General features: G+C 66.2%; 53 protein-coding genes, 2 tRNA genes and 1 pseudogene (2 of these 56 running past the window's edge). 18 read left to right on the top strand and 38 right to left on the bottom strand.

The features are described 5' to 3' along the window. Both ACV22Z_RS06740 and ACV22Z_RS06735 read left to right on the top strand, forming a co-directional pair. Positions 1 to 286: the 3' end of an HlyD family secretion protein gene (locus ACV22Z_RS06740; protein ID WP_448075536.1), read on the top strand. The gene continues 941 nt to the left of window position 1, outside the view; 286 of the gene's 1227 nt are visible here — the last part of the coding sequence; its start codon lies off the left edge, out of view; the stop codon is at positions 284 to 286. A 27-nt stretch (positions 287 to 313) separates the two neighbouring features. Beyond that, positions 314 to 1873, top strand: coding sequence for a DHA2 family efflux MFS transporter permease subunit (locus ACV22Z_RS06735; RefSeq protein ID WP_448075535.1), 1560 nt, complete (start codon positions 314 to 316; stop codon positions 1871 to 1873). A gap of 96 nt (positions 1874 to 1969) precedes the next feature. Here the strand turns inward: ACV22Z_RS06735 and truB are convergent, their stop codons facing one another. The 9 genes and pseudogenes from truB to ACV22Z_RS06690 all read right to left on the bottom strand — a co-directional run bounded on the left by truB (position 1970) and on the right by ACV22Z_RS06690 (position 13060). Beyond that, positions 1970 to 2902 carry a tRNA pseudouridine(55) synthase TruB gene (truB, locus tag ACV22Z_RS06730; RefSeq protein ID WP_448075534.1) on the bottom strand — a complete coding sequence of 311 codons (933 nt, stop codon included), beginning with the start codon at positions 2900 to 2902 and terminating at the stop codon, positions 1970 to 1972. A 13-nt stretch (positions 2903 to 2915) separates the two neighbouring features. Continuing rightward, entirely contained in the window at positions 2916 to 3314 is a 399-nt protein-coding gene (rbfA, locus tag ACV22Z_RS06725) for a 30S ribosome-binding factor RbfA (protein ID WP_448075533.1), read from the bottom strand. 113 nt (positions 3315 to 3427) lie between these two features. Beyond that, complete coding sequence (infB, locus tag ACV22Z_RS06720; RefSeq protein ID WP_448075532.1) at positions 3428 to 6346, bottom strand: translation initiation factor IF-2; 2919 nt, start codon at positions 6344 to 6346, stop codon at positions 3428 to 3430. A gap of 91 nt (positions 6347 to 6437) precedes the next feature. After that, positions 6438 to 7913 carry a transcription termination factor NusA gene (nusA, locus tag ACV22Z_RS06715; RefSeq protein WP_448075531.1) on the bottom strand — a complete coding sequence of 492 codons (1476 nt, stop codon included), beginning with the start codon at positions 7911 to 7913 and terminating at the stop codon, positions 6438 to 6440. Next, positions 7913 to 8371 carry a ribosome maturation factor RimP gene (gene rimP / locus ACV22Z_RS06710; protein WP_448075530.1) on the bottom strand — a complete coding sequence of 153 codons (459 nt, stop codon included), beginning with the start codon at positions 8369 to 8371 and terminating at the stop codon, positions 7913 to 7915. The genes nusA and rimP overlap by 1 nt, the downstream gene beginning before the upstream one ends. Before the next feature lie 291 nt (positions 8372 to 8662). Further along, on the bottom strand, positions 8663 to 10354 hold the full coding sequence (rluB, locus tag ACV22Z_RS06705; RefSeq protein WP_448075529.1) for a 23S rRNA pseudouridine(2605) synthase RluB: 1692 nt from the start codon (positions 10352 to 10354) through the stop codon (positions 8663 to 8665). 60 nt (positions 10355 to 10414) lie between these two features. Continuing rightward, positions 10415 to 11452, bottom strand: coding sequence for an SMC-Scp complex subunit ScpB (scpB, locus tag ACV22Z_RS06700; RefSeq protein WP_448075528.1), 1038 nt, complete (start codon positions 11450 to 11452; stop codon positions 10415 to 10417). A 271-nt stretch (positions 11453 to 11723) separates the two neighbouring features. Beyond that, a pseudogene (locus tag ACV22Z_RS06695) lies at positions 11724 to 12131 on the bottom strand (pyridoxal phosphate-dependent aminotransferase); the annotation flags it as partial. Positions 12132 to 12157: 26 nt separating this feature from the next. After that, a complete protein-coding gene (locus ACV22Z_RS06690; protein ID WP_448075527.1) occupies positions 12158 to 13060 on the bottom strand; it encodes a LysR substrate-binding domain-containing protein in 903 nt (300 codons plus the stop codon). A 407-nt stretch (positions 13061 to 13467) separates the two neighbouring features. Between ACV22Z_RS06690 and ACV22Z_RS06685 the strand changes: the two genes are divergently transcribed. Together ACV22Z_RS06685 and ACV22Z_RS06680 are read left to right on the top strand one after the other, a co-directional pair. Further along, complete coding sequence (locus ACV22Z_RS06685; protein WP_448075526.1) at positions 13468 to 13869, top strand: transposase; 402 nt, start codon at positions 13468 to 13470, stop codon at positions 13867 to 13869. Positions 13870 to 14064: 195 nt separating this feature from the next. Then, positions 14065 to 14316: a hypothetical protein gene (locus ACV22Z_RS06680; RefSeq protein ID WP_448075525.1), complete on the top strand. Its 252-nt coding sequence runs from the start codon at positions 14065 to 14067 to the stop codon at positions 14314 to 14316. Positions 14317 to 14503: 187 nt separating this feature from the next. Here ACV22Z_RS06680 and ACV22Z_RS06675 read toward each other — a convergent pair whose 3' ends face one another. After that, positions 14504 to 14821 (bottom strand): hypothetical protein, encoded by a 318-nt coding sequence (locus tag ACV22Z_RS06675; RefSeq protein ID WP_448075524.1) that lies wholly within the window; start codon positions 14819 to 14821, stop codon positions 14504 to 14506. Between the two features lie 165 nt (positions 14822 to 14986). Between ACV22Z_RS06675 and ACV22Z_RS06670 the strand changes: the two genes are divergently transcribed. The 3 genes from ACV22Z_RS06670 to ACV22Z_RS06660 all read left to right on the top strand — a co-directional run bounded on the left by ACV22Z_RS06670 (position 14987) and on the right by ACV22Z_RS06660 (position 16584). Beyond that, a complete protein-coding gene (locus tag ACV22Z_RS06670; RefSeq protein ID WP_448075523.1) occupies positions 14987 to 15703 on the top strand; it encodes a YdcF family protein in 717 nt (238 codons plus the stop codon). A 215-nt stretch (positions 15704 to 15918) separates the two neighbouring features. Continuing rightward, positions 15919 to 16188, top strand: coding sequence for a hypothetical protein (locus tag ACV22Z_RS06665; protein ID WP_448075522.1), 270 nt, complete (start codon positions 15919 to 15921; stop codon positions 16186 to 16188). Between the two features lie 138 nt (positions 16189 to 16326). Then, on the top strand, positions 16327 to 16584 hold the full coding sequence (locus ACV22Z_RS06660; RefSeq protein ID WP_059608571.1) for a hypothetical protein: 258 nt from the start codon (positions 16327 to 16329) through the stop codon (positions 16582 to 16584). Between the two features lie 45 nt (positions 16585 to 16629). Here ACV22Z_RS06660 and ACV22Z_RS06655 read toward each other — a convergent pair whose 3' ends face one another. The 3 genes from ACV22Z_RS06655 to ACV22Z_RS06645 form a co-directional block, all read right to left on the bottom strand. Beyond that, complete coding sequence (locus tag ACV22Z_RS06655) at positions 16630 to 16920, bottom strand: putative quinol monooxygenase (protein ID WP_448075521.1); 291 nt, start codon at positions 16918 to 16920, stop codon at positions 16630 to 16632. 537 nt (positions 16921 to 17457) lie between these two features. Then, a complete protein-coding gene (gene bamC / locus ACV22Z_RS06650) occupies positions 17458 to 18672 on the bottom strand; it encodes an outer membrane protein assembly factor BamC (RefSeq protein ID WP_448075520.1) in 1215 nt (404 codons plus the stop codon). A gap of 209 nt (positions 18673 to 18881) precedes the next feature. Beyond that, positions 18882 to 18958 (bottom strand) — tRNA-Pro (locus tag ACV22Z_RS06645). 312 nt (positions 18959 to 19270) lie between these two features. Between ACV22Z_RS06645 and ACV22Z_RS06640 the strand changes: the two genes are divergently transcribed. Next, entirely contained in the window at positions 19271 to 21481 is a 2211-nt protein-coding gene (locus ACV22Z_RS06640) for a hypothetical protein (protein WP_448075519.1), read from the top strand. Between the two features lie 82 nt (positions 21482 to 21563). Here ACV22Z_RS06640 and ACV22Z_RS06635 read toward each other — a convergent pair whose 3' ends face one another. The 14 genes from ACV22Z_RS06635 to ACV22Z_RS06570 all read right to left on the bottom strand — a co-directional run bounded on the left by ACV22Z_RS06635 (position 21564) and on the right by ACV22Z_RS06570 (position 35110). After that, positions 21564 to 21980 carry a MerR family transcriptional regulator gene (locus tag ACV22Z_RS06635; protein ID WP_448075518.1) on the bottom strand — a complete coding sequence of 139 codons (417 nt, stop codon included), beginning with the start codon at positions 21978 to 21980 and terminating at the stop codon, positions 21564 to 21566. A gap of 46 nt (positions 21981 to 22026) precedes the next feature. Next, the gene (locus ACV22Z_RS06630; protein ID WP_448075517.1) at positions 22027 to 22428 is read right to left on the bottom strand and encodes an integration host factor subunit alpha; all 402 of its coding nucleotides are present in this window, start codon (positions 22426 to 22428) and stop codon (positions 22027 to 22029) included. A 96-nt stretch (positions 22429 to 22524) separates the two neighbouring features. Next, complete coding sequence (gene pheT, locus ACV22Z_RS06625; protein WP_448075516.1) at positions 22525 to 24954, bottom strand: phenylalanine--tRNA ligase subunit beta; 2430 nt, start codon at positions 24952 to 24954, stop codon at positions 22525 to 22527. An 83-nt stretch (positions 24955 to 25037) separates the two neighbouring features. Further along, on the bottom strand, positions 25038 to 26051 hold the full coding sequence (gene pheS, locus ACV22Z_RS06620) for a phenylalanine--tRNA ligase subunit alpha (protein ID WP_185732441.1): 1014 nt from the start codon (positions 26049 to 26051) through the stop codon (positions 25038 to 25040). Positions 26052 to 26200: 149 nt separating this feature from the next. Continuing rightward, positions 26201 to 26560 carry a 50S ribosomal protein L20 gene (gene rplT / locus ACV22Z_RS06615; RefSeq protein WP_004192938.1) on the bottom strand — a complete coding sequence of 120 codons (360 nt, stop codon included), beginning with the start codon at positions 26558 to 26560 and terminating at the stop codon, positions 26201 to 26203. A gap of 30 nt (positions 26561 to 26590) precedes the next feature. Beyond that, positions 26591 to 26788: a 50S ribosomal protein L35 gene (gene rpmI, locus ACV22Z_RS06610; protein WP_004191477.1), complete on the bottom strand. Its 198-nt coding sequence runs from the start codon at positions 26786 to 26788 to the stop codon at positions 26591 to 26593. A gap of 192 nt (positions 26789 to 26980) precedes the next feature. After that, a complete protein-coding gene (gene infC / locus ACV22Z_RS06605; protein WP_071734130.1) occupies positions 26981 to 27505 on the bottom strand; it encodes a translation initiation factor IF-3 in 525 nt (174 codons plus the stop codon). Positions 27506 to 27554: 49 nt separating this feature from the next. Beyond that, on the bottom strand, positions 27555 to 29462 hold the full coding sequence (thrS, locus tag ACV22Z_RS06600; RefSeq protein ID WP_448075515.1) for a threonine--tRNA ligase: 1908 nt from the start codon (positions 29460 to 29462) through the stop codon (positions 27555 to 27557). Between the two features lie 267 nt (positions 29463 to 29729). Further along, positions 29730 to 29806: transfer RNA gene (locus tag ACV22Z_RS06595), tRNA-Val, on the bottom strand. Positions 29807 to 29895: 89 nt separating this feature from the next. Beyond that, on the bottom strand, positions 29896 to 32127 hold the full coding sequence (locus ACV22Z_RS06590; RefSeq protein ID WP_448075514.1) for a RelA/SpoT family protein: 2232 nt from the start codon (positions 32125 to 32127) through the stop codon (positions 29896 to 29898). Between the two features lie 39 nt (positions 32128 to 32166). Next, entirely contained in the window at positions 32167 to 32520 is a 354-nt protein-coding gene (locus ACV22Z_RS06585; RefSeq protein ID WP_448075513.1) for a RidA family protein, read from the bottom strand. Positions 32521 to 32591: 71 nt separating this feature from the next. Then, positions 32592 to 33497: an alpha/beta fold hydrolase gene (locus tag ACV22Z_RS06580; RefSeq protein ID WP_448075512.1), complete on the bottom strand. Its 906-nt coding sequence runs from the start codon at positions 33495 to 33497 to the stop codon at positions 32592 to 32594. Between the two features lie 265 nt (positions 33498 to 33762). Continuing rightward, positions 33763 to 34404 (bottom strand): CoA transferase subunit B, encoded by a 642-nt coding sequence (locus ACV22Z_RS06575; RefSeq protein WP_448075511.1) that lies wholly within the window; start codon positions 34402 to 34404, stop codon positions 33763 to 33765. 1 nt (position 34405) lies between these two features. Beyond that, entirely contained in the window at positions 34406 to 35110 is a 705-nt protein-coding gene (locus ACV22Z_RS06570; protein ID WP_448075510.1) for a CoA transferase subunit A, read from the bottom strand. 226 nt (positions 35111 to 35336) lie between these two features. Between ACV22Z_RS06570 and ACV22Z_RS06565 the strand changes: the two genes are divergently transcribed. Continuing rightward, positions 35337 to 35882, top strand: a complete 546-nt coding sequence (locus tag ACV22Z_RS06565) for a LuxR C-terminal-related transcriptional regulator (protein WP_448075509.1) — start codon at positions 35337 to 35339, stop codon at positions 35880 to 35882. 105 nt (positions 35883 to 35987) lie between these two features. On the opposite strand, the gene ACV22Z_RS06560 is transcribed toward ACV22Z_RS06565, so the two are convergent. Then, positions 35988 to 36419 carry an acyl-CoA thioesterase gene (locus ACV22Z_RS06560; protein ID WP_448075508.1) on the bottom strand — a complete coding sequence of 144 codons (432 nt, stop codon included), beginning with the start codon at positions 36417 to 36419 and terminating at the stop codon, positions 35988 to 35990. A gap of 32 nt (positions 36420 to 36451) precedes the next feature. After that, positions 36452 to 37228 (bottom strand): SDR family oxidoreductase, encoded by a 777-nt coding sequence (locus ACV22Z_RS06555; RefSeq protein ID WP_448075507.1) that lies wholly within the window; start codon positions 37226 to 37228, stop codon positions 36452 to 36454. Positions 37229 to 37405: 177 nt separating this feature from the next. Between ACV22Z_RS06555 and ACV22Z_RS06550 the strand changes: the two genes are divergently transcribed. Further along, the gene (locus tag ACV22Z_RS06550) at positions 37406 to 39079 is read left to right on the top strand and encodes an electron transfer flavoprotein-ubiquinone oxidoreductase (RefSeq protein ID WP_448075506.1); all 1674 of its coding nucleotides are present in this window, start codon (positions 37406 to 37408) and stop codon (positions 39077 to 39079) included. A gap of 160 nt (positions 39080 to 39239) precedes the next feature. On the opposite strand, the gene ACV22Z_RS06545 is transcribed toward ACV22Z_RS06550, so the two are convergent. Genes ACV22Z_RS06545 through rbsK form a run of 3 tightly spaced genes read right to left on the bottom strand, consistent with a single transcriptional unit; the run spans position 39240 to position 42544 of the window. Beyond that, a complete protein-coding gene (locus ACV22Z_RS06545) occupies positions 39240 to 40187 on the bottom strand; it encodes a dihydrodipicolinate synthase family protein (protein ID WP_448075505.1) in 948 nt (315 codons plus the stop codon). 44 nt (positions 40188 to 40231) lie between these two features. After that, positions 40232 to 41566, bottom strand: a complete 1335-nt coding sequence (locus ACV22Z_RS06540; protein ID WP_448075504.1) for an MFS transporter — start codon at positions 41564 to 41566, stop codon at positions 40232 to 40234. A gap of 54 nt (positions 41567 to 41620) precedes the next feature. Then, positions 41621 to 42544: a ribokinase gene (rbsK, locus tag ACV22Z_RS06535; RefSeq protein ID WP_448075503.1), complete on the bottom strand. Its 924-nt coding sequence runs from the start codon at positions 42542 to 42544 to the stop codon at positions 41621 to 41623. A gap of 251 nt (positions 42545 to 42795) precedes the next feature. Here rbsK and ACV22Z_RS06530 point away from each other — a divergent pair, with 251 nt between their 5' ends. Beyond that, positions 42796 to 43872 carry a LacI family DNA-binding transcriptional regulator gene (locus ACV22Z_RS06530; RefSeq protein WP_448075502.1) on the top strand — a complete coding sequence of 359 codons (1077 nt, stop codon included), beginning with the start codon at positions 42796 to 42798 and terminating at the stop codon, positions 43870 to 43872. A 188-nt stretch (positions 43873 to 44060) separates the two neighbouring features. Here ACV22Z_RS06530 and aroC read toward each other — a convergent pair whose 3' ends face one another. The 3 genes from aroC to ACV22Z_RS06515 all read right to left on the bottom strand — a co-directional run bounded on the left by aroC (position 44061) and on the right by ACV22Z_RS06515 (position 47971). After that, positions 44061 to 45161, bottom strand: a complete 1101-nt coding sequence (gene aroC / locus ACV22Z_RS06525; RefSeq protein ID WP_448075501.1) for a chorismate synthase — start codon at positions 45159 to 45161, stop codon at positions 44061 to 44063. Between the two features lie 285 nt (positions 45162 to 45446). After that, positions 45447 to 47381 (bottom strand): MFS transporter, encoded by a 1935-nt coding sequence (locus ACV22Z_RS06520; RefSeq protein ID WP_448075500.1) that lies wholly within the window; start codon positions 47379 to 47381, stop codon positions 45447 to 45449. A 125-nt stretch (positions 47382 to 47506) separates the two neighbouring features. Continuing rightward, positions 47507 to 47971, bottom strand: coding sequence for a CBS domain-containing protein (locus ACV22Z_RS06515; RefSeq protein ID WP_448075499.1), 465 nt, complete (start codon positions 47969 to 47971; stop codon positions 47507 to 47509). 183 nt (positions 47972 to 48154) lie between these two features. Between ACV22Z_RS06515 and ACV22Z_RS06510 the strand changes: the two genes are divergently transcribed. Beyond that, positions 48155 to 48472 (top strand): Mpo1-like protein, encoded by a 318-nt coding sequence (locus ACV22Z_RS06510; RefSeq protein ID WP_448075498.1) that lies wholly within the window; start codon positions 48155 to 48157, stop codon positions 48470 to 48472. Positions 48473 to 48516: 44 nt separating this feature from the next. Here the strand turns inward: ACV22Z_RS06510 and ACV22Z_RS06505 are convergent, their stop codons facing one another. After that, positions 48517 to 49851, bottom strand: coding sequence for a YihY family inner membrane protein (locus ACV22Z_RS06505; protein ID WP_448075497.1), 1335 nt, complete (start codon positions 49849 to 49851; stop codon positions 48517 to 48519). Between the two features lie 130 nt (positions 49852 to 49981). Between ACV22Z_RS06505 and wrbA the strand changes: the two genes are divergently transcribed. Genes wrbA through ACV22Z_RS06485 form a run of 4 tightly spaced genes read left to right on the top strand, consistent with a single transcriptional unit; the run spans position 49982 to position 53373 of the window. Next, a complete protein-coding gene (wrbA, locus tag ACV22Z_RS06500) occupies positions 49982 to 50596 on the top strand; it encodes an NAD(P)H:quinone oxidoreductase (RefSeq protein WP_448075496.1) in 615 nt (204 codons plus the stop codon). Next, positions 50593 to 50994, top strand: a complete 402-nt coding sequence (locus tag ACV22Z_RS06495) for a DUF2069 domain-containing protein (protein WP_448075495.1) — start codon at positions 50593 to 50595, stop codon at positions 50992 to 50994. Before wrbA ends, ACV22Z_RS06495 begins: the two co-directional genes overlap by 4 nt. A 29-nt stretch (positions 50995 to 51023) precedes the next feature. Further along, entirely contained in the window at positions 51024 to 52445 is a 1422-nt protein-coding gene (locus tag ACV22Z_RS06490; protein ID WP_448075494.1) for an FAD-binding oxidoreductase, read from the top strand. 25 nt (positions 52446 to 52470) lie between these two features. Next, entirely contained in the window at positions 52471 to 53373 is a 903-nt protein-coding gene (locus ACV22Z_RS06485; RefSeq protein WP_448075493.1) for a metallophosphoesterase, read from the top strand. Positions 53374 to 53395: 22 nt separating this feature from the next. Here the strand turns inward: ACV22Z_RS06485 and ACV22Z_RS06480 are convergent, their stop codons facing one another. Continuing rightward, on the bottom strand, positions 53396 to 53551 hold the full coding sequence (locus ACV22Z_RS06480) for a hypothetical protein (protein WP_017332544.1): 156 nt from the start codon (positions 53549 to 53551) through the stop codon (positions 53396 to 53398). Positions 53552 to 53667: 116 nt separating this feature from the next. Then, positions 53668 to 54609 carry a LysR family transcriptional regulator gene (locus ACV22Z_RS06475; RefSeq protein ID WP_448075492.1) on the bottom strand — a complete coding sequence of 314 codons (942 nt, stop codon included), beginning with the start codon at positions 54607 to 54609 and terminating at the stop codon, positions 53668 to 53670. A gap of 157 nt (positions 54610 to 54766) precedes the next feature. Between ACV22Z_RS06475 and ACV22Z_RS06470 the strand changes: the two genes are divergently transcribed. Beyond that, positions 54767 to 56380: an efflux transporter outer membrane subunit gene (locus ACV22Z_RS06470; RefSeq protein WP_448075491.1), complete on the top strand. Its 1614-nt coding sequence runs from the start codon at positions 54767 to 54769 to the stop codon at positions 56378 to 56380. 15 nt (positions 56381 to 56395) lie between these two features. After that, a protein-coding gene (locus tag ACV22Z_RS06465) for an FUSC family protein (protein ID WP_448075490.1) crosses the window boundary here: on the top strand, positions 56396 to 56865 show its 5' portion. The gene runs 1729 nt beyond the window's last position; only the first 470 of its 2199 coding nucleotides appear in the window; it begins with the start codon at positions 56396 to 56398; its stop codon lies beyond the right edge, outside the window.

The following is a 56865-nucleotide window of genomic DNA, read 5'->3' as shown; positions in this document are numbered from 1 at the left end:
CGTGCAGCGCCTGCCGGTGCGGATCGAACTCGATCCGAAGGATCTCGACAAGCATCCGCTGCGCATCGGCCTGTCGATGCAGGTCGACGTCGACATCAAGGACGAGAGCGGCAACCAGCTCGCCAACGTGCAGAACACGGTCTACCAGACCGACGTGTTCGCGAAGTACGGCGACGAAGCCGACGCCGAGATCGCGCGCATCATCGCCGAGAACGCGGGCGGCAACGCATCGCCGGCACCGGCGACGGCCGCGGTCAAGCAGGGCAACGTCGCGAAGATGATGTAACCGTTCCGCTCCCGGAAACCCACCGACATGGCACAGACTCCTGTCTCTCACCCGCCCTTGCAGGGCGGGCAGCTCGTGATCGGCACGATCGCGGTGTCGCTCGCCGTGTTCATGAACGTGCTCGACACGTCGATCGCGAACGTCGCAATCCCGACGATCTCGGGCGATCTCGGCGTGTCGTCCGATCAGGGCACGTGGGTCATCACGTCGTTCGCGGTCGCGAACGCGATCTCCGTGCCGCTGACCGGCTGGCTCACCGATCGCATCGGACAGGTTCGCCTGTTCCTTGCGTCGATCATCCTGTTCGTCATTTCGTCATGGATGTGCGGGCTCGCGCCGACGCTGCCGTTCCTGCTCGCGTCGCGCGTGCTGCAAGGCGCCGTCGCGGGCCCGATGATTCCGCTGTCGCAATCGCTGCTGCTGTCGAGCTATCCACGAGCGAAGGCGCCGATGGCGCTCGCGCTCTGGTCGATGACGACGCTGATCGCGCCCGTCGCCGGCCCGATTCTCGGCGGCTGGATCTCGGACAACTACTCGTGGCCGTGGATCTTCTACGTGAACATCCCGGTCGGCATCGCCGCCGCACTCGCGACGTGGTCGATCTATCGCACGCGAGAATCGACCGTGCGCCGCGCGCCGATCGACGGCGTCGGCCTCGCGCTGCTCGTCGTCTGGGTCGGCTCGCTGCAGATCATGCTCGACAAGGGCAAGGATCTCGACTGGTTCGCGTCGACGACCATCATCGTGCTCGCGCTGACCGCGGTGATCGCGTTCGCGTTCTTCGTGATCTGGGAGCTGACCGCCGAGCATCCGGTCGTCGACCTGTCGTTGTTCCGCCGGCGCAACTTCACCGGCGGCACGATCGCACTGGCGGTCGGCTACGGCCTGTACTTCGGCAACCTCGTGCTGTTGCCGCTGTGGCTGCAGACGCAGATCGGCTACACGGCGACCGATGCCGGCCTCGTGATGGCGCCGGTCGGGCTGTTCGCGATCCTGCTGTCGCCGTTGACCGGCAAGTTCCTGCCGCGCACCGATCCACGCTACATCGCAACCGCCGCGTTCCTGACGTTCGCGCTGTGCTTCTGGATGCGTTCGCGCTACACGACCGGCGTCGACGAATGGTCGCTGACGCTGCCGACGCTCGTGCAGGGCATCGCGATGGCCGGCTTCTTCATCCCGCTCGTGTCGATCACGCTGTCCGGCCTGCCCGGCCACCGCATTCCGGCGGCCTCGGGCCTGTCGAACTTCGTGCGGATCATGTGCGGCGGCATCGGCACATCGATCTTCCAGACCGCGTGGGATCACCGCAACAACTTCCACCACGCGCAACTGGTCGAGCAGACGAACGTGTACAACCCGACGTTCAACCAGGCCGTCACGCAGATGGGCAATCTCGGGCTGACGCAGGACCAGGCGCACGGCCTGATCAACAACTTGGCCACGCAGCAGGCCGCACAGCTCGGCGTGAACGACCTGTTCTACATCTCGGCGGCGATCTTCGTGCTGCTGATCGCGCTGATCTGGATCACGAAGCCCGAGCGTGCGGGCGGCGGCGATGCAGGCGCGGCGGCATCGGCCGCGCACTGAACGCCACGCTCAAGCGCAAACAAAAAGCCCGGTCGACATCGACCGGGCTTTTTTTCGTTCCGACGGCCGCGTTCACGCCGCTGTCGCGCCGTTGTTTCAAGCAGCCGTGACGACGAGCCGCTCCGGCGCGAGTACGCCGTTCGCCTTGCGCGCCACGCCGAGCAGTCGCGTCGCGTCGTAGACGCGCACCCGCTCGCCCTCGGCCGCATCGATCGAATCGAGCGCCGACAGCGGCAGGCGCTGGCCGTGCAGGAACCGCTTCGCGCAGGCTTCATCGAGACGAACGAGCGGGAACGTCGACAGCAACGCATCGACCGGCTGGAGCCAGCCATCGCGCGCCGCTTCGTCGGCATCGGACAGCGCGTCGAGCGTCACCGCGTGCTCGAGCGTCAGCGCGCCGACGCCCGTGCGGCGCAGCATCGTCAGATGCGCGCCGCAGCCGAGCGTTTCACCGAGATCTTCCGCCAGCGTGCGCACGTAGGTACCTTTGCTGCAGGTCACCCGAAACGTCACGTCGGGCAGGTCGCACGCGAGCAGATCGAGCGCATGGATCGTCACGTTACGGCCTTCGCGCTCGACCGTCTGGCCCGCGCGCGCATATTCGTACAGCGGCTTGCCGTCGCGCTTGAGCGCCGAATACATCGGCGGGACCTGCACGATCTCGCCGGTGAAACGCATGAGCGCCGCTTCCACGGCCGCACGGTCGCATTCGACGGGCCGCGTGTCGATCGCCTCGCCTTCCGCGTCGCCGGTTGCCGTGCGCACGCCGAGACGCATCGTCGCTTCGTAGGTCTTGTCCGCTTCGAGCAGATCCTGCGAGAACTTCGTCGCCTCGCCGAAGCACAGCGGCAGCAGGCCCGAAGCCAGCGGATCGAGCGTGCCGGTATGACCGGCTTTCTTCGCGAGAAGCAGACGCTTTGCGCGAATCAGGGCATCGTTGCTCGACAGGCCGACCGGCTTGTCGAGCAGGAGGACGCCGTCCAGCGCGCGCCGCGGCACGCGCGGACGTTGGGATGCTGCTGTCGTCATAGGCCGGGCGAGCTCACTCGTCCTTGGCTGGCACGTCGGCCTCGTCGTCGTCCTTCGCGCGCGTCGAGTTGGCCTCCTTGATCAGACGCGACATCTCCACGGCCTTCTCGATCGTCTGGTCGTAATGGAAGTGCAGCGTCGGCACCGTATGGATGTGCAGGCGCTTGAACAGCAGGTTGTGCAGGTGGCCCGACGCGTGGTTCAGCGCCTCCTGCGTCGAGGCCGGATCGCCGGTGAGCGCGGTGAAGTACACCTTCGCGTGCGCGTAGTCCGGCGTGAGTTCGACGCTCTGGATGGTCACGATGCCGATGCGCGGGTCCTTGACCTCGCGCATGATGAGTTCGGACAGATCGCGCTGAATCTGGTCGGCGATCTGGACGTTGCGATTGGGAGAAGTACGTTTCCTGGACATGATCGATCCCTGATCCATTTATCAGGATGAAGCGGCCGCCCTCTGGCGCGCCGCCATGAAAAATGGGCGGGACAAGCCCAAGCCTGCCCCGCCCATGAGCCGATGCGCGATGGTTACAGCGTACGCGCGACTTCGGTCACTTCGAAGACTTCGAACTGGTCGCCTTCGATGACGTCGTTGAAGTTCTTCACCGACATACCGCACTCGAAGCCTTGCTTGACTTCCTTCACGTCGTCCTTGAAGCGCTTCAGCGACTCGAGTTCGCCGGTGAAGATCACGACGTTGTTGCGCAGCACGCGCACCGACGACGAGCGCTTGACGATACCGTCCGTGACCATACAGCCCGCGACCGTACCGACCTTCGGCACCTTGAACACCTGGCGCACCTCGACCATGCCGGTCACGACTTCGCGCTTCTCCGGTGCCAGCATGCCCGACATCGCCGCCTTCACCTCATCCACTGCGTCGTAGATGATGTTGTAGTAGCGGATGTCGACGCCATTGGCTTCCGCAAGCTTGCGCGCCAGCGCATCCGCACGCGTGTTGAAGCCGATGATGACCGCCTTCGAGGCCGTCGCGAGGTTGACGTCGCTTTCGCTGATGCCACCCACCGCGCTGTGCACGATCTGCACGCGCACTTCGCTGGTCGACAGCTTGAGCAGCGACTGCACGAGCGCTTCCTGCGAACCCTGCACGTCGGCCTTGATGATGAGCGGCAGGTTCTGCACTTCGCCTTCGCCCATCTGCTCGAGCATGCTCTCCAGCTTCGCCGCCTGCTGCTTCGCGAGCTTCACGTCGCGGAACTTGCCCTGACGGAACAGCGCGATTTCACGCGCCTTGCGCTCGTCCGGCAGCACGATCACTTCCTCGCCCGCACCCGGCACTTCCGACAGACCCTGGATCTCGACCGGGATCGACGGGCCGGCTTCCTTCGTCGGCTTGCCGTTCTCGTCGAGCATCGCACGCACGCGGCCGTAGGCCGTGCCCGCGAGCACGATGTCGCCACGGTTGAGCGTACCGGACTGCACCAGCATCGTCGCGACCGGGCCCTTGCCCTTGTCGAGCTTCGCTTCGATCACGATACCCTTGGCCGGCGCTTCGACCGGTGCCTTCAGCTCCAGCACTTCGGCCTGCAGCAGCACGTTCTCGAGCAGATCGTCGATGCCGGCACCCGTCTTCGCCGAGACCGGCACGAACGGCGAATCGCCACCGTATTCTTCCGGCACGACGCCTTCCGCGACCAATTCCTGCTTCACGCGATCCGGATTCGCTTCCGGCTTGTCGATCTTGTTGATCGCGACGACGATCGGCACGCCGCCCGCCTTCGCGTGCGAGATGGCTTCCTTCGTCTGCGGCATCACGCCGTCGTCGGCCGCCACCACCAGAACGACGATGTCGGTCGCCTTCGCACCGCGCGCACGCATTGCCGTGAACGCTTCGTGACCGGGGGTATCCAGGAACGTGACGACACCGCGCGGCGTTTCGACGTGGTAAGCGCCGATGTGCTGCGTAATGCCGCCCGCTTCGCCCGCCGCCACCTTCGCACGGCGGATGTAGTCGAGCAACGAGGTCTTGCCGTGGTCGACGTGACCCATCACGGTGACGACCGGCGGACGGGGCAGCGCCTCCGCGTCGGTCGTGGTCTCGCCTTCGACAAGCAGCGCTTCCGGATCGTCGAGCTTCGCGGCAACCGCGCGGTGGCCCAGTTCCTCGACGACGATCATCGCCGTTTCCTGGTCCAGCACCTGGTTGATCGTGACCATCTGGCCCATCTTCATCATCACCTTGATGACTTCCGAGGCCTTGATTGCCATCTTGTGCGCAAGGTCGGCCACCGAGATGGTTTCCGGCACGTGCACTTCACGGACGATCGGCTCGGTCGGCGCCTGGAACGACGATGCGCTTTCCTGGTGACGGCCACGGCCCTTCGGGCCGCCGCGCCAGCCGCGGTCGACGCCGCCGCTCGAATCGCCGCGCGTCTTGATGCCGCGACGCTTCGCGGCGTCGTCCTGCCAGCCGCCCTTGCCTGCGCCCGGCTTCTTGTTGCGGTCGCCTGCGCCAGCCGGCGCCTGCGTCGTCGCCGGCGCCGCGCCACCGGCCGGCTTCTTCGCCGCCGGACGCGCCTGCGCGCCTTCCGGCTTCGCCGGCTTGTGCAGCGTGCCCTTCGCTTCGGCCGGCTTGGCCGGTTCCGCCGGCTTCGGCGGCTCCACGGCCTTGACCACGGCCTTGCGCGGCGTGTTCATCATTTCGCGGATCGCGCGCGCTTCCGCCTCGGCGGCCGCGCGGCGCTTGCTGATCTCTTCCTGCTCGGCGCGGGCCTTGTCCGCTGCCTCGCGGGCAGCGTCCTCGGCCTTCTTCGCCGCTTCGCGCTGGGCTGCGCGCTCGGCAGCCGCACGCGCCTCGTCCTGTGCGGACTGCGCACGCGAAGCTTCCTGCTCGGCCGCAGCAGCCTGCTGAGCAGCCGCCTGCTGCGCAGCCGCAGCCTCGGCTGCAGCGCGCTTCGATACCGCCTCTTCTTCGGCACGGCGACGCTCCGCTTCGGCCGCTTCCTCGCGGGCGCGGCGCTCCGCTTCCTCGCGTTCGAGGCGTTCCTGGCGCTCGCGGAGCTCCTGAGCCTGCTTCTCGAGCAGCTCGGCCTCGCGGCGCGCCTCTTCCTCGCGACGCTTCAGTTCCGCATCGTCGTCCGCCTCGGGGGCCTGTGCCTGACCTTGCTCCGCGACATCGCTCACGTCGTCGCGCTTGACGAACGTGCGCTTCTTGCGCACCTCGACCTGAATGGTGCGAGCCTTGCCCGTCGCGTCGGACTGCTTGATCTCCGACGTATGCTTGCGGGTCAGCGTGATCTTGCGCTTGTCGCCGTCGGTCGCGCCGTGCGACTTGCGCAAATGATCGAGCAGACGCGCCTTGTCCGCCTCGGACAGCGCATCGTCTTCACTCGCTTTCTGGACGCCCGCTGCCTGCAGCTGTTCGAGCAGCACACCAGCAGGCATTTTCAGTTCCGCGGCAAATTGGGCTACGTTGTTACTCGCCATTCATTCCTCTTAGTGCAAGGACCGATTCCTTGCGGTTAGCATCGGGTCAGGCCTTCCGGCCGCCATCAAATCAGTGCGCCATGGTCATTTCTCACTGGAACCAGTGTTCACGTGCTTTCATGATCAACGCCTTAGCGGCATCCTCTTCCATCCCGGTCATGTCGACCAGTTCATCCACTGCCAGCTCGGCGACATCGTCGCGCGTCTGCATGCCATGTTCGGCCAGTTTCGCGAGCAGCTCCGGCGTGACGCCGTCGAGGCTCTTCAGGTCCAGCGCGGCATTTTCGACCTTTTCTTCGTTCGCGATCGCCATCGTCAGCAGCGCGTCGCGTGCGCGGTTGCGCAGCTCGTGCACGGTATCCTCGTCGAATGCCTCGATCTCGAGCATTTCGTTGAGCGGCACGTAAGCGATCTCTTCGAGGCTCGTGAAGCCTTCGTCGATCAGGATGTCGGCAACTTCTTCGTCGACGTCGAGACGCGCCATGAACAACGCACGCAGCCTGTCGCGCTCTTCGCCCTGCTTCAGGGCGGACTCGTCCGGCGTCATGATGTTGATCTGCCAGCCGGTCAGTTCGCCGGCAAGGCGAACGTTCTGACCGCTGCGGCCGATCGCGACAGCGAGTTCGTTCTCGTCGACGACGACGTCCATCGAATGCTTTTCTTCATCGACGACGATCGACTGGACGGCTGCCGGCGCGAGCGCGCCGATCACGAATTGGGCGGGATCCTCGGACCATAGCACGATGTCGATGTTTTCGCCACCAAGCTCATTGCGCACGGCCTGCACGCGCGAACCGCGAATGCCGACGCAGGTGCCGATCGGATCGATCCGCTTGTCGTACGCGATGACGCCGATCTTCGCGCGCACGCCAGGATCGCGCGCCGCCGCCTTGATCTCGAGCAGGCCCTGCTCGATTTCCGGCACTTCCATCTCGAACAGCTTCATCAGGAATTCCGGCGCGGTGCGCGACAGCTCGATCTGCGGGCCGCGCGCGGTGCGGTCGACCTTCGCGATGTACGCGCGCACGCGGTCGCCCACGCGCAGGTTTTCCTTCGGGATCAGCTGGTCGCGGCGCAGCAGCGCCTCGACGCGACCCGATTCGACGATGAAGTTGCCCTTGTCGAGGCGCTTCACCGTGCCGGTCATGATCTTTTCGCCGCGCTCGAGGTAGTCGTTCAGGATCTGCTCGCGCTCGGCGTCGCGCACCTTCTGCAGGATCACCTGCTTCGCGGCCTGCGCGCCGATGCGGCCGAACTCGATCGACGGCACCGATTCCTCGATGTAGTCGCCGACTTCGACGTCGGCCTTCTGCTCGCGCGCCTCGAACAGCAGGATCTCGCGATCCGGCTCCTGCAGGCCCGCTTCATCGGGCACGACGAGCCAGCGACGGAAGGTTTCGTGCTCGCCGCTTTCGCGATCGATATGGACGCGGATCTCGGCGCCTTCGTCGAACAGCTTCTTGGAAGCCGACGCGAGTGCCGCCTCGAGGGCACCCAGCACGACATCCTTGTCGACGTTTTTCTCGCGCGCCAGCGCATCCACCAGCATCAACACTTCGCGACTCATTATTTGCGGCTCCTAAAGTCAACTTGCGGAATCAGGCGGGCTTTGTCGATATCGGCCAGCGTGAAATCCAGCATGGCTGCCTCGCCCTTGTTCCTCTCAAATTCCAAACCGATCGTTTCGCCATTCGGCGCGTGCAGAATGCCCCGGTACGTCTTGCGCCCGTCCAGCGGCTTTTTCAAGGTCACGGAGACTTCGCAGCCGGCGAAGCGCTCGAAGTCGGCCAGTTTCTTCAACGGGCGGTCGAGCCCCGGGGACGAGACTTCGAGCCGTTCGTAATCGATGTTTTCGACCGTCAAGACGTGCTGAAGCTGACGCGTGACCTTTTCGCAATCGTCGAGCGAGATGCCGGCAGGCTGATCGATATAGATGCAAAGCATGCCGCGCCCGGTGCGCTCAAGATCCACCAGCTCGTAGCCGAGCCCGGTGACCGTGGTTTCTATCAGTTCCGTCAGTTGCACAGTGTCCTCTCAGGTGTTCGCGCCCGCCGCTCGCGAATCACCCGCGGGCGCGCGCCTTAGCCGGCGCAGGAAGCGCTACCCGAGATGCCTAACCGTTTCAGCAAAAAAAAATGGGCGGAACGCCCATCTTCTTACCGGTGGTCGCACCTGAGCCGCACATCAAATCCGTACGCCCAGCGACTTCGCGATTATAGCGATTTTTGGTGCAAACGCCAAGCGTCAGCCGGCAAAACCGGTGAATCATACCGGTTTTGCCAGCGACGCGCGGCAGGTTGCGCCGCGCGCGGCCGTTCAGCGACTGCGCGAACGACTGCGCTGCGGACGCTGACCGCCACGTGCGCCGCCGCTGCCGCCGCCTTCCGCACGATTGCCGTTCGGGTTGCGGTTGCCGCCGCCCTTGCCGGCGCCGCCACCACTGCCGCCACGTTTGCCGCCCGCGCCATACGACGCGCGGTTGCCGTCGACGTCGCGGCCGCCGGCACGGTTGCCGCCATAGCCGGCCGACATGCCCGGCAAGCCGCCGTGACCGCTCGGGCCGGCGAAGCCGCCCGCCGCGCCGCGCCGCGGGCCGCGCCGCGGCTGCTCGAGGTTGCCGTGCGTCGTCAGCACCGGCTCGCGGCCGATGAAACCCATCGACGTCTGCATCGGGTCCGGCTGACGGCGCTCCGTCTGGCCGCCACCGCGCTTGCCCTTTTCCTCCGTCGGCGCCTTCAGGCCGACGGTCGCCATCAGCTTGCGCACCTGCGCCTCGTCGAGCTCTTCCCAGCGGCCACGCTTCAGGCCGCGCGGCAGCGGGATCGGGCCGTGACGTGTACGGATCAGGCGGCTCACCATCAGGCCGGCCGCCTCGAACATCCGGCGCACTTCGCGATTGCGGCCTTCGGCCAGCGCAACGTGATACCAGTGATTCGTGCCTTCGCCGCCGCCGTCGCGGATGCGCAGGAAGTTTGCGGGGCCGTCGTCCAGCTCGACGCCGTGCAGCAGCTTCTGCCGGTTGCCTTCGGTGAGCTCGCCGACCACCCGCACCGCATACTCGCGCTCGACGCTGTAGCGCGGATGCATGAAACGGTTCGCGAGGTCGCCCGACGTCGTCAGCATCAGCAGGCCTTCGGTATTGAAGTCGAGCCGGCCGACCGCGAGCCATTTGGCCGTCTTCATCGGCGGCAGGCGGTCGAACACCGACGGCCGGCCTTCCGGATCCGCGTGGCTGACGATTTCGCCCGTCGGCTTGTGGTACAGCAGCACGCGCGGCGGCTTGTTCGGCAGCTTGCGCTTGACCGGCTTGCCGTTGATCCGCACCTGGTCGGTCGGCATGATGCGCTGGCCGATGTGCGCCGGCTCGCCGTTCACCGATACGCGGCCAGCGATGATCAGCTCTTCCATTTCACGGCGCGAACCCATCCCGGCTTCGGCCAGCACCTTGTGCAGCTTCGGCGCGTCGTCGTCCGGCGACAGCACGCGCTTGTTGGCCGGCTGGCCGCGTCGCAGCATCGGTGCGCGCACGCCACTGCCTGCCGCGGCATTGTCGGCGTCGAACGCCGGCGACGTCACGTACGCGAACAGGTCGTCCTGGGCCGCCTCGCTGACGGCAGCACTGGCCGCCCCGCCGCGCTTGCCCTGGCCACCCTGGCCGCCCCGACCACCCTGGCCGCCCTGCGCACCCTGGCGCGCCGCGCCTTCGCGCTTGGCTGCCGGCTTGCGCCCGCCCTTCGCCGCACCTTCCTTGCGCGGCGCGCGCGCCGGCTGCGCTTGCGCCGCGTCGGCGGGCGCATCCGCGCCTTCGCCTTCCTGCGGCGCGCCCTCGGCGCCCTTCGACTTCGCGGCCGCGCGACGGCGCGCGATCAGGCTGCGCGGGCCGCGCCGCAAACCGCGGCGGGGACGCTCGTCACCGCCCTCGGCCTGGGCGCCCTGCTCGGGCGCATCGTCGGCACGCGCCGCCTGCACGGCAGGCGCGGACGATTCAATATCGTGGATATCTGTCAAAACAACCTCAAAATGTCAGGTCTCGCGCCCGGCTCGGGCGCGGCATGGAATCGGCCGCGTTCAGGCGCGACGCTGTTCGGGTTCTGCTTCGTCGTCCGGCAGTTCGTCCGCGCCGACGGGGGCGCTGGCGCTGCGTACGGCATCCGCGAGACTGTCGGACGTGTCGTCCAGCATCTCGTCATCCGCAGGACGGGAATGCGCCGTGCCGGCGTGAACGATCACGCCAGGCCTGTCGTCGGCCGCTTCCGTTCCGTCGCCGGCCGCCGCTTCGGCGCCCGGCTTGCGATCTTCCTCGTACCACTCCGCGTGCAGCGGCACGGGCTGCACGCCCGCCGGCGCTGCTTCGGCGCCAGCCTGTTCCGTTTGTACACCGCCAGCCTCGAGCGTATCGAGGTTTGGCGAATCCTGCGCCGCGGCACGCTCGGAATCGGCGTCAGCCGGCTGCGCGATCGCATCCGACGGTGCCGGCAGAGCGGACGCATCCTGCGATGGCGCTTCGCCATCGCCCACCCCGGCCTCGGCGGCCGGCACGCCGTCGTCGAAGTCCATCGCCTGCTGCGCAAGCAGCGCGGCCTCGATGTTCGCCGCCGGCTCCTCGAGCGCGGGCAGGTCGTCGAGCGCCTTCAGGCCGAGATCGTCGAGGAACTGCTTGGTCGTCGCGTACAGCGCCGGGCGCCCCGGCACGTCGCGATGCCCGATCACCTCGATCCAGCCACGATCCTCCAACTGCTTGACCACCTGCGTGTTGACCGTGACGCCGCGAATTTCCTCGATGTCGCCCCGCGTGACCGGCTGCCGGTACGCGATGATCGCCAGCGTCTCGAGCACCGCGCGCGAATACTTCGGCGGCTTCTCCGGATGCAGGCGGTCGAGAAAGCCGCGCATCGCCGGCTTGCTCTGGAACCGCCAGCCACTCGCCAGCGCAACCAGTTCGACACCGCGGCCGGACCACTCCTGTTTCAGATCTTCGAGCAACGTGCGGACCGTGTCAGCCGACACGCTGTCGGCAAAGAGCTTGCGCAAATCACCGAGCTTCAACGGCTCCTGCGCGCAGATCAAAGCAGTCTCGAGGACGATCTTCGCCTCTTGGGTATTCATGCAGCTAGGCCAGACCCTGTGGTCAAACGAACCGGATCAACAAACAGACGAAATGAACGGAAGACGCGCTCGCCCGATTCTGATCGGTCATATTGATGGGAGCACGAACCGGGGGCGGCGAAACCACTTCAAGCCAGGCCCTAACCGGACGGAACAGCGCGATTCAACGACGGAACCGCGTGACTGAACGCCATCTTACGCAAAATTGCCGAGTGCGTAAAGATGAGCCGAGCGGGCCGCACCGGGCCTGCCGCCACGGTGGCGCCCCGCTTCAACGTGCCGCCGCGCGGCCCGCGAGAAAGCGGCGCAGGCGCTCGACGTCCGCGTCGAGTCGTGCCGGATCGCTCGCGCAGCACCACCGCACGAACCCTCCCCCGTCCGGGCCGAATGCGCGCCCCAGCGCGAGGCAGAGCCCCGCCTCGCGCACCAGCGCCTTGCAGAAGGCAAGACTGTCCTTCGATCCGGGCAGGCGCAGGAACACGTACATCGCGCCCGGCCGAGGCGGCACCTCGACGTCCGGCAGCGTGCGCAGTGCGGCGACCAGGTGATCGCGTGCTTCGCGCAGCGCCGCGACGAACGCGCGGACAAACGGCTCGCCGTCGCGCAACGCGACCTCGCCCGCGGCCTGCACGAAGCCGGGCGCACACGACGTGTTGGATTCGACGAGCTTCGCAAGATTCACGGTGTAGCGTCGAGCGCCTTTCGTCAGTCGAGGTCCTCTGCCCGCGCGGGCATCTGCCGCACGAGCTCCCAGATCGCCTGCGCGGCCGGCGACAGCGAGCGGTCGCGGCGGCGCACCAGTTCGACGGTGCGCTCGGTACGCGGCGTGAGCGGGCGCGCGACGAGCGTCGAGCCGGCAGGCAGCGGCAGCGACAGCCACGGCTGCACGCTCACGCCGACGCCCGCCTCGACGAGCCCGAACACCGTTGCCGAATGGCCGAGCTCCTGCATCACTGTCGCGCTCACCCGATGCGCGGCCAGCGCCGCGTCGATCAGCGGCCGGCTGCCCGACGCGTGATCGAGCAGCACGAGCCGCTCGCCGTTCAGCGCCGTCCATGGCACCTCCGCGCGCGATGCGAGCGGATGGTCGGCGCGCGCGACCAGACAGAACGAGTCGGTCATCAACGGCTCGTTCACGAGATCGGCGGCACTGAGCGGCCCGATCACGACACCGAAATCGGCCTCGCTCGACTTCACCTTGCGCAGCACGTCGCTCTGCACGTCGTCGCGCAGGCCGAGCGTGACGAACGGAAACTGCCGCTCGCAGGCCGCCACGACGCGCGGCATCAGCCGGCACGCGATCGTCGGGCTCGCCGCCACGATCACGCGCCCCCGGCGCTGTTCGCCGATTTCGCGAATTTCGCGCAGCGTGTCGTCGAGATCGTCGATCAGGCGCGACACGCTCGCGATCAGGTTTGTGCCGACGTCGGTCAACTGCACGTCGCGCGTGGTCCGATCGATCAGCTTCAGCCCGAGTTCCGCCTCGAGTTCGCGTACGCAGCGGCTCACTGCAGACTGCGTGAGCCCGATCTCGCCCCCGGCACGGCTGAAACTCCTGAGCCGCGCGACCTCGATGAACACGCGAAGCTGGCGCAGCGTGACGTTCATGTCCCTCCCTCATCAATCTCTGGCATCGATGCGCGATTCTAGTGCGCCAATCCTGCACTCGGTTCACATGTTTCGCTGCGGTGCAATAACCGCGGAAACGCACGCGGCGCGGGCGAATTGCACAAGATTGGTGATTGTCCCGATTTGCTGCCGGGTCTTTTTGGCGTCTTATACGCCCCTAGCTGACTAAGCCGTCAGCTCGCTGCCAAGCGGCTCTCGCGGGGTTCACCTCCGACGTGGCACGCTTCGTGCATTACCTGTCGCACAGGGCGCAGGTTTCGTCTGACGGATTGATGAAGTCCGTTGCCGGCAAACCGGACGCCCCCACCCGGCACTCGATGATCGAGTGCTTGAAGAGTGCGCGGCGCAGGGCAGCGCACCGGAGTTAGCTTCGCTGAGGTGAGGACATGATGCTGTTCGACGATTTGAGAGATAACGAATGGGCGCTGGTGGAAGGCCTGTTTTGTTCGGAGCCCGCACGAAGTGAGCGTCGCGGCCGTCCGCGCGTGGAAGCCCGTTCGGTGGTGAATGCGGTGCTGTGGGTGCTGTCGACCGGCGAAGGCTGGTCCAAGCTGCCTGGCCGCTATCCGTCGCCGCCCACCTGCCGCCGCCGCTTCGACGAATGGCAGGCCGATGGCACGCTCGTCGAAATCGTCAAGCGACTCGGCACGAGCGGCCGTCAGATCTCGCTGCGCGGCCGCATCGGCGCCAGCGCGGCCAAGCCGCCGGCACCGCCGAGCCGCGACCGGCTGCGCGGCGCATTCTGGACCAACCCGGAATCCTGGCGCGCGCCGGTCAAGATGGCCTGAATCGGATATTCGACCGGGCGGCTTCGGCCGCCCGGCTTCATTCCGGGCATCGCTTTCGCGGCCTGAACGACACGGCCGGATCGCGCTGTTTTGCGGCGAAACATCTATTTACCAATATTTACAGCAAGCCTGCACTCCCGCGCTTACCTTAGCGTCATATCGACAGGCCGCATCGACGGCTTGAGGGAGCCCGCCATGAAACCAATGTCACTGCTTGCTGCATGCGGCATTGTCGTTTCACTGGCGCTTGCGTCGCCCGCGCACGCCGACGACCGCAACAAGCAACCTCACCGGCAGCAGGAACACAAAGGCAACCTGCACGCGCCGCCTGGTGCCGAACAATCCGGCCGGCAGACGGTCCCGCGCGGCGACTTGCGCGGCGATATCGCCAGCAACGCACGCGCGCGCATCGGCCTGCCGCCGCAAGACACGTCTCGACATCCGTAACCGGGTGCGTCGACTTCCGATCAAAGAAAATGTCCGTGCTCGGGAACTGACCGACGTGCAGCGAGTCAACATCGTTGCCATGAGCACAGCGTGGCAGCAGCAGAAAGTATCCGGTACGCCCGTATCCTCGTGATACGGGCTTTTTTTTGTCGCGACGCCGCCCGGTGCGACACGTGCCAGCGGCGTGCTACAGGCGGCTTTCGAGAAACGCGACGGCGCTCGCTTCGCTGAGCGCGTAGTCGTCCATCCGGCGATCGGTCCAGGCGGCCGATTTCTCGTCGTGCTCGAGGCGCGCGAATTCGGCGCGGCCGGTGTCGGTCAGCACGGCGATGTCGACAGGCGCATGAAACCCTGGCGCGGGCGCAACGGTCTTCTGCCTGACCGTGTCCATCAGCCCGAGCGAACGGAGATACTCGAATACGCCCGGGCGTCGCGCCCACGGTACCTGGCGATACTGCACTCGCCTCAATGCGTCGAGCACCGCTTCGTTGGAATACGTGGCCATCTCGATTCTTTCTTAAAGTGCAGCGACAATGCGAAGCGGCGCGCCGGGCGGGATCTCCGCCCGCCGGCGCCACCACCGATTCTGGAGGCTGGAGGCCGGACGCTCGGCGTCGAGTCGGGGCCGGAATATCAGCCGTCCATAAAAAGACACCTTACCCCAATCAAATTGATTCTGTTCGATTCATTTGTACTTCTCTTCATTGCATTCGTGCTCTTCCGCAAGCAACGGCGCGCGATTGCAGCCATCACGCTCGCGCTGTTCTGGCTGCTTGCGACCGGCTGGCTCGCGGCGCCGCTCATCGCGTGGTCGCAGGCCGGCGTGACCCCGGTCGAGCATCCGGACATGCGCGGACATACCGCGCTGATCCTGCTCGGCGCGGGCACGAAACGCATCGAAGGACGACTCGAACCGCCCGCCGACGGCTTCGCCCGCATCCGCAAGACCGCCGAGCTGTACCGTACGTGCCGTCAGCAAGCCGACCGCTGCACGGTCATCGTCACCGGCGGTGACTCGCAGCGACACGGCGCGACCGAAGCCGCGATCTACGCGCCGCATCTCGTCGCCGGGGGCGTCGCCCCGGAAGATCTGACCCTCGAGGCGAACAGCCGCACGACATACGAAAACGCGAAGTTCACGGCACCTATACTACGCTCACAACATGACGATGCATGGATCCTCGTCACATCGTCATACCAGATGCGGCGCGCACTGCTCGATTTCCACCGGTTCGGCATCGACCCGCAACCGGTCTACGCGAACCGCCGCGATGCGAATAGGGGGTGGCTGCCGCGCTGGCAGAATCTGGTCAACGCCGAGCGTGCGGCGCACGAGCTGGTGGGCATTGCGCAGTTTCACGTGTACCGCCAGCTTGGATGGTTCTGAGTCCGTTGCATGACGGGCGCCCCGATTCAGCACCGGATGGCAAGTGCGTGACTGTGTGCCGCAACTGTTGCGCGACTTCAACGCAGCCTTGCAGCGGGGGCCGTTCGCGTGCACACTGATCCGTCACTTTTGTTACACTCGACACGCACTCGATTGCAGTCGCCAGACGGAAACGGCAACACTCGGGTTCATCACCACTTAGCGGAGGTAAAGCAATGAAGAAGACGTCCCTGGCTATCCTGGTTGCGATGTCGGCGCTGACTGGCGCAGCGTATGCGCAAGAGAGCACGGAAATCAGGACCATCACCGATCCGGCCAAGATTGCCGAAATCGAGCAGCGCGCGCAGGCGCTGCAGCAGCAGCAAGCTCAGCAGGCAGCCGAGCCGGCGATGCAAGAAGAGCATCACATGAAGAAGGCAACCCATCACAAGGGCGCGAAGAAGGCCGTCAAGAAGGCCGCTCCGGCCGACGCCGCCAGCCAGTAAGCTTCAACGGCACCGCATCGCGAAAAAGCCGAATCCGGGCAACCGGGTTCGGCTTTTTTGGTTGCGGCACCGGTACGCTGTGCTAAAGTCGCGCACCGAACTTTTCCACCCCGTACGCACCCCGGTGCGGAGGACAGCATGAGCAACATTCAACTCGACATCGAGTGGACCGAAGCCGCCACTCGCAAGATCAAGCAACTGATGCCGCGCGGCTCGGAAGACGCGTTTCTCGCGCTGCCGCCGATCGAATGCCTGCCGATGGAAGGCGACGTGCTCTTTCTCGGCCCGCAAGGCAAGCAACAGCCGTTCATCGTTGCCGAACGCCAATACCACCACGACGGCGATGCGGACTGGACGATCATCCTGATCCTCGACGTCCCCGACACGTCGCACTGACGCGCCAGGCGGCAGTCGAGCGCCACGCGCCCGGCTGCCCCACCCTCAGACGATTTTCGACAGCACGCGGATCTCCGAACTCGCGATCCAGTCCGCAGCTGCTTCGCGGTAAGCGAGGATGTGCGCGGAACGCGCATGCGCCGCCAGCGCCGCCTCACTCTCCCAACGCTCGACAAACACGAACCTCGCCGGCTCCTTCAGGTCGCGATGCAAGTCGTATTGCAGCGCACCCGGTTCATTGCGGGTCGGCTTGACGATGCCCTCGAGCACGGTGCGCAACTTCTCTTCCGCACCCGGCTTCGCCACGATCAGCGCTACGACGGCGATCTCTGTCATTTCCGGCTCCTCGGATCAAAAGGTCCGAGCATACGCGATTCCGGCGACAGCGGTACGGGCACCCTCGGGCGACTCAGGCCCCAAAAAAAATTGCCCGCGCTTCGCTAGAAGCGCGGGCGAAACCGTCGCCCTACGAGGATAGGCGACGGGGCCATCGAGATCCGCGCCCGGCGCGGATCGTCATCGGTTGCGCCGACGCTTGCTGCGCCGGCATTTGGGGACGCCGATACCGTTTGTCAGGCGTTCGCGACGCATGTCCGGAATCTGACGCTTTCCTCCCTGCCCTAACGATCTGCCTATCATAAGCAGATTCCGTGCCAGCCCACAAAAAACAGACACCCCGTTGATTCATAAGGAAAATTATTCAACGAACGAGACGGCGCGCACGTTCTGTCACCCGTAACGTGCGGATGTTACGTAACGTCACGCCAAGGGTCCAATCGCAGGAAACACCGGGACGCGTGCGCGAACCCCGCACGGAAATAAAAAAAGCCCGCCTTCAAGGCGGGCTTCCTGACACGCGCGAGGATGCGTCGATCAGCGCAGCTGGTTCATGAGCAGCCCCATGATCTGGCGTGCGGGCGATGACGTATCGACCGCGCCCGACTCGTCGACGACCGCGACGCGCGTCTGGTCGGGCGTGAGCGCCTTCACGTTGACGCGGTACTGTTTCGCCTGCTTTTCCTTCTTGCCGTGGAACAGCTGGTTCCAAAAACCCTGCTCGGCGGCGCTCATATCCTTCGGATCGACATAGCGCACGTAGTACAGGCCCTGTGTGCGATCGCGATCGTCGACCGTAAAGTTCGCACGATCGAGCGCAAGGCCGACGCGCAGCCACGAGCGGTCATACGGCTCGCCGAGCGTGACTTCCGACGAAACGGCGCCCGTCACGTCGGACGCATCGGACGACCCTTGCGACGATGCGCTCGCAACGTTCTGCGCGGCGATCGCTGCCGCCGCCTTCGACGATGCCGCATCGCTCTTCTTGTCCTTCGCCGGCGGGGTATCGCTGATATTGGCGATCGGCGGCTCACCGTTCTTCGCGCGCAGGTCGTTCTGCGCGAGAACAGCCATCAGCCGCTTCAGGTATTCGGCTTCGAGTGCCGGATCGTTCGGCTTCGGCTCCCACTTGCTCGAATCGTTGCTCGGGCCGGTCAGCGCCTCACGCATGCCCTTCTGGCTGATGAACACGTAGGTGCCGCCGTTCGGCGCGGTGTCGAGACGCGTACGGTACTTGTTGCGTTCCGCAGTCACGTACGAATTACCCATTGCCTTCGAGATCACGCTGCGGATCAGGCCGTCGTTGATCTGCGGATGAGTTTCGTTCCAGTCGGTCTCCATCACGCCCTTGTCGCGCTGGTCGACCACGAGCAGGAAGCCCTGCTCCTGCCAGAAGCGGCGGATCTGCGGCCAGAGGTCGGCCGGCTTCTTGCCGTCGACGACGAGCCAGCTCTCGGTGCCGTCACGCTGGATACGCATGCCGGACACGGCCGGTGCGACAGCATCGGTGGACGGCGCCGCCTGCTGGACCTGCTGCAGCGACGACAGGGAAGTCGCGCCGCCCTGGGGCGGCAGCGAGCGCTGATCGGCCGTCTCGTCGAGCATGTTGGGCGGCACTGCGAGCGAAACCTCCTTCGATTTCGAGTCGCTCTTGTAGTCGACTTTCGTGGGCGACGACGTACCGCAACCGGCAACGAGCACGCCGGTGGCGAGCACTGCAGCGAACCGCATGGTAAGACGAAGATCAGTCATGTTCTGGGAATCCTCTTCCGCTAAATCACGGCGCTTTCCGTGGATCAACCTTGTATTTTACCGGTGCAGCGGCAGCCTGTGCAAAAAGCGGTCAAGTGAAATGCGGCGCACGTTCGGAGCCGCATCCCGCTGTCGGCACGGCCTTCCGGAATTGCGGGACCGCAAAAACGAAAAACCCGCGTCAGCCTGAGCTGACGCGGGTTCTTGTCTGGTCGGGGCGAGAGGATTTGAACCTCCGACCACCTGCACCCCATGCAGGTACGCTACCAGGCTGCGCTACGCCCCGAAAGAAAAAAATTATAACAGACACTTTGAAGAATTAGAACGGGTCGCATGCATTTTGTGAATATTGCGCGTCATGTCCGTCTTCTCCCCGCACCTTCCTCCCCTGATCGGCAGCCAAACGACCGTTTGATCCTGCCCGCGAATCGCCGCGTTTCCTTTGCCGCACCGTCCGCCCGTCTCGTCCCTTCCCGCTCCCGTTGTTTGGTGACGCCGCTCTAGCGAGCTATGACACACTGCATCGCATCGACGCACGACGCCGCCGGGCCCCGGCGCGCATCGCGCGGACGGTCACGACAAGATACGGAGACAGACGATGCGGAATGCGGTCCGGCGCGGCCATCGCTCGCCTTTGGCAATACCTGAATCGATTTCCGGCCCGCAGCGCGCAGCCCTTGCCGCGTCGCGCCGTACGCTGCGCGCATTCGGTTGCGGCGCGCTTGCGATTGCGCTGCTCGGCGCCGGCTGCGCGGAACCCGCCGCGCAGCGCGACGGCAGTGCACCGGCGGCGTCGACGTCGATCGAACGCGCGAAGGCCGAGCGCCTCGCCCGCGAACAGCAGATCGCGCGCGCCGTACCGTCGCTCGCGTCGATCCGCGTCACGCAGCCCCGTCCGTTCACGCTGCGCGACTCCGGACAGAACGGCGCGATGACCTTCCTGCGCGACGTCGATTTCCGTATCGTCAGCAATCTCGGTTTCTACATTCACCAGTTGTCGGCGACGCTCGTGCCGACGCAGGCCGGCGCACCGATCGTGTTCGACGATCCGACGAGCTTCGAGATCGACGTGCATCAAGGGACGGTCACGCTCGACAGCGCGAAGCTGACGGCGCTCTTCAATACCTACATCTTCGGTTATCGCAACGCGCCGCTGCGCAAGCTCGTCGTATCGGCCGGCGACGGCGCGATCCATCTGCAGGGCGAAATGCAGCGCGACGGCTGGGTGCCGTTCTCGCTCACCGGCACGCTCGCGGTCCGCGACGGCAGCCAGCTCGTGTTCCATCCGAGCGGCGTGCGTGTGTCGGGCCTCGACGCGCAACCGGTGATGCGCGCCGCCAATGTGAAGATGGCCGACCTGCTCAAGGTCGACACGCCGATCGCGCACCTTTCCGGCGACGATCTCGTGATGTCGGTCGACCGGCTGATGCCGCCGCCGCGCCTGAAGATCGCGATCACCGCACTGCGCCTGACGCCCGCCGGGCTCGACCTGACGCTCGACGACGGCACGCACGCCGGCTTCGCGATGCCCGCGAATGCGCCGCAGCAGGCGATGTACATCCGCGGTGGCGACGTGAAGTTCATGCGCTCGATGCCGATGAACGCAGACATCGTGATCGGCCCGGCCGACCCGGCGAAGGCTGGACAGAATTTCGTGTTCGACCTGTACCACTACCGCGACCAGGTCTCGGCCGGCTATTTCAATTTCGTCGAAAGCGGCGCGATGGCGATCCGGATGCCGTCGTACGCGGGGGCCGCGAGCGGCTCGCCAGTCGGCAACCCGGCCGCACGCCTGAACGACAGCTACCTCGCCGCGCAGCAAAATGCGCTGCGCGACGTCCGCCAGCACTGGGAAGCGTATGCGCTCGCGAACGACGCAGCGCGGCCCGGCATGCAGAAAGTGGCTATGCGACGCACCGCGAACACGCCGTTCAACGAACGGCACGTGTCGAACCGCAATCCGACGATCCATCTGCGCAATGTCGATTTCAACCTGTCCGGCGACATCGGCTTCCACGTCGAGGATCTCGACGTCCAGCTCGTCGCGAAACGGGCCGGCGAACCCGTCGATCTCGACGACCCGAACCAGTACGACATCCGGATCCTCGGCGGGACGGTCGTCGAATCGTGGAAGGCGATGTCGGCGCTCTTCAACAACTATCTGCTCGACTACGCGCCGCGTTCGCTGAACGACCTGCAATTGAGCGCCGACGGCCAGAACCTGCGCGTGCAGGGCGGAATCAAGCTGTGGAACCACGTGCCGGGCGTCTGGCTGCCGACCGACATGAAGGGCTCGCTGTCGGTGCTCGACGACCGCCATCTCGCGTTCGCGCCGACCCAGGTGTCGGTGCTCGGCATCCCGCAGGCAAAGCTGCTGCGCTCGCTCGGCATCGAGCTGGCGTCGCTCACACCGCTGCAGCGCCGTGGCGCGGAACTGCGCGGCGACACGCTCGTGCTCGACCAGTACACGGTGTTCCCGCCGCCGGTGCTGAACGGCAGGCTCGCGCAGGCCGCCGTCGAACCCGACGGGCTGCGCCTCACATTCCGGCGTGTATCGGACGCGCCCGCGCCGAAGCCGCCGCAGATCCCCGCGCACAGCTACATGTGGATGGAAGGCGGCGACATGAAGATGTTCAACGTGCTCGAACTGAACGTCCGCGCGCTGATCCAGAATTCAGCCGAGCCCGGCCCGATGCGGTTCGACCTGTACGGCTACCGCAGCCAGGTCGCGCAAGGCTCGGTGCGGATGCTGCCGGACGGCACGCTGGTCGTCGACATGGGACAGAGGAATCCGCTCGCTGCGCGCTGAGCCGGCTCGCTTGACGGACGCGCATGAAAAAGCCCGGGGGCCATCACGCCAACCGGGCTTCCTGTCGTTCGCGCCACTACGCTCAGTCGTGCTTCAAGCCGTCGATCACGTCGAGCAGCGCCTGCCGCAGCGCGGCAACGTCGACGCTCGCGCCCGCAGGACGGGCCGGCGTCCGCGCTTCCGTCGCGGGCGCCTCGCTCTCGACCGCCGGCGCCTCGTCACGCGCGCCGCCCGGCGAATCGAGACGGTTGCGGGCCCCGTTGATCGTGAAGCCCTGCTCGTACAGCAATTCGCGGATCCGCCGGATCAGCAGCACCTCGTGATGCTGGTAATACCGGCGATTGCCCCGCCGCTTCACCGGTCGCAACTGCGTGAATTCCTGTTCCCAGTAACGCAGCACGTGCGGCTTGACGCCACACAGTTCGCTGACTTCACCGATCGTGAAGTAGCGCTTCGCGGGAATCGGAGGCAAGACGACTTTCTCAACCGTCGTGGTCATCGTCAGTTAACCGTCGGTAAAGGTGCGCGGCGGCCGCGCGGGGACGTCAGCGCGCGTCGCTTTGCTCCGCGCCGTTCTCGACCAGCGCCTTCAGCTTCTGGCTCGCGTGGAAGGTTACCACTCGGCGCGCGGCGATCGGAATCGCCTCGCCCGTCTTCGGATTGCGGCCCGGGCGCTGCGGCTTGTCGCGCAGCTGGAAATTGCCGAACCCCGACAGCTTGACGCTTTCGCCGTTCTCGAGCGCGTCGCGGATCACTTCGAAAAACGCCTCGACCATGTCCTTCGCTTCACGCTTGTTCAGCCCGACGCTGTCGAACAGCAGCTCCGCCAGCTCCGCCTTCGTCAGCGTCGGCGTCTCGGTGGACGCCGGCGCCGAAGCGTCGCGGTTCAAGGCGCTGCGCTGCGCCGTCAGGAGGGCTTCGAATTCACTCGAGGTCATGTCGTTCATATCTGCCACATACTGCGCGTTAAACCAAAACTCACGATGAGGAACCGGCCGCCCGGGCGCGCGATGTCGCTTCGCACCCGGGCCGCTGCCGGCTCCTTAGCCGCGCAAGCGCGCGCCGACGCGCGCCATCCGCTCGACAAGCGTCTGGATCGCCTGATCGACGACCTCGTCCTGTAGCGTGCCGGCCGTGTCCTGCAGCGTCACGCGGAAGGCAAGGCTCTTCTCGTGCGCGGCAAGTCCACCGGAAGTATTTGATTTTGCACGAAATTCGTCGAAGAGTACAACCCTCTGAACGAACCGGCAGGCGTCGTCGGCCAGCGCCTTCTTTATTTCGTCGAAGAGCGCCTGGACTTCGACCGTCTGATCGACCACGACCGCGATGTCGCGGCGCACCGGCGGGAACTTCGACACCTCGGTCGGCGCCGGCAGCCCGCGCGCGACGAGCGCGTCGGTATCGATCTCGAACATCACCGGCGCATGCGGCAGTTCGTACTTCTGCATCAGGCGCGGGTGCAATTCGCCGATCCAGCCGACCGCGCGGCCGTCGATCTCGATGCGCGCGCTGCGGCCCGGATGCAGGGCCGGATGCTCGGCCTTCACGAAGCGGGCAGACGTCGGCGCGAGCAGCGCTTCGAGATCGCCCTTCATGTCGAAGAAGTCGACCGCGCGGGTCGGCACGCCCCACTGCTCGTCGACCGCCGGGCCATAGGCCAGTGCGCCGACTCGCTTCGGCTGCGCATAGCCTTCGACCGCCAGTTCGCCGGCCTTGACCGACGGATCGGCCAGGAACACGCGGCCCGCCTCGAACACGCGCACGCGATCCGCCCGGCGGTTCAGGTTGTGGCGCAGCACGGCGATCAGGCTGCCGAACAGCGTCGTGCGCATTACCGACAGCTGGCTCGCGATCGGATTGAGCAGACGAATCGGATTGTCGTTGCCGGCGAAATCGTGCTCCCACTCCGCATCGACGAAGCTGAAGTTGACGGTTTCCGCATAGTCGCGCGCGGCGAGCGCGTGACGGATGTCGTGGATCGAGCGCTGCGTCTCGTTCGTCGCGCGCATCTCGCTCGTCGCGACGGGCGGACGCGCCGGAATCTTCTCGAAGCCGTAGATGCGCGCCACTTCCTCGATCAGGTCTTCCTCGATCTCGATGTCGAAGCGGTGCGACGGCGGCGTGACCGAGAACACGTCGTCATCGCGCTCGAACGGCAGGCCGAGACGCGTGAAGATGCTCGCGATCTCGTCGGCGTCGATCTTCACGCCGATGATGCGGTTCGCGCGCGACACGCGCATCGCCACCGGCGCGCGCTGCGGCAGGTTGACCGCCTGGTCGTCGACCGGGCCGGCCTTGCCGCCGCAAATGTCGAGGATCAACTGCGTGATGCGCTCGACATGCTCGACGGTCGTCGCATAGTCGACACCGCGCTCGAAGCGGTGTGCCGCATCGGTCGAGAAGTTGTACTTGCGCGCGCGGCCGCGAATGCTGTCCGGCCACCAGAATGCCGCTTCGAGATAGATGTTGGTCGTGTCGAGCGTGACGGCCGTGCTGTCGCCGCCCATGATGCCCGCGAGGCTTTCGACCTGGGCGTCGTCGGCGATCACGCCGACCGTCTCGTCGAGCTCGACCGTATTGCCGTTCAGCAGCTTCAGCGACTCGCCACGCTTGCCCCAGCGCACCTCGATGCCGCCGTGGATCTTGTCGAGATCGAACACGTGCGACGGGCGGCCAAGCTCGAACATCACGTAGTTCGAGATGTCGACGAGCGCGGACACGCTGCGCTGGCCCGCGCGCTCGAGGCGCTCGACCATCCATTGCGGCGTCTTCGCGCGCGCATTCACGCCGCGGATCACGCGGCCCGAGAAGCGGCCGCACAGGTCCGGTGCGGCGATGCGCACCGGCAGCGTCACGTCGAGTTCCGCCCGCACCGGACGGATGTCGAGCTGCGTGAGCGGCGCGCCGGTAATCGCGGCGGTCTCGCGCGCGATGCCGAACACCGACAGGCAGTCCGCCTTGTTCGGCGTCAGCTTGATTTCGAAGATGGTGTCGTCGAGGTTCAGCGTGTCGCGGATGTCCTGGCCGACCGGCGTGTCTTCCGGCAGGATCAGCAGGCCGCTGTGGTCCTCGGACAGCTTCAGTTCGCGCGCCGAGCACAGCATCCCCTGGCTCTCGACGCCGCGCAGCTTCGACAGCTTGATCGCGAACGGCTTGCCGCCTTCTTCGGCGGGCGGCAGCTCGGCGCCGACGAGCGCGACCGGCACCTTGATACCCGGCGCGACGTTCGGCGCACCGCAGACGATGTTCAGCGTCGCGCCCGTGCCGGCGTCGACCTGGCAGACATTGAGCTTGTCCGCATCCGGATGCTTGACGACTTCGAGCACCCGCCCGACGACGATCTTCGACATCGGCGGCGCGGCCTTGCTCAGCGACTCGACTTCGAGCCCCGCCATCGTCAGTGCGTGCGACAGCTCGTCGGTCGTCAGTTGCGGATCGACAAAGGTTCTCAACCAGGATTCAGGGAATTGCATGAGTGTCTACGTTCGAAACAGGTTGAATCGACGCCCGGCTCGCTGCGCAGCGCGCACGGGCACAAGTCGGCGTGGCGAGCGCGTTACGCGAACTGGCGCAGAAAACGCAGGTCGTTCTCGAAGAACAGACGCAGATCCTGCACGCCATAGCGCAGCATCGTCAGACGCTCGAGGCCGCTGCCGAACGCGAAGCCGATATAGCGCTCGGGATCGAGGCCCATGTTGCGGATCACGGTCGGGTGCACCTGCCCCGAGCCGGAAATCTCGAGCCACTTGCCGGCGTTCTTGCCGTGCTCGAACATCATGTCGATCTCGGCCGACGGTTCCGTGAACGGGAAATACGACGGACGGAAGCGCACGAGAATGTCGTCGCGCTCGAAGAATTTCTTCAGGAAGTCGGTATAGACGCCCTTGAGATCGGCGAAGCTGATGTTTTCGTCGATCCACAGCCCCTCGACCTGATTGAACATCGGCGAGTGGGTCGCATCGCTGTCGACGCGATACGTGCGGCCCGGCGCGATCACCTTGATCGGCGGGCGGTTCATGCGCGCATAACGCACCTGCATCGGGCTCGTGTGCGTGCGCAGCAGCAGCGGACGGCCGTCGGCATCCTTGCCTTCGACGTAGAACGTGTCCTGCATCGAACGCGCCGGATGGTTCTCCGGGCTGTTCAGCGACGTGAAGTTGTACCAGTCGGTCTCGATCTCGGGACCGTCGGCCACGTCGAAGCCGATCGTGCGGAAAATCTGTTCGACGCGCTCCCACGTGCGCATCACCGGATGCAGGCTGCCCGCACCGGCGCCGCGGCCCGGCAGCGTGACGTCGATCGCCTCGGCGGCGAGGCGCTGGTTCAGCAGCGCGTCCGCCAGCGCCTGGCGGCGCGCGGTCAGCGCGGCTTCAACCTGCTGTTTCACGACATTGATGCGCGCGCCTTCGGTCTTGCGCGCTTCGGGATCGAGCTTGCCGAGGCCCTTCAGCAACTCGGTCAACGCACCCGACTTGCCGAGGAAGCGGGCTTTCTCGTTTTCGAGCGTGGTGATGTCGGCAGCCTGTTCGAAGGACTGCTGCGCGTCGGCGACAATCTGGTCCAGATCCATAGATCCCATCATTTCCAACGTCATTCGTTTTCGGCGAGCAAAATCGCCCGGCCAAACAAAAAAGGGGCTCGGAAGAGCCCCGTTTTCGCTGCAGCGGCCGAGACTACCGGAACATCGCTGCAACTAACCACGCAGTGCTAATTTCGCAATTAGGCTGCAACGGCGGCTTTCACCTGCTTGACGATCGCAGCAAAAGCAGCCTTGTCGAACACCGCCATGTCGGCCAGCACCTTACGGTCGAGTTCGATCGACGCCTTCTTCAGGCCGTTGATGAACACGCTGTAGGTCATGTCGTGCTGGCGAACTGCCGCGTTGATACGCGTGATCCACAGTGCGCGGAACACACGCTTCTTGTTGCGACGGTCGCGATAAGCGTACTGGCCAGCACGCATCACCGCCTGCTTGGCGATGCGGTAGACGTTATTGCGGCGACCGCGATAACCCTTGGCCAGGTTGATGATCTTCTTGTGACGGGCCCGTGCGGTTACCCCACGTTTGACTCGAGGCATGTTTCTCTCCTGTGAGTATCTGTTGAGGGGTTACGCGAACGGCAGCATCGCGCGGACGGAGTTCAGATCGGAATCATGAACTGCCGTTGCGCCGCGCAGGTGACGCTTGTTCTTCGTGGTTTTCTTGGTCAGGATGTGGCGCTTGAAGGCTTGACCGCGCTTGACGGTACCGCCCGGACGCACCACGAAGCGCTTTGCAGCGCTCTTCTTGGTCTTCATCTTAGGCATGACGAACAACTCCAGTTTATTAGATGGCGATGGGTGTGCGGTTGGCTTGCGCCCTTGACCCGCCCTTCGAAACCCAGTCCACTTGTGTACGGCATGCTGTTTGCACAGCCGCCGTCATTGCTGGCACGCCGCCCTGACCGGGCAACGCGCCGAACCACTTCGAGACCCGCGCGCGTTTCGCGCGCCGGCCCGTTACTTCTTCTTCTTCGGCGAGAGCACCATGATCATCTGGCGCCCTTCCATCTTCGGCATCTGCTCGACCTGGCCGACTTCTTCGAGATCGGTGCGCAGACGCTCGAGCATCCGCATGCCGATTTCCTGGTGAGCCATTTCGCGGCCGCGGAAACGCAACGTGATCTTCGTCTTGTCGCCTTCCTCGAGGAAGCGCACGAGGTTGCGCAGCTTGACGTTGTAATCCCCGTCATCGGTACCCGGCCGGAACTTGACTTCCTTGACCTGGATGACCTTCTGCTTCAGCTTCGCTTCGTGCTGCTTCTTGGATTCCTGGTACTTGAACTTGCCGTAATCCATCAGACGGCAAACCGGGGGAACCGCCTGCGGCGCGATTTCCACCAGGTCAACATCCAGTTCTTCCGATTTACGGAAAGCATCAGCGAGTTTTACGATACCGAGCGGTTCGTTCTCGATCCCGACCAGACGCACTTCCGGCGCAGTGATTTCACCGTTGATGCGATGCGACGACTTATCAGTAGCGATGTTACGTTTCCTCTAAAAATTAAAAAAACGAGCCGCGCTGCCAGGGCGGTTACTTGAACGAACGCAGGTCATCCTGCAGTCGCTCAACGAAGGCTTCGACCGGCATTACGCCCAGATCGACGCCGCCACGGGCACGCACGGCTACCGTTTGTGCATCACGCTCCTTGTCGCCCACGACGAGCAGATAAGGCACCTTTTCCAGCGTGTGCTCGCGTATTTTATAGCTAATCTTCTCGTTACGCAAATCGGCCGTCACTCTAACCCCTTGTTTTTGCAACGATTGGGCCAGAGATTGTGCATATTCGGCCTGACTTTCGGCGATATTGAGCACAACAGCCTGGAACGGCGCGAGCCAGACCGGCATTGCACCAGCATGGTGCTCGATCAGAATGCCGAGGAAACGCTCCATCGAACCGACGATCGCGCGGTGCAGCATCACCGGCCGGCGGCGGCTGTTGTCTTCCGCGACGTACTCGGCACCGAGGCGCTCCGGCAGCATCATGTCGAGCTGCAGCGTGCCGCACTGCCACGAACGGCCGAGCGCATCCTTGATGTGGTACTCGATCTTCGGACCGTAGAACGCACCCTCGCCCGGCAGCTCATCCCACGTGAGGCCGCATGCCGTCAGCGCTTCGCGCAGCCCTTGCTCCGCACGGTCCCAGGTTTCGTCGGAACCCATGCGCTGCTCCGGACGCAGCGACAGCTTGATGTCGATGTGATCGAAGCCGAAGTCCTTGTACACGCTCATCGCGAGCTTGTTGAACGCGATCGACTCGGCAATGATCTGGTCTTCCGTACAGAAGATGTGCGCGTCGTCCTGCACGAAGCCGCGCACGCGCATCAGGCCGTGCAGCGCGCCCGACGCCTCGTTGCGGTGGCACGAGCCGAATTCCGCGTAGCGCAGCGGCAAGTCGCGGTACGAGCGCAGGCCGTGCTTGAACACCTGGACGTGCCCCGGACAGTTCATCGGCTTGATCGCGTAGTCGCGCTTCTCCGACTCCGTCGTGAACATGTTCTCGCGGTAGTTCTGCCAGTGGCCCGACGCCTCCCACAGCGAACGGTCCATGATCATCGGCGTCTTGATCTCGAGGTAGCCGGCCTCGTTCACGCGGCGGCGCATGTACTGCTCGACCTGCTGCCACAGCGCCCAGCCCTTCGGATGCCAGAACACCATGCCCGGCGACTCTTCCTGCATGTGGAACAGGTCGAGCTGCTTGCCGAGCTTGCGGTGGTCGCGCTTTTCCGCTTCCTCGAGCATGTGCAGGTACTGGTCCTGGTCTTCCTTCTTGATCCAGGCCGTGCCGTAGATGCGCTGCAGCTGCTCGTTCTTCGAGTCGCCGCGCCAGTACGCGCCCGCGACCTTCATCAGCTTGAAGACCTTCAGCTTGCCGGTCGACGGCACGTGCGGGCCGCGGCACAGGTCCGTGAAGCCGCCGTGCGCATACAGCTTGATTTCGTCGCTTTGCGGGATCGACTCGATGATCTCGGCCTTGTACTTCTCGCCGATGCTGCGGAAGTATCCGGCAGCCTCGTCGCGCGATACGACGCGGCGCGTCACGGGCTCGTCCTTCTTCACGAGCTCCTGCATGCGCTTTTCGATCTTTTCCAGATCTTCCGGCGTAAACGGGCGGTGATACGAGAAGTCGTAATAGAAGCCGTTGTCGATCACCGGCCCGATCGTCACCTGCGCGTCCGGATACAGATCCTTCACCGCGTAGGCAAGCAAGTGGGCGGTCGAGTGGCGGATGATGTCGAGGCCGTCGGCGTCCTTGTCCGTGACGATCGCAAGCGATGCATCGCGGTCGATCACCGCGGACGTATCCACGAGCTCGCCGTCGAGCTTGCCGCCGAGCGCAGCCTTTGCGAGACCGGGACCGATCGAGGCCGCCACTTCGGCGACTGTCACCGGATGCTCGTATTGTCGAACTGAGCCATCAGGCAAGCGTATCGAAACCATAGCAATCTCCGTGATGCCGACAGTGGGCGGCAGACCAAGCACGCGATGTCAGCCATCGCGCGAAATTTCGCGACAAAAAAAATGCGGCCCCGCTTTCGAGGGGCCGCATCCGATACTTCACTCAACCGTAAGGGCGAAAACGTTCCTCGACTAGCGTCGCTCCGAAGTGGTTTCGGTCAACGTTCGCGGTGTCATAACCGTATTCGCCTTGTGCGCGTTGAGCATTTACTGCTTCGAACACCCGGAAAACCGGATGCTCCTGTTCGTTGGTAGGCTCGATTGGACTCGAACCAACGACCCCCACCATGTCAAGGTGGTGCTCTAACCAGCTGAGCTACGAGCCTGAAGAAGAAAAGATTATATGGAGCTTCCCTTCGCTTGGCAAGAGCTTTTATGCACCTGCAGCAAAATTATTTCGCACCGGATCGTCGCATCATGCCTTCCGGCCGGCGCGGACGACACCTTGCACCTCGCCGAGCAGCGTGCATGCACGCAGCACCTGCGCCGAATTTGAAATCTCGACCGTGAACTGCATGAATGCGGCATTGCGGCGGCTCTGCGTCTTCACGCCGACGACGTTGATCTTCTCGCGCGCGAAAACTTCCGAAATGTCGCGCAGCAGCCCCTGCCGGTCGGTCGCCTCGATCATCAGGTCGACCGGATAGACCGACGCGCCGCGGCCGCCCAGCACGTCGGCAGACCACGTGGTCTGCAGCACGCGCTCCGGCGCGCGCTCGGCCATCCGGCGGAACGTCGCGCAATCGCTGCGATGGATCGACATGCCCTTGCCGCGCGTGACGAAGCCGCTGATCGGATCCGGCGGCGCAGGCCGGCAGCAGCGCGCAAGCTGCGTCAGCAGCGCATCGACGCCGACCACGAGCACGCCGGTCGACGCGCCGTGCGCGACGCTCGCGCCGCTGCTACGCTTCTCGAAGTCGGCGGGCGCCTCGGGTGCAAGCTCGGGCGGCGGCGCATCGGACAGCGCCTGCTCGACGTTGCGCAGGCTGAACTCTTCCTTGCCGACGACCGAGAACAGCTCCTCGGGCGTCTTGAAGCCGAGCTTCGCAGCCAGGTTGTCGAGATTGACCGACGTCTTGCCTTCGCGCTGCAGCGTCTTTTCGACGAGCGCGCGACCATGCGCGATGTTCTCTTCGTGCTCGATCGAGTTGAACCACGCGCGCACCTTCTGCCGCGCACGCGAGCTCTTCAGGTAGCCGAGTTGCGGATTCAGCCAGTCGCGCGACGGCCCGCCCTCCTTCACCGCGACGATCTCGACCGTCTGCCCGTTCGCAAGCGGCGTATTGAGCGGCACCATCGCGCCGTCGACGCGCGCGCCGCGGCAACGATGCCCGACCTCGCTGTGCAGGTGATACGCGAAATCCACCGGCGTCGCGCCCTGCGGCAGCGCGATCACGCGCGCCTGCGGCGTCAGCACGTAGATGTGATCGTCGTCGAGCGACGTTTCGCGCAACTGCGCCCATGCCTTGCCGCCCGCCGCCCCACTGCCGTCCTCGACGTCGTCCTTCCACGCGAGCAACTGGCGCAGCCACGCGATCTTCTCGTCGTACTTGTCGCTCGCGGAGAACTGGCCGCCGTAGCCGCGCGCGCCCGCTTCCTTGTAGCGCCAGTGCGCAGCCACGCCGTATTCCGCGAAGTTGTGCATCTCCTGGGTGCGGATCTGCACTTCGAACGCGCGCCCGTCGTCGCCGATCACGACCGTGTGCAGCGACTTGTAGCCGTTCGGCTTCGGACGCGAGATGTAGTCGTCGAACTCCTTCGGCACCGGCTGCCACAGGTGATGCGCGATGCCGAGCACCGTGTAGCAATCCTTGATGTCCGGCACGATCACGCGAAACGCGCGCACGTCGTACAGCTCGGAGAAATCGAGCTCCTTGCCGCGCATCTTGCGCCAGATGCTGTAGATGTGTTTCGGCCGGCCGCTCACCTCCGCCTGGATGTGCGCGGCGGCCAGCTCGCGCTGCAGGCGCTCGATCGCCTCCGCCACATACGCCTCGCGCTCGATGCGCTTCTCGTCGAGCAGCTTCGCGATCCGCTTGTACGTCACCGGATCCTCGAAGCGGAACGCCAGATCTTCCAGCTCCCACTTCAGTTGCCAGATGCCGAGACGGTTCGCGAGCGGCGCGTAGATATCGAGCGTCTCGCGCGCGACGTCCGGCGGCGGATCGACCTTCGCGGCCGCGTAATAGCGCAGCGACTGCAGCCGCGACGCGAGCCGGATCAGCACCACGCGGATGTCCTGCGCGAACGCGAGCAGCATCTTGCGCAGCGCCTCGATCTGCGCACGCCGCGCGGCCGCGGCGTCGCGCCCGACGTCGGGCACCGCGTTCTGCGCGGCGCGCAGGCTGACCGTGCCGAGCCGCAACAGCTTGCGCACGTCGGACACGAGGCGCGCAACCTCGTCGCCGAACCGTTCGGCGAGTTCGCGCTCCGGATCGCTCAGGTGCGGCGTCAGCGCGAACAGCGCCGCCGCCTGCACGGCAGGCGGGTCGACGTTCAGCTTGCGCATGATCGACGCCGTGCCGGCCGCATGATCGGCAAGCAATTCGCCCGACGACAGGCGCGCGTCGCCGGCGTGAGCGCGCACGAACGCGAGCACGTCGTCGAACGACGGCGCAGCGGCGGCGGAAACGGGTTCGACGGTCATCGTACGGCCTGACGGAATGCGCTCATCGCGAGACGACGCTCAGCTCCGCTGCGCAGCGACGACGACGATCTCGACGAGCAGCGCGGGATCCGCGAGCTTCGCCTCGACGGTGGCGCGCGGCGGCGTGTTGCCCTGCGCGACCCATTCGTCCCACACTTCATTCATGCCCGCGAAATTCGCGAGGTCGGAGATGTAGATCTGCACCGACAGCAGATGCGCGTTGTCGCTGTTCGCTTCCGCAAGCAGGCGGTCGATGTGGCCGAGCACTTCGCGCGTCTGGCCCTTGATGTCCTGCGTGGTGTCTTCGGCAATCTGGCCGGCGAGGTACACGGTACCGTTGTGGATCGCGGTTTCGGAAAGACGTGCGCCGACGTGGTGACGAGTAACTGCCATGGAGTGTTCCGGTTGTATGAATGAGTGAAGAGTTCGGCGGCCGCGCGGCCCGCGCGCCGCCGAACCGCATATTATGACGCGTATGTGCCCTCGCCGAGGAAAAACCCGCGCGCGAGCGCGATCTGGTCCGCGCTCATGAACGCCGGCGCGTGGCCGGTGCCGGCAATCTCCGCCTGCGACACGTGCCGGCCGCGTTGCTGCATTTCAGCGACCGTCTCGCGCGACAGCAGATCGGACGACGCGCCGCGCACGACGAGCAGCGTCGCCTCGGTCGTTTCGACCGCGCGCCACAGCGCGGCCTCGCCGAGTGCGGCGAGCTCGGGTGTCGTCGCCTTGAACGGCTCCGCGATCCGCGGGTCGTAGCGTATCGTCCAGCTGCCATCCGGCTGCGCGCGCAGCAACGGCGCATTGATTTCGCGCCACTCGTCGCCTGACAGTGCGCCGAACGGCAGCGACAGCGACGTCAGGTAGTCGATCCCTTCCTGCTCGGTCGCGAAGCGCGGCTGCACGCCGAGATATTCGCCGATCCGCGCGAGCGAATCCGTCTCGATGCGGGGCCCGACGTCGTTGACGATCATCCGCCGCACCGGCGAGCCCGGCAGCCCCGCGAGCGCGAGACCGATCAGGCCGCCCATCGACGTGCCGAACCAGTCGACGGATTCGACGTCGGCGCGCGCGATCAGCGTCACCATGTCGGCCACGTATTGCGGGATCGCATAGAGCCGCGGATCCGCGAGCCAGTCGGACTGGCCACGCCCCACGACGTCGGGGCAGATGACGCGATAGGTATCGGACAGCGCTGCGGCAAGCCGATCGAAATCGCGTCCGGAGCGGGTCAGCCCGTGCACGCAGACCAGCACGCGCGGATTGGCGGGGTCGCCCCATTCGGTATAGGCGACGTGGTGAAGGCCGGCAACGCTCGCGCATTGCACGCGCCGCTGGCGGGGAACCGGGGGATTCGCTGAGATTGTTGGCATCGGTGGCATCCTGTCGAACGGGTGCTGCGCGGCGGCGCAAAAAACACGCCGCCCGATGCGATCGATTGTAAACCGCTTCCGTTGCCGGAGTCCGCTCGCCCGGCCTTTCGGCCAGCTCCTCTGCATCCGGCAGGACACAGGACGGCCCGGCTCGCGCTCCATCGATGACAAACGCCCCGCACTCCATCGGGAATGCGGGGCGCCGGAGGCGATGCGCTCAACGCGCGATATGTTTAATGCACATGCGGTTCAACGCAACTGCGGCTTACGCGACCGCGCTCACGTCGAGCGGCGCGCCTGTCTTCGCCTGGATCTCGTCGACGGTCACGCCATCCGCGAGTTCGATGACCTTGAGGCCGGCCGGCGTCACTTCGATCACGCCGAGATCGGTGATGATCAGGTCGACCACGCCGACACCCGTCAGCGGCAGGTTGCACTCTTCGAGGATCTTGTGCTGGTCGCCCTTCGCGACATGCTCCATCAGCACGACGACACGCTTCACGCCCGCGACGAGATCCATCGCGCCGCCCATCCCCTTGATCATCTTGCCCGGGATCATCCAGTTCGCGAGGTCGCCCTTCTTGCTGACCTGCATCGCGCCGAGGATCGCGAGGTTGATGTGGCCGCCGCGGATCATCGCGAACGAGTCGGCCGACGAGAAGATCGACGAGCCCGGCAGCGTCGTGACGGTCTGCTTGCCGGCGTTGATCAGGTCGGCGTCGACTTCCTCTTCGGTCGGCGACGGGCCGATGCCGAGCAGGCCGTTTTCCGACTGCAGCCACACTTCGACACCTTCCGGCACGTGGTTCGCGACAAGCGTCGGCAGGCCGATGCCGAGGTTCACGTAGAAGCCGTCCTGCAATTCCTTCGCCGCGCGCGCGGCCATCTGGTCACGATTCCAAGCCATGTCAGTCTCCTTTCGCGCGCACGACGCGTTGTTCGATGCGTTTCTCGGGCGTCGCATTCAGCACGAGCCGCTGCACGAAAATCCCCGGCGTGTGGATCTGATCCGGATCGAGCTCGCCGTTCTCGACGATCTCCTCGACCTCGGCGACCGTGACCCGGCCGGCCATCGCGCACATCGGGTTGAAGTTGCGCGCGGTGCGGCGGAAGATCAGGTTGCCCGACTTGTCGGCCTTCCACGCCTTCACGAGCGCGACGTCGGCCGTCAGCGACGGCTCGAGCACGTAATGGCGATCGCCGAACTGGCGCGTTTCCTTGCCTTCCGCGATCACGGTGCCGTAGCCGGTGTTGGTGAAGAACGCCGGGATGCCCGCGCCGCCCGCGCGCAGCTTCTCGGCGAGCGTGCCCTGCGGCGTGAATTCCAGCTCCAGTTCGCCCGCCAGGTACTGACGCTCGAACTCCTTGTTCTCGCCGACGTACGACGAGATCATCTTCTTGATCTGGCGCGTTTCCAGCAGCAGGCCGAGACCGAAGCCGTCGACGCCCGCATTGTTGCTGATGCAGGTGATGCCCTTGACGCCCGAATCGCGCAGCGCGGCGATCAGCGCCTCCGGAATGCCGCACAGGCCGAAACCGCCCACCGCGAAGGTCTGCCCGTCACGGACGATCCCTTCCAGCGCGGCGGCCGCGCTTGGATAGACTTTGTTCATCTGTATGTCCCTTCCTCTATGGAAACCAGCGAAACTGGGTTCGCGCGCCGGCGTGGCTCACGAGCCCGCCGCATCATTCTATGCATGCGCGGCAAAGCCTGCCGTGACGACGCGCTTCTTTTTATGCCGCGGCAAGCGCCGCGAGATGTCCGAAAGGGTACGATGCGGCGCGGATACGGCACAATACGCAAAAATACATAAGCATTTGCCACACACCCGCCGCTCCATGACCGCTCTCGATTACCAGACCGCCTTCCACCTCGCGCCGATCGGCCTCGTCATGTCGCGCGACCGCGTGATCGAGGATTGCAACGACGCGGTCGCGGCGATCTTCCGCTGCGCGCGAGCCGACCTGATCGGGAAGTCGTACGAGGTGCTGTACCCGTCGCCGGACGAATTCCAGCGAATCGGCGAGCGCATTTCACGGGTCATGGCCGCGAACGGCATCTATGCGGACGACCGGATCATGAAGCGCGCCGACGGCGACCTGTTCTGGTGCCATGTAACGGGCCGCGCGCTCGACCGCACCGCGCCGCTGGCGGCCGGCGTGTGGACGTTCGAAGACCTGAGCGCGACGCGCCGGGTCGCGGTCGAGCTGACGCCGCGCGAGCGCGAAATCGCCGCGCAGCTCGCGACCGGCAAGACGAGCAAGCAGATCGGCCGCGTGCTCGACATCAGCTCGCGCACGGTCGACATCTATCGTGCCCGGCTGATGCGCAAGTACGGGACGGGCAATACGGCCGAGCTGCTGCAGCGCCTGCTCGGACATTGAGCGGCGGGAACCGCCGGAATGACGATCGGCCGCGCAGCGCGGCCGATTCCGTGAAAACGAACGATGGCGCGACAACTGGCGAACGCCATCTTGCCGCGGCGGCGTTCAGCCAACCTTCGCCGCGAGCGCATGCTCGATCGTGTCGCGCAGCAGTTGCGGCAGCGGCACCGACTTGCCGAGCGCGTAGTCGACCCACACGCAACGCGCATTGCCGCGTGCATACAGGTGAGTCGGATCGTCCGCGCGGGTCAGTTCGAAACCCGTGTCGAAGCTGCTGCGCCCCGGCTTCGCGACCGTCATCTTCGCGATCACGTCGCCCGGGTAGTGCAGCTGCTTCAGGAACTCCATCGACGCGGTGACGATCACCGGCCCCTGCCCCTCGCCGTTGCCGCCGGCGATGCCGAGCTGCTCGAACCAGGAAATCCGCACCTGCTCCATGTAGCGGAAATAGACCGTGTTGTTCACGTGTCCGAACGCGTCCATGTCGCCCCAGCGGATCGGCATCGACATTTCAAAAACGGGGGAATAGTCGCTCATTGCAGTCTTCTTCGTTGCTCAGGGTCATCCAGTCAGGCGAGGCCGAAACCGTCGTCCGCGGAGATAATCGAGCCGTTGATGAACTGCGACTCGTCGGCCGCGAGCAGCAACAACAGCCCGTCGAGATCCTGCGGCTTGCCGACGCGCCGGCGCGGCAGCATCGATTGCAGCTTCTGGCCTTGCTCGGTTTCCCACAGGTAATGATTGATTTCGGTATCGATATAGCCCGGACAGATCGCGTTGACGTTGATGCCGTGACGCCCCCATTCGAGCGCCATCGCGCGCGTCATGTGCACGACCGCGGCCTTGCTCATCGCGTACAGGCCGATCTGCGGGAACACGCGCTGGCCGGCCACCGACGCGATGTTGATGATCCGGTACGGCGGCTTGCCGTTGCCGTTGGCGCGCATCATCATCCGCTTCGCGACTTCCTGTGCGACGAAAAACGCGCCGCGCGTGTTGGTGTCGAACACGAACTCGAAATCGGCGGGCGTCACGTCGACGAGCTTCTGCATCGTCGACACGCCGGAATTGTTCACGAGGATGTCGATCGTACCCGCTTCCGTCTCGGCGTGCGCGACGGCGGCCTTGATGCTCTGCACGTCGGTGACGTCTAGCGACACCACGTGCGCGGCACCGCCCGCCGCCTCGATCTCCGCGCGCAGCTCCTTGAGCCGTTCGACGCGGCGGCTCGCGAGCACGACCTTCGCGCCGGCCTGCGACAGCACTTGCGCAAAGCGCTGGCCGAGCCCGCTCGAAGCGCCCGTTACCAGCGCGACCTTGCCCTCCAGATTGATCGACCGACCCATTGCACATCCCCTTTCGACGTTGTTTCACCGCCCCGGAAGGCACGGCACATGCGGCATAACCCTAGCACGAAAATAGAACGGTCGTGCTAATCTACCCGCATCCTGTTGCGGCAAGCGTTTTGTTTCGCAGACAATACGCTCCCGAATAAAAGCATTCTAACGGTTAGAGGAACGCCAATGACCCCCGCAAGCCTCATCGAGCAATACGGCCCGCGCGAATCGATGGAATACGACGTCGTGATCGTCGGCGGCGGCCCGGCCGGGCTGTCGGCCGCGATCCGGCTCAAGCAGCTCGCCGCCGAGAAAGGCGCCGAGATCGGCGTGTGCGTGCTCGAGAAGGGTTCGGAAATCGGCGCGCACATCCTGTCCGGTGCGGTGATGGATCCGCGTGCGATCACCGAACTGTTCCCCGACTGGAAGGAGCAAGGCGCGCCGCTGACCGTCGAGGTCACGGAAGACCGCTTCCTGTTCCTGTCCGAGAAAAGCGCGGTGCAAACGCCGAACTGGGCGCTGCCGGACAACTTCAAGAATCACGGCAACTACGTGATTTCGCTCGGCAACGTCACGCGCTGGCTTGGGGCACAGGCCGAGGCGCTCGGCGTCGAGATCTTCCCGGGCTTCCCGGCCGCCGAGATCCTGTACAACGACGACGGTTCGGTGAAGGGCGTCGCAACCGGCAACATGGGGGTCGGCAAGGACGGCGAGCCGACCGAGAACTTCCAGCTCGGCATGGAGCTGCACGCGAAGTACACGCTGTTCGCCGAAGGCTGCCGCGGCCATCTCGGCCGCCAGCTGATCGCGAAGTACAAGCTGGATGCGAACGCCGATCCGCAGGCGTACGGGATCGGCATCAAGGAGCTGTGGGAAATCGACCCGGCCAAGCACAAGCCGGGCCTCGTGATCCACACGGCGGGCTGGCCGCTGAAGTCCGATACCTACGGCGGCTCGTTCCTGTACCACATGGACAACAACCAGGTCGTGGTCGGCTTCGTCGTCGGCCTCGGCTATACGAACCCGTACCTGTCGCCGTTCGAGGAGTTCCAGCGCTACAAGACGCACCCGTCGATCCGCGCGTTCCTCGAAGGCGGCAAGCGCGTGTCGTACGGCGCGCGCGCGATCACCGCGGGCGGGCTGATGTCGCTGCCGAAGACGGTGTTCCCGGGCGGCGCGCTGATCGGCGACGACGCGGGCTTCCTGAACGCGTCGCGGATCAAGGGCAGCCACGCGGCGATCAAGACCGGCATGCTGGCGGCGGAAGCGGCGTTCGACGCGGTACAGGCCGGGCGTCAGAGCGACGAGCTCAACGCGTATCCGGATGCGTTCAAGCAATCGTGGCTGTACAACGAGCTGTACCGCGCGCGCAACTTCAAGCAGTGGATGGCCAAGGGCCTGTACCTCGGCACGCTGATGGTCGGCCTCGAGCAGAAGCTGATGGGCGGCAACGTGCCGTGGACGCTGCATCACAAGCATGCGGACCACGAGATGCTGAAGCCGGCGTCGCAATGCACGCCGATCGAGTATCCGAAGCCGGACGGCAAGCTGACGTTCGACCGGCTGTCGTCGGTGTTCATCTCGAACACGAACCACGAGGAAAACCAGCCGGCGCACCTGACGCTGAAGGATGCGAACGTGCCGGTGAACGTGAACCTGCGTACGTATGCGGGACCGGAAGGCCGGTTCTGCCCGGCGGCGGTCTACGAATTCGTGAAGAACGACGACGGCAGCGATCGCCTCGTGATCAACGCGCAGAACTGCGTGCACTGCAAGACCTGCGACATCAAGGACCCGACGCAGAACATCGTGTGGGTGACGCCGGAAGGCGGCGGCGGGCCGAACTACCCGAACATGTGACGCACCGGAAAGCGCCGCTTCGAGCGGCGCTTTTTCATCGCCGAACCGAAACGGGGCGCTGCACGACGCAGCGTCCCGTTTCATTTCGCGCACGCCGCTCGCGATCCCGTCAGGCGCCTGCGGCATGCACACGTGCGGCGCGACGCCGCACACGCACACGCTATCGCGCCGCGATCCGTCGGCGGAAATGTTCGGTGCCGGCCACGATCTTGTCGAGCACGGCATCCAGCGCCCAGAAGCGCTCGCGGATGTCGTAGTCGATCGCACGGCAACGGATCGACTGGAACGTGCCGATCCGCTGGTGATAGAGCTTCGCGAGCGCCGGGTAGCCGAGTGCCTCCGACACGGCCGCGACGACCAGGAACGTCGACAGTTCCTCGGCGAGCGCCGGATCCGACTCGCCTTGCGTGCGCAGCCACCGATAAAGATCGGGATGGAAGTTGGTGAACACGCCGTTGAATCCGGCCGAGCCGGCCTGCATCGCGTCCCACGCGATCGCGGCGTTCGCGTTCAGGATCTTCAGCGGCGACCCCTTGGCGAGCGCCACACGCCGTTTCACCGTCTCAAGGTCGCAGCTCACGTCCTTGAGCATCACGAAGCGGCCGGTGTCGATGCACGCGCGCAACTCGTCATCGGACAGGAGTCGCCGGTATGGCGCCGGACACTCGTACAGGCCGAGCGGCAGATCCGACGGCAGTTGCGCGAGCAGCCGGTGCAGGTGGTCGAGCAACGCCGCGCCGCCCTTGCGTTCCGGATCGAGCCGGTTGGTCACGAGCACGACGCCCTGCGCACCCGACTCGGCCGCCGCGCGCAGTTCCGCGATCTGTGCGTCTAGGCTGTCGCTGACGTGTCCCGACGCAACGACAGGCACGCGCCCGGCGACCCGGTCGACGACGAAGCGTGCGAGCGCCGCGCGTTCGTCAAGGCTCAGGAACTGCATCTCGCTCGACTGCGCGACGGCAAACAACGCATCCGAACCATGCGCCAGATACCATTCGATGAGCCGTTCGAGCCCCGCATAATCGATCGCGCCGGTGTCGTCGAACGGCGTCAGCATCACCGGCACGATCCCCTCGATCGTCACGGTCGATTGCCGCTGTGATTGCATCTGTCTCTCCTTCCTTCAGTGAATGCGTGACGCGATTCGCGCGCTCAGGCCGGCAAAGGCCCGTGCGCGGCGCTCGCGGATTGTTCGGGAATCGGCTTGCGTACCAGCAGCAGATAAGCCATGGCGCCCGCGAACGCGATCGCCGCCGCGGTCAGCAGCGCCGGCACGAACGACCATTGCTGCGCGATGAAACCCGTCAGGATCGGGGCCAGTGCGCCGCCGATGAAACCGCCGAAATTCTGGATCGCGCCGAGCGACGCGACCCGGCTCGGCGGCGCGGCTGCCGTTGCGAGCGCCCACGAACAGGCCGATGCCGCATTCGCGAGAAAGATCACGACCGAGATGCACGCGAGCGCGACCGTGTTGCTCTCGACGAGCGCGGCCGGAATCGTGAACGCGACCATCCCGAGCATCGCGACCACCACCGCGTTGCGCCGGCTCGCGACCGGCGAGCGGCTGCGGCGCGTGACCAGATCCGAGAACCAGCCGGCGACCAGCGAGCCGACGAATCCGCACAGGAACGGCACCGACGCGGCAAACCCGGTGCGGATCAGGCTCATGTGCCGCTCCATCGTCAGATAGCCGGGCAGCCAGGTCAGATAGACCCAGTTCAGGTACACCGAACCGAAGAAGCCGATCAGCATGCCCCAGGTCGTCCCATGCGAGAACAGGCTGCGCCAGTCTCCGAAGGTCAGCTTCGGCGTCGCGATCGCACTGTCCGCATCGGCATCCAGATAGCCGCGCTCGGCCGCCGACAATTGTGCGCGCGCCGGATCGCGGTACAACGCGAACCACGCCACGGCGACGATGAGGCCCAACGCGCCGGTCGCGACGAACGCCCAGCGCCAGTTGAACGACACGACGAGGATCGACAGCAGCAACGGCGCAAGTGCGGTGCCGAGCGGCGACGCCGAGTTGAAGATACCGGTCGGCGTGCCGCGTGCGCGCAGCGGGAACCAGTTGCTCACGACCCGCGCGGCGGACGGGAACTGCGGCGCCTCGCCGATGCCGAGCACGATGCGCGCGACGATGAACCAGCCGAACGTCGACACGATGCCGCCCGCCGCCTGCGCGACCGACCACAGGATCAGCCCGATGCCGAGCAGCCGGCGCGGCCCGATGCGGTCGACGAGGCCGCCGATCGGCAACTGGCATAGCGCGTAGCTCCACGAGAACGCCGACAGCAGCAGCCCCATCTGCCCGAGCGACAGCCCGAGGTCGCCCCGGATCGCCGCATTCGCGACGGCCAGCGTGCCGCGATCGAGATAGTTGACGATCCCGCTCACCATCAGCAGCGCAAGCGCAATGCGCTGCCCGCGCCGGATGCGCGGTGGCGCGCTCGGAAGGGTTTGAGCTTCGCTCATGACGATTGTCTCCATGTCGTATGTGTCGGCCGGTTTTGTCCAATCCCGGCCGTTCTGGTCGCGCGCGGCCTAGGCGGCCACGCGCGCGCCTCGAACCTCATCGCGTGTCGGAATCGATGTCTGCGCGCCAAGACGCGTGACGCTGATCGCGGCCGCGCGCTGGCCGAAGTCGATCGCGTCGTCCATCGACGCGCCGCCGGCGCGGGCTGCCGCGAACCCGCCGACGAACGTGTCGCCGGCGGCGGTCGTGTCGACCGCAACCACCGTCTCCGCGTCACGGCGTCCGCAGCCGGCATCGCCGCGCCAGCAGACGCCGCGCGCGCCGAGCGTCACCAGCACGTTGCGAACGCCCTTCGCGCGCAGCACGTCGGCCGCGCGCACCGCGCACGCGTCGTCGTCGACGGCGATGCCGGTCAGCGACGCCGCTTCGCTTTCGTTCACGACGAGGTAGTCGACCTGCGCCAGCAGCGCGTCCGTCAGCGGTTGCGCCGGTGCCGGATTCAGCAGCACCGGCGTGCGATGGGCGGCCGCGCAGGCGATCGCTTGCACGACGGTCGGCATTGGCACTTCAAGCTGGCAGACGAGCAGCGCGGCCTGTGCGATCGTCTCGCGTGCGGCGTCGATCCGCGCGGTGTCGAGGCATGCATTTGCGCCGGGTACGACGACGATGCTGTTCGCGCCGCCGTCGCCGACCGTGATCGCCGCAACGCCGGTCGTGGCCCCGGCGATCCGGTGCAGGTGCGTCACGTCGATCCGCTCCGCCGCCAGCGCGTCATGCAGGCGCGCGCCGAACGCGTCGTCGCCGACGCAGCCGATCATCGCGACCGACGCGCCAAGTCGTGCGGCGGCGACCGCCTGGTTCGCGCCCTTGCCGCCGTGAACGGTCCGGAAGTCGCTGCCGGACAGCGTTTCGCCCGGCAACGGCAGGCGCGGCGCGCGCACGACGAGATCGATGTTGATGCTGCCGACCACGGCGATCTGCAGGGGACTCATGTCACTCTCCTGGAAATGTAACCGCTTACATCAGCGCACGACAAAATGACCAAGCAGATCAGCAGCGACAAAAAGCACGGCGCTTTGATGGGATTTGCGTCGGACATAATGCAGGCTATCATGGTGGATAGCGCTTACATTCTCACAAGCGGAAGCGATGATGCAAGCACGGCCATATCGAATCGAGGGTAAACGATGACGCTTTTCACACCTTGCCGCATCTGCCGGACGCGGACGCCGGGAGCCCGCCGATGAGCGATGCCCCGCCCCGCTGCGGCGCGTCGCGGGCCCGCCGCGGTACCGGCCGCTCGGTGCTCGGCGACGTCGCGAAACTGGCCGGCGTGTCGACCGCGACCGTTTCGCGTGTCTACAACGACCCCGGCAAGGTCTCGGCCGACGTGCAGCAGCGCGTGCGCGACGCGGCGCACGCGCTGAACTGGATTCCGAACGCGGCCGGTCGCGCGCTCGCGTCGACCCGCACCCATATCACGGGCGCCATCATTCCGACGCTCGACGACCAGGTGTTCGCGTCGCAGGTCGCGGGCATGCAGGCGGTGATGGCCGAGCACGGCATCACGCTGTTCCTGGGCTGCTCGAATTACGATCCCGCCCAGGCGCTGACGCAGGTGCGCGCGATGCTCTCGCGCGGCGTGGAAGCCGTATCGCTGGTCGGTGAGGCGTATCCGCCGGAGCTGTTCGAACTGCTCGCGATGCATCGTGTGCCGTATGTCGTCACCTACGCGTATCGCGACGACAGCCCGCATTGCTGCGTCGGTTTCGACAACCGCGCGGCCTTCGCCCGGCTCACCGAGCATCTGCTCGGCCTCGGACATCGCGACTTCGCGATCGTCATGCAGCCGTCGACCGACAACGACCGTGTGCAGGCGCGGCTGCGCGGCATTCACGACACGCTCGCCGCACACGGGCTCGCGGTCCGCCCGGTGCATCAGCACGAAGGTGCGGCCACGATCGGGTTCGGGCGCGCGAGCCTGCGCGCGATCGCCGACAGCAGGACGACACGGCCGACCGCGGTCATCTGCGGCAACGACGCGCTCGCGCTCGGCGCGTTGCTCGAAGCGCAGGCGCTTGGCATCGACGTGCCGTCGCAACTGTCGATCACCGGGTTCGACGACATCGCGCTCGCGCGCGAAATCCGGCCTTCGCTGACGACGATGTGGGTCGATACCGATGCGATCGGGCGCAAGGCCGCCCATGCACTGCTCGACGCGCTCGAGAGCGGCGCGCCCGGGCCCGGTTGCGCGGTGCTGCCCGAATTGAGGATGCGGGAATCGGCTGCGCCGCCATCAGGCGGCGCGGCATCGAACTGACCGCTCGCCGAAGCACGCCGCGGATCGCGGTGCCGTCACGCGGGCCGGCACCACAAGCCGGCCGCGGCGAAGCGCGGCGCGCCAATGCAAAACGGGACGCTGCTTGCTGCAGCGCCCCGCTCCATTTCAAACCGACGAGATTGACGACCTAAGGGACAAGGCGCAAACAAAGCGCCTCCCCGCTTTCGTCAGGTCGCGCTGCCGGCGATCTTCGGCGTCTGCGTCTCGACGTCGCCGCATTGCGCGCGATGGCGCAGCGCGTGATCGATCAGCACCAGCGCGAGCATCGACTCGGCGATCGGCGTCGCGCGGATGCCGACGCACGGATCGTGGCGGCCGAACGTCTCTACCGTCGCCGGTTCGCCGGCCTTCGTGATCGACCGGCGCGGCGTGCGGATGCTCGACGTCGGCTTGATCGCAATCGACACCGTGATGTCCTGCCCGGTCGAAATGCCGCCGAGCACGCCGCCAGCGTGATTGCCGACGAAGCCGGCCGGCGTCAGTTCGTCGCCATGCACCGAGCCACGCTGTGCGACGCTGTCGAAGCCCGCGCCGATCTCGACGCCCTTCACCGCGTTGATGCTCATCATCGCCTTCGCGATGTCCGCATCGAGACGGTCGAACACCGGCTCGCCCCAGCCGACCGGCACACCCGACGCGACGACGTCGATCCGCGCGCCGATCGAGTCGCCGTCCTTGCGCAGCGCGTCCATGTAGGCCTCGAGCTGCGGGACGATTTCCGCATTCGGGGCGAAGAACGGATTCTCACGTACGTGCGACCAGTCGACGAACGGCACGTCGATCTCGCCGAGCGCGCTCATGTAACCGCGCACCTCGACGCCGAACCGCTCGCGCAGCCACTTCTTCGCGATCGCGCCTGCGCCGACGATCGGCGCGGTCAGGCGCGCGGACGAACGGCCGCCGCCGCGGTAGTCGCGGATGCCGTATTTCTGCCAGTACGTATAGTCGGCATGGCCCGGCCGGAAGGTCTCGACGATGTTGCCGTAGTCCTTGCTGCGCTGGTCGGTGTTGCGGATCAACAGTGCGATCGGCGCGCCGGTGGTCGTGCCTTCGAACACGCCCGACAGGATCTCGACTGCGTCGGCTTCCTGCCGCTGCGTGACGTGCCGCGACGTGCCGGGCTTGCGGCGGTCGAGTTCGGCCTGGATGTCGACCTCGGCCAGCCCCATCCCCGGCGGGCAGCCGTCGATCACGCAGCCGATCGCGGGACCGTGCGATTCGCCGAAGGTCGTGACAGTGAAAAGCGTGCCGAGGGTATTGCCGGACATGGTGGGACCGCCCAAAGAGAAATAGACAAGCCAATACCGCGTCTGCCGGAATATAGACAGACTGATATCGTGCAAGTCGTGGAATATAGACAGGCCTATATTATGCCAGTCGTCCCGACGGTACGGGCCGCGCGATACGCGTCCGGCCCGCCGCACCGCACGGTCCCGTCGTGGCTCCGGGTTTGGCGCAAGCAGGCAGGACGTCTGCAGGCCGAGAGCAGATGAACTACCCGCGATTGCGTCGGCTCGGCAGCGGAGCCGCGCAATGCAGCCCCGCCCTCGCGGCTACTTCCGCGCGCCGCGCAGCTCGGCCACCGCGGCCTGCAGCGCTTCCGGCGTCGCGACCGTCGCCGGTATCGCCTCGCCGACCGCGAGCGTCAGCCGGCTCATCACGCCCCGTTTGACGGGCCGCGGCCAGCGCGCGTCCGCGTGCCGCGAAAACACGCTGCCCCAGAGGCCGCGCAGCGCCATCGGGATCACGGGCGCCGGCGTGCGGCTCAGGATTTCGCTGATGCCGTGATGGAACGTGTTGATGTCGCCCGTTTTCGTCAGCTTGCCCTCGGGGAAGATGCACACCAGCTCCCCTTCGTTGAGCGCCGCTTCGCACGCTTCGTACGCGCGCGCGAGCATGGCGGGATCCTCGTGGCGCGGCGCGATCGGAATCGCCTTCGCGTGCCGGAATACCCAGCTCGCGAAACGCGTCTCGAAGATCCGGTGGTCCATCACGAAGCGGATCGGCCGCGGGCTCGCGGCCGCGAGCACCAGCGCATCGACGTAGCTGACGTGGTTGCACACGAGCACGGCCGCCCCTTCTTCCGGAATCCGCTCCGCATGCACGAGCCGGACCCGGTAGAACGTGTGCACGAGCACCCATGCGACGAAGCGCAGCAGGAATTCCGGCACGAGCAGGTAGATGTACGTCGCGACCGCAACGTTGAGCAGCGCGGTGACGAGGAAGATGCCGGGGATGTCGACGCCGGCCTTGGTGAGCCCCATCGCCATCACCGCCGATACGATCATGAACAGCGCGTTCAGGATATTGTTCGCGGCGATGATCCGCGCGCGGTGCGTCGGCGCGCTGCGGCTCTGGATCAGCGCGTAGAGCGGCACGCTGTAGAAGCCGCCGAACATCGCGAGCAGGAACAGGTCGGCGAGGATGCGCCAGTGGCGTGCGCCGGCCAGGAATTCGCCGACCGACAGCAGGTGCCCCGGCTGCGGCAACGCGTGGCTCGCGAAATACAGCTCGATCGCAAAGAAGCTGATGCCGATCGAGCCGAGCGGCACGAGGCCGATCTCGACGCGCCGCTGCGACAGCCGCTCGCACAGCAGCGAACCGAGGCCGATGCCGACCGAAAATGTGGCGAGCAGGATCGTGACGACATCGGGGCTCGCGGACAGCACGTCCTTCGCGAAATTGAAGAACGACGTGAGGAACGTCGCGCCGACGAACCACAGCCACGAGATGCCGAGCAGGCTCAGGAACACCGTGCGGTTCTGCCGCGCGAGCGCGAGGTTGCGCCACGTCTCGGTGAACGGATTCCAGTTGATCACGAGATCGGGCTGCGGCGCGGGCGTCGCCGGCACGCGCTGCGCAACCAGCCGCCCCGCGAGCGCGATCGCGACGACGCTCACGGCGAGCACGGTCTCGCCGCTGCCGGCAAGCCCCGCCGCCGCGCCGCCGATGATCGTGCCGATCAGGATCGCGATGAACGTGCCCATCTCGACGAGGCCGTTGCCGCCGACCAGCTCGTGTTCGGCCAGGTGCTGCGGCAGGTACGAATACTTGACCGGCCCGAACAGCGTCGAGTGCATCCCCATCATGAACGTGCACAGGTACAGCAGCGCCGCGCTGTGCAGGACAAAGCCTGCGGCGCCGATCAGCATCAGCATGATCTCGAAGGTCTTCACGAAGCGCGTGAGCCGCGCCTTGTCGTACTTGTCGGCGATCTGGCCGGACGTCGCCGAGAACAGCACGAACGGCAGGATGAAGATCGCGGAGATCAGGAACGCGGCAGTCTTCGCGTCGACGCCGGAAAACCGCGCGGTGTGATACGTGACGAGCGACGTGAAGCCGATCTTGAAGACGTTGTCGTTCAGCGCACCCAGGAACTGGGTGGTGAAGAACGGCGCGAAACGGCGCTCGCGCAGCAGGTCGAACTGGGAAACGTGCGCGCGCCGTTCGCCGCTGCGCTCGGACGAGACTGTCGTGTGATCGCTCATGTCGAATGCGCGCGCTTCGTCCAGGCGAAGCTGCGCGGGCCCGGTGTTGTTGGTATGGTCATCGGAAAAGCGGCCCCCGGAAGCTCCGCCGCATGGCCCGCGCCGCCGGACGCCGGGCGCGGCGCTCAGCCCGCGACCGGCTTGTGGGCTTCGGCTTCCGGTTCCGGCCAGTCGCGGATATAGGCCTTCAGCATCCGGTTCTCGAAGCTCTGCGCCTCGACGACCGTCTTCGCGACGTCGTAGAACGAAATGACGCCCATCAGCACCTTCTTGTCGAGCACCGGCATGTAGCGCGCGTGACGCTCGAGCATCATGCGGCGCACCTCGTTGACGTCCGTTTCCGGCGTGCACGTGAGCGGCTCGTCCATCACCTTGCGCACCTGCACGTCGCCGATCGCGCCGCCGTTCTCGCGCAGGCGCAGGATGATCTCGCGGAAGGTCAGCATGCCGACGAGATCGCCGTACTCCATCACGACGAGCGAGCCGATGTCGTGTTCGGCCATCGTATCGACCGCTTCGCGCAGCGGCTTATCGGGCGTCACCGTAAACAGCGTGTTGCCCTTTACTTTCAGAATGTCGCTGACGCGCATCGTAGTCCCCTCATGCATATATGCAAAACCGGCTTTCGATCCTATCGGAAAGCCTGTCAAAAGGAAAGCGGCGGCCGGCGCGGCTGGCGGCGGACGTCGAGCGGGCGCTCCGGCCGGTCCGCTTGCGGACACCCGGCGCTCGCCGCACAATGACCCCATGGACAGCGGCCCGAGGAGACGGCCATGGCGCATACGCATACGGAGCATTTCGCCAGCTTCGCTGATTTCTACCCGTACTACCTGAACGAACATCAGAACCCGACGTCGCGGCGGCTGCACTTCATCGGCTCGCTCGGCGTGATCGGCTGCGTCGCGATGGCGATCGCCACCGGCGACTGGCCGTGGCTGCCGGCCGCCGTCGTCTGCGGTTACACGTTCGCCTGGGTCGGACACTTCTTCTTCGAGAAGAACCGCCCGGCCACCTTCCGACACCCGATCTACAGCCTGATGGGCGACTGGGTGATGTTCAAGGACATCTGCACCGGCAAGATCCCGCTCTGACCCCGGCCTGCGCCGCGGCGTGCCGTGCGCGAATGCGCGCGGCCTTACGCCGTGCGGTGCGGCCTCGCAGGCGGCTGCGCCGCGTCCGGCGCCGCCGCGGGCCCGGCCGCCGCGGCGGCCGGATGCGCCCCCGCGTGACGGTGCGCGGCGATCAGCGACGCGAGCGACACGTCGAAGCGCTCGCTCGACAGCACCGCGAGCAGCGCCGCGCCTTCGACGTGGGTGCGTCGCCTTTGCAGCTGGTAGGTCAGCTCGGTGCGGTCGATCACGAGCATGTCGAACAGCTGCGCGAGCGTCAGCTGCTCGGGATTCGCGAGCAGCACGTAGCGCTGCGCACCGTCGCCGCCGTCCAGCCGCGCGACCCATTCGCGGTCCTCCATCGCTTCCAGCAGCCGCTGCGCGGTTTCCATGTCGCAGCGCAGCATCGCCCCCAGCCGAATTGCCGAATAGCCCGGCTTGCCGGCTGCGCGCGCCTCGGCGAGCCGCGCGAGCAGCTCCAGCGCGTCGAGCAAGTCGCTGCCCGGGTAATGGACGCGGTGGAACTGGCCGACGCGGATCGCCGGCAATGCCGATGTCAGCATCGCGCCCAGCAGCGTAATGAACCAGCTCACGTACATCCACAGCAGGAACATCGGCAGCGCGGCGAACGCACCGTACACGGCCGTGTAGGTCGGAATCCGCCGCACGTAGTAGCCGAAGCCGCGCTTCGCGAGTTCGAACGCGATGGCCGCGAACAAGCCGCCGGCCAGCGCGTCGCGCCACGCGACCGTGCAGTTCGGCAGATACACGTAGAAGAGCGCGAACGCGAGCGCCGTCAGCGGCAGCGACGCGAACGCGAGCAGCCACTGGACGACGGGCGGCGTCGACGACGCGCCCGTGAACGCAAGCGACTGCGTAAACAGGTATGACGAGATCGACAGGCTGACGCCGAACAGCAGCGGGCCGAGCGTGATGAGCGCCCAGTACGCGAGCACGCGCTGCGCGAACGGCCGCGGCTTGCGCACGCGCCAGATCAGGTTGAATGCAGACTCGATCGTCATGATCGTCATCACGGACGTGACGACGAGCACGATCAGGCCGGCCGTCGTGAGCCCCTTCGCCTTCGACGCGAACTGGTTCAGGTAATTGAAGATCTGCGTGTTGAACTGCGCCGGCATCAGGTGATCGGCAAGGAAGCCCTGCAGCGACAGCTGGAACGACGCGAACATCGGGAACGCGGTAAACAGCGCGAACGCGACCGTCACGAGCGGCACGAGCGCCAGCAGCGTCGTAAACGTGAGGCTGCCTGCCACTTGCGGGATACGGTCCTCGGCGCTGCGTTTCGCGGCAAAGCGCGCGAGGCGCTTGATGGTGTCGAGATCGACGCTCAACTTCGGCAAACGGCTTCCTCCTTCTGCATGCGGCGCGCCGCACGGCGCAACGGCTTCAGCCCCTATAATAGCCGCTCGATCCAGCAGGGGCTGTTCGCGAGGCGTCGCAAGTGCCGCTTCGACGACAGCCCCTCAGCCTATGAAAGACATTCTCGTCCTTTACTACAGCCGTCACGGCGCAACGCGCGACCTCGCGCTCGCGATCGCGAACGGCGTCGACAGCGTGCCGGGCATGCAGGCACGCATCCGTACCGTGCCACCCGTTTCCACCGTCTGCGAGGCGAGCGCGCCCGACATCCCGGATGACGGCCCGCCGTACGCCGAACTGCGCGATCTCGAAGAATGCGCGGGCCTCGCGCTCGGCTCGCCGACCCGCTTCGGCAACATGGCCGCACCACTCAAGTATTTCCTCGACGGCACGACGCCGCAATGGCTGTCGGGCGCGCTGACCGGCAAGCCCGCGTGCGTGTTCACGTCCACCGGCAGCCTGCATGGCGGCCAGGAATCGACGCTGCTGTCGATGATGCTGCCACTGCTCCATCACGGGATGATGATCGTCGGCATCCCGTACACCGAATCCGCGCTCACCACGACGCAGACGGGCGGCACGCCGTATGGCGCGTCGCACGTGTCGCGGCATGAGCGCGCCGCGCCCGCCGGGCTGTCCGCCGACGAGAAGGCGCTCGCCGCCGCGCTTGGCGCGCGGCTGGCCCGCACGGCTGCCGCCCTCGCCCTCGCCACCGCCGTCGCATGAATCGGCCCGCCGCTGCCCGCGACCCCGCCGTCGCCGCCTGGCCGCGCTGCGCGCAGGCCGCCGCCGCATGCCTCGTCGCGCTGATCGCGCTGTCGCTCGCGTGGGAGCTGTGGCTCGCGCCGCTGCGCCCCGGCGGGTCCGCGCTGATGCTGAAGGCCGTGCCGCTTGCGCTCGCGCTGCCGGGCGTGTGGCGGCGTAACATCTACACGATGCAATGGGCGAGCATGCTGATCCTCGCCTATTTCGCCGAAGGCGTCGTGCGCGGCATGTCGGATCGCGGGCTGTCCGCGACGCTCGGCTGGTGCGAGACCGCGCTCGCCGTCGGCTTCTTCGCGGCGGCGCTTGCGTACGTCGCGCCATTCAAACGCGCGGCGAAAAAGCCACGCGCCGCGCCCTGAACGCCCTGACCCTTTAGCGACCGAACGCCATGAATTCTTCCGAAGCTTTCGTCTCCGCCTGCCGCGACGCGATCGGCGCCGATTACGTGCTGACCGATCCGCACGACACCGAACCGTTCCTGACCGACTGGCGCCGCCGCTACAAGGGCGCCGCCTGCGCGGTGCTGAAGCCGTCGAACACCGCCGACGTCGCGGCGCTCGTGAAGCTGGCGAACGCGCACGGCGTCGCGCTCGTGCCGCAAGGCGGCAATACGGGCCTCGCCGGCGGTGCGACGCCTGACGCGAGCGGCAGCCAGGCCGTGCTGAACCTCGCCCGCCTCAATCGCGTGCGCGCGCTCGATCCGCACAACAACACGATCACCGTCGAAGCCGGCGTGATCCTCGCCGACGTGCAGGCGCGCGCGCGCGACGCCGGCCGGCTGTTCGCGCTGAGCCTCGCGGCCGAGGGCAGCTGCACGATCGGCGGCAATCTCGCGACCAACGCGGGCGGCACCGCGGTGCTGCGCTACGGCAACGCGCGCGAGCTGTGCCTCGGGCTCGAGGTCGTGACGCCGCAGGGCGAGATCTGGGACGGCCTGCGCGGGCTGCGCAAGGACAACACCGGCTACGACCTGCGCGACGTCTTCATCGGCGCCGAGGGCACGCTCGGCATCATCACCGCGGCCGTGATGAAACTGCATCCGCTGCCGGCCGCGCAGGTCACGGCGCTCGCCGCGCTCGACTCGCCGCATGCGGCGCTCGATTTCCTTGCGCTCGCGCAGCGCGCGGCCGGGCCGCTTCTGACCGGCTTCGAGCTGATGTCGGATTTCTGCATGCAGCTCGTCGGCAAGCACTATCCGCAGTTGCGCTATCCGTTCGAGCAGACGCATCCGCAGACAGTGCTGCTCGAACTGTCGGACAACGAAAGCGAAGCACATGCGCGTGCGCTGTTCGAGAGGATGATGGAAGAGGCTTTCGAGGCCGGCATCGTCGTCGATGCGGTGGTCGCGGAGAACCTCGCGCAATCGCGCGCGTTCTGGGACCTGCGCGAGCACATCCCGCTCGCGCAGGCCGACGAAGGGCTCAATATCAAGCACGACATCGCGGTGCCGATCTCGTCGATCGCGCGCTTCATCGACGAGACCGACGCGGCGATCCAGCAGGCGGCGCCGGGCGCGCGGATGGTGACGTTCGGCCATCTCGGCGACGGCAACCTCCACTACAACGTGCAGACGCCCGAAGGCGGCGACCCGAAAGCGTTCCTCGCCGAATACCAGGCGCCGATCAACCACGTCGTCTACGACAACGTGCACCGTCACCACGGCACGATCAGCGCGGAACACGGCATCGGCCAGTTGAAGATCGACGATGCGCAGCGCTACAAGTCGCCGGTCGAGATCGGGCTGATGCGCGCACTGAAGGCCGCGCTCGATCCGCACGGCCTGATGAACCCCGGCAAAGTGCTACGCTGAAGATACCCGTCCCGGAGCGACATTCGTGAAAGTCCGCGTGCTGTCCGACCTGCATCTCGAAGGCAATGTCCCCGACGTCATCCCGCACGCCGGCGCGGATCTCGTCGTGCTGGCGGGCGACATCCACAACCACGCGGAAGGCCTGCGCTGGGCGGCCGAGACGTTCGACCCGGATGTGCCCGTGATCTACGTGCCGGGCAATCACGAGTACTACGACGGCGAGTTCGGCGCGCTCGAAGCGGCGATGCGCGACGCGGCGCGCGCGCTCGACAACGTGCATTACCTGAACAACGACGTGTACGTCGATCCGGCCGGGCGCTTCCGGGTGCTCGGCACGACGCTCTGGACCGATTTCGCGCTGTTCGGCAGCGACGACGCCAGCATCGCTCACGCGATCGACGCGGCGTCGAGCGTAATGCTCGACTTCAAGGGTCTGATCCAGGTGACGTGGCCGCACGACGCGGCGCTGCATGCGGGCGAGGATGCGCCGGAACGGGATTTCACGCCGGCCGACGCGCTTGCGCTGCACCGCCGCTCGCGCGCGTGGCTCGAAGCGCAGCTCGCGACGCCGTTTGCCGGGACGACGATCGTCGTCACCCACCATGCGCCGCACCGGCGCTCGCTCGCCGAACGTTACGCGCAGGATCCGGTGTCGGCAGGGTTCGTCTGCGATCTGGCGGGACTCGTGCGCCCGCCGGTCGCACTCTGGGTGCACGGGCACACGCACACGTCATTCGATTACGTGACGGAGGACGGCACGCGCGTCGTCTGCAATCCGCGCGGCTACATACACCGGCGCACCCGCGCGCGGGAAAACACCGCGTTCGCGTGGGACAAGGTCGTGACGCTGGGCGGGGCGGCCATCCGCGGGACGGCCATCCGTGGGGCGGCCATCCGCGGGACGGCCCCCGCCCAGCGGCAGAAATGAACGGGTAATCCGATCCGGCGCTTCAGCGCCCGAGGCGGCGGGCGGCTTCCGACGCCGAGCGCACCCGGACCGGCGCCGGCTGCATCCGCGCCTTCATCGCGCGCAGCAGGTCGCGCGACGCGACGGCGCCGATCACGCCGAACAGGATTCCAAGGCCGATCATCAGGTGCGTATCCATTGCTTCTCCGTATTGCAGATCACTCTGGTTCAGACAGTATCAAACTGTCCGCCGGATGAAGGTAAAAAAGTGTTGCGCGAACGACAAATCTCGTTAGATTGCGTAAGGTCGCGACATCATGTCGCGCGCGTGTACCGCTCGAGCGCGGCCTCGTCGGCTTCGAGCGTCGCCGGCAGCTCGTCGCGCAGGAAATCGACCCACGTGCGGATCTTCGCGTCGAGGTACTGCCGCGACGGATACAGCGCGTAGATGCTCATCACGTGCGACCGGTATTCGGGCATCACGCGCACGAAGTTGCCGTTGCGCAGCCCGGCGATCGCCGAGTACAGCGGCAGCACGCCGATCCCCATCCCTTCCCGCACGGCCACCGCGAGCGCCTCGGCGACATTCACGCGGAACGGCGGCCCGGACAGTGCGACGCGCTCGTCGCCATGCGGCCCCGACAGCGTCCATTCGTCGTAGTGAAAACCGGGCGCGACCATGCCGAGACAGACGTGCTGCGCGAGGTCCTGCGGCCGTTGCGGCACGCCGTGCTGCTCGAGGTACCGGGGCGACGCGCAGACGACGCTGTAGCTTTCGCCGAGCCGCTGCGACACGAGCCCCGAATCCGGCAGATCGCGGCCGACGACGATCGCGACGTCGTAGCCTTCGTCGAGCAGGTCGGGCATCCGCTGAGCGAGCGTCAGATCGACGTGCACGTCCGGATAGCGCTCGCGATAACGCGACACGGCCGGCACCGTGTAGTGCTGGCCGAGGCTCGTGAAGCAATGCACCTTCAGCTTGCCCGACGGGCGCGCGTGCGCGTCGCCCGCCTCCGCTTCTGCCTGGTCGACGTACGCGAGGATCTGCTCGCAGCGCTGCAGATAACGCTCGCCGGCCTCGGTCAGCGCGATCCGGCGCGTGGTCCGGTTCAGCAGCCGGGTGCGCAGGTGCGCCTCCAGGTCCGAGACGGCGCGCGACGCATAGGCGGTCGTCGAGTTCATCTGCTGGGCGGCCGCGGTGAAACTCCCCGCGTCGACCACGCGGACGAACACCCGCATGTTCTGTAACGTATCCATGCCATTACCCGTTTGAATCCGGGAGGATTGTTGCACAGGGGCGCACAAATATTGTCTCAGCTACTGTAAAAATGCCTTGCACCGTTGTCCATTTATTCAGAAATCGCTGAAAAATATAATCCCATTCGGCTCATCTATATCCGAAAGGGAGAAAATCGTGCAGTCTGCGGCAATAAAAGGGACGCTCGCACTCGCGGTTCTTGCAGTCTCATTAATAATGGCCGGATGCGCGAGCATGGGCGACAACAAGCCGCAGTCCACGCAGACGGATCCGGCGTCGCTCGACGCCGGCGCGGCGATCCGCGCGGCCGATCGCGACGCCGGCTGGCCCGCCGCCGACTGGTGGCGCGCCTATCATGACCCGCAGCTCGATGCGTGGATCGCCGCCGCGCAGGCCGGCAACCCGTCGCTGGCGGCCGCCCAGGCACGCGTGCGCGAAGCGCAGGCAATGGCCCGCGTCGCCCGTTCGGCCGAACTGCCGCAGATCAGCGGCAACCTGTCGCTGATGCGCGAGCACTGGCCGGACAACGTGTTCTACGGCCCGGGGCCGCTCGCCAACGCCGACACCTGGAACAACACCGGCACGCTCAGCCTGTCATATCACCTCGACCTGTGGGGCAAGGACAAGAACGCGACCGAGCGGGCGCTCGACGTCGCGCATGCGACCGCGGCCGACGCCCGCGCCGCGCGGCTCGAGCTCGAGGTCAACGTCGTGCGTGCGTACATCGGCCTGTCGATGAACTATGCGCTGCTCGACCTCGCGCACGAGACGTTCGAGCGCCAGCGCGCGGTCGCCGATCTCGCACGCAAGCGGCTGCAGGCCGGCATCGGCACGCAGCTCGAGGTCAGCCAGGCGGAATCGTCGCTGCCCGACTACGAGCGCCAGATCGATTCGTACGAGGAAGCGATCCAGCTCGCCCACCACCAGCTCGCCGCGCTCGCCGGCAAGGGCCCGGGCGCCGGCGATTCGATCACGCGGCCGAAGCTCGCACTCGATGCGCCGGCCGGCCTGCCGTCCGCGATGCCGGCCGACCTGCTCGGCCGTCGTCCGGACGTCGTCGCGGCGCGCTGGACGGTCGACGCGCAGGCGCGCGGCATCGATGTCGCGAAGGCCGAGTTCTACCCGAACATCGACCTGCTCGCGACCGTCGGCGGCTTCGGCGTGACCGCGCCGTTCGCCAACTTCCTGCGTGCGATGAACGGCGGCTGGACTGCCGGCCCCGCGCTGTCGCTGCCGATCTTCGAAGGCGGCCGCCTGCGCGCGCAGCTCGGCGCGGCATCGGCCGGCTACGACCAGGCGGTCGAGCACTACAACCAGACGATCGTCGGCGCGCTGAAGGACATCGCCGACCAGGTCGTGCGGATCCGCTCGCTCGACACGCAGAAGAAGGATGCCGCGCGCTCGGTGGCCGCGAACGACCGCAGCTATCAGCTGTCGCGCGAGGGCTTCCGGCGCGGGCTGACCGATTACGTGAACGTGCTGGTCGCGCAGCAGCAGCTGCTGCGTGCGCAGGAAACGGCCGCCCGGATCGATGCGGAACGCCTTGCCGCGCATGCGCAGCTGATGGCGGCGCTCGGCGGTGGCGTCGAGACGGGTGAAGACGTGCCGGGTGCGCAAGCTTCGGGCGCCAAGGCGCACGCCGGCGCTGCCGCGTCGGGCACGCAGGCAACAGGCGCCGCCCGTTCGGCCGCCGCGCCGTCCGCACAACTCGTGGCCGGTGCAGCGGTCGGTGCAGTGGCCGCTGCGGCCAGCGCCCCGGCGGCCCGATAACGCGGAGCCTTCGCCATGTCAGCCTCCTCCGCCACCACGCCCGCCGGCCGCCCGCTGTCGGCCTGGCTCGCCGCCGTCGGCGACTGGGCCCGCACCGACGGCGTCGCGTGGCTCTATCTCGTCAAGGCGCTGCTCGCGGCGTTCATCGCGCTGGGCGTGTCGATGCGGCTCGACCTGCCCGCGCCGAAGACCGCGATGACGACGGTGTTCATCGTGATGCAGCCGCAAAGCGGCGCCGTGCTCGCGAAGAGCTTCTACCGGCTCATGGGCACCTTCTTCGGACTCGTCGCAACGCTCGCATTCGTCGGCCTGTTTCCGCAGCAGCCGACGCTGTTCCTGCTGGCCGTTGCCTTGTGGGTCGCGATGTGCACGGCGGGCGCCGCACGCAACCGCAACTTCCGCAGCTACGGCTTCCTGCTCGCCGGCTACACGGCCGCGATGATCGGCCTGCCCGCGTCGCAGCACCCGGACGGCGCGTTCATGAC

This window comes from Burkholderia sp. PU8-34 (genome assembly GCF_053427725.1).
The sequence above is the reverse complement of the archived record's forward strand: the minus strand, read 5'-3'. Positions and strand labels throughout refer to the sequence as shown.

Coding starts and splice junctions, on each gene's coding strand:
- ACV22Z_RS06735 (WP_448075535.1), top strand. CDS start 314: ATGGCACAGACTCCTGTCTCTCACCCGCCCTTGCAGGGCGGGCAGCTC.
- truB (WP_448075534.1), bottom strand. CDS start 2,902: ATGACGACAGCAGCATCCCAACGTCCGCGCGTGCCGCGGCGCGCGCTG.
- rbfA (WP_448075533.1), bottom strand. CDS start 3,314: ATGTCCAGGAAACGTACTTCTCCCAATCGCAACGTCCAGATCGCCGAC.
- infB (WP_448075532.1), bottom strand. CDS start 6,346: ATGGCGAGTAACAACGTAGCCCAATTTGCCGCGGAACTGAAAATGCCT.
- nusA (WP_448075531.1), bottom strand. CDS start 7,913: ATGAGTCGCGAAGTGTTGATGCTGGTGGATGCGCTGGCGCGCGAGAAA.
- scpB (WP_448075528.1), bottom strand. CDS start 11,452: ATGAATACCCAAGAGGCGAAGATCGTCCTCGAGACTGCTTTGATCTGC.
- ACV22Z_RS06690 (WP_448075527.1), bottom strand. CDS start 13,060: ATGAACGTCACGCTGCGCCAGCTTCGCGTGTTCATCGAGGTCGCGCGG.
- ACV22Z_RS06685 (WP_448075526.1), top strand. CDS start 13,468: ATGATGCTGTTCGACGATTTGAGAGATAACGAATGGGCGCTGGTGGAA.
- ACV22Z_RS06680 (WP_448075525.1), top strand. CDS start 14,065: ATGAAACCAATGTCACTGCTTGCTGCATGCGGCATTGTCGTTTCACTG.
- ACV22Z_RS06675 (WP_448075524.1), bottom strand. CDS start 14,821: ATGGCCACGTATTCCAACGAAGCGGTGCTCGACGCATTGAGGCGAGTG.
- ACV22Z_RS06665 (WP_448075522.1), top strand. CDS start 15,919: ATGAAGAAGACGTCCCTGGCTATCCTGGTTGCGATGTCGGCGCTGACT.
- ACV22Z_RS06660 (WP_059608571.1), top strand. CDS start 16,327: ATGAGCAACATTCAACTCGACATCGAGTGGACCGAAGCCGCCACTCGC.
- ACV22Z_RS06655 (WP_448075521.1), bottom strand. CDS start 16,920: ATGACAGAGATCGCCGTCGTAGCGCTGATCGTGGCGAAGCCGGGTGCG.
- bamC (WP_448075520.1), bottom strand. CDS start 18,672: ATGACTGATCTTCGTCTTACCATGCGGTTCGCTGCAGTGCTCGCCACC.
- ACV22Z_RS06640 (WP_448075519.1), top strand. CDS start 19,271: ATGCGGAATGCGGTCCGGCGCGGCCATCGCTCGCCTTTGGCAATACCT.
- ACV22Z_RS06635 (WP_448075518.1), bottom strand. CDS start 21,980: ATGACCACGACGGTTGAGAAAGTCGTCTTGCCTCCGATTCCCGCGAAG.
- ACV22Z_RS06630 (WP_448075517.1), bottom strand. CDS start 22,428: ATGAACGACATGACCTCGAGTGAATTCGAAGCCCTCCTGACGGCGCAG.
- pheT (WP_448075516.1), bottom strand. CDS start 24,954: ATGCAATTCCCTGAATCCTGGTTGAGAACCTTTGTCGATCCGCAACTG.
- pheS (WP_185732441.1), bottom strand. CDS start 26,051: ATGGATCTGGACCAGATTGTCGCCGACGCGCAGCAGTCCTTCGAACAG.
- rplT (WP_004192938.1), bottom strand. CDS start 26,560: ATGCCTCGAGTCAAACGTGGGGTAACCGCACGGGCCCGTCACAAGAAG.
- rpmI (WP_004191477.1), bottom strand. CDS start 26,788: ATGCCTAAGATGAAGACCAAGAAGAGCGCTGCAAAGCGCTTCGTGGTG.
- thrS (WP_448075515.1), bottom strand. CDS start 29,462: ATGGTTTCGATACGCTTGCCTGATGGCTCAGTTCGACAATACGAGCAT.
- ACV22Z_RS06590 (WP_448075514.1), bottom strand. CDS start 32,127: ATGACCGTCGAACCCGTTTCCGCCGCCGCTGCGCCGTCGTTCGACGAC.
- ACV22Z_RS06585 (WP_448075513.1), bottom strand. CDS start 32,520: ATGGCAGTTACTCGTCACCACGTCGGCGCACGTCTTTCCGAAACCGCG.
- ACV22Z_RS06580 (WP_448075512.1), bottom strand. CDS start 33,497: ATGCCAACAATCTCAGCGAATCCCCCGGTTCCCCGCCAGCGGCGCGTG.
- ACV22Z_RS06575 (WP_448075511.1), bottom strand. CDS start 34,404: ATGGCTTGGAATCGTGACCAGATGGCCGCGCGCGCGGCGAAGGAATTG.
- ACV22Z_RS06570 (WP_448075510.1), bottom strand. CDS start 35,110: ATGAACAAAGTCTATCCAAGCGCGGCCGCCGCGCTGGAAGGGATCGTC.
- ACV22Z_RS06565 (WP_448075509.1), top strand. CDS start 35,337: ATGACCGCTCTCGATTACCAGACCGCCTTCCACCTCGCGCCGATCGGC.
- ACV22Z_RS06560 (WP_448075508.1), bottom strand. CDS start 36,419: ATGAGCGACTATTCCCCCGTTTTTGAAATGTCGATGCCGATCCGCTGG.
- ACV22Z_RS06555 (WP_448075507.1), bottom strand. CDS start 37,228: ATGGGTCGGTCGATCAATCTGGAGGGCAAGGTCGCGCTGGTAACGGGC.
- ACV22Z_RS06550 (WP_448075506.1), top strand. CDS start 37,406: ATGACCCCCGCAAGCCTCATCGAGCAATACGGCCCGCGCGAATCGATG.
- ACV22Z_RS06545 (WP_448075505.1), bottom strand. CDS start 40,187: ATGCAATCACAGCGGCAATCGACCGTGACGATCGAGGGGATCGTGCCG.
- ACV22Z_RS06540 (WP_448075504.1), bottom strand. CDS start 41,566: ATGGAGACAATCGTCATGAGCGAAGCTCAAACCCTTCCGAGCGCGCCA.
- rbsK (WP_448075503.1), bottom strand. CDS start 42,544: ATGAGTCCCCTGCAGATCGCCGTGGTCGGCAGCATCAACATCGATCTC.
- ACV22Z_RS06530 (WP_448075502.1), top strand. CDS start 42,796: ATGAGCGATGCCCCGCCCCGCTGCGGCGCGTCGCGGGCCCGCCGCGGT.
- aroC (WP_448075501.1), bottom strand. CDS start 45,161: ATGTCCGGCAATACCCTCGGCACGCTTTTCACTGTCACGACCTTCGGC.
- ACV22Z_RS06520 (WP_448075500.1), bottom strand. CDS start 47,381: ATGAGCGATCACACGACAGTCTCGTCCGAGCGCAGCGGCGAACGGCGC.
- ACV22Z_RS06515 (WP_448075499.1), bottom strand. CDS start 47,971: ATGCGCGTCAGCGACATTCTGAAAGTAAAGGGCAACACGCTGTTTACG.
- ACV22Z_RS06510 (WP_448075498.1), top strand. CDS start 48,155: ATGGCGCATACGCATACGGAGCATTTCGCCAGCTTCGCTGATTTCTAC.
- wrbA (WP_448075496.1), top strand. CDS start 49,982: ATGAAAGACATTCTCGTCCTTTACTACAGCCGTCACGGCGCAACGCGC.
- ACV22Z_RS06495 (WP_448075495.1), top strand. CDS start 50,593: ATGAATCGGCCCGCCGCTGCCCGCGACCCCGCCGTCGCCGCCTGGCCG.
- ACV22Z_RS06490 (WP_448075494.1), top strand. CDS start 51,024: ATGAATTCTTCCGAAGCTTTCGTCTCCGCCTGCCGCGACGCGATCGGC.
- ACV22Z_RS06480 (WP_017332544.1), bottom strand. CDS start 53,551: ATGGATACGCACCTGATGATCGGCCTTGGAATCCTGTTCGGCGTGATC.
- ACV22Z_RS06475 (WP_448075492.1), bottom strand. CDS start 54,609: ATGGATACGTTACAGAACATGCGGGTGTTCGTCCGCGTGGTCGACGCG.